At 38.1% G+C, this 57,671-nt stretch carries 53 protein-coding genes and 1 riboswitch (1 of these 54 running past the window's edge); of the genes, 7 read left to right on the top strand and 46 right to left on the bottom strand.

All coding sequences use genetic code 11. The features are described 5' to 3' along the window. The first annotated feature begins 53 nt into the window (after positions 1 to 53). Together FS608_RS16745 and FS608_RS16740 are read left to right on the top strand one after the other, a co-directional pair. A complete protein-coding gene (locus FS608_RS16745; protein ID WP_081825373.1) occupies positions 54 to 188 on the top strand; it encodes a YfhE family protein in 135 nt (44 codons plus the stop codon). A gap of 118 nt (positions 189 to 306) precedes the next feature. Beyond that, positions 307 to 495: a YfhD family protein gene (locus tag FS608_RS16740; RefSeq protein WP_144553023.1), complete on the top strand. Its 189-nt coding sequence runs from the start codon at positions 307 to 309 to the stop codon at positions 493 to 495. Positions 496 to 567: 72 nt separating this feature from the next. On the opposite strand, the gene FS608_RS16735 is transcribed toward FS608_RS16740, so the two are convergent. From FS608_RS16735 to FS608_RS16620, 24 genes are all read right to left on the bottom strand, one after another. Further along, positions 568 to 1,272, bottom strand: a complete 705-nt coding sequence (locus FS608_RS16735; RefSeq protein ID WP_144553021.1) for a glycosyltransferase family 2 protein — start codon at positions 1,270 to 1,272, stop codon at positions 568 to 570. A 30-nt stretch (positions 1,273 to 1,302) separates the two neighbouring features. After that, entirely contained in the window at positions 1,303 to 3,150 is a 1,848-nt protein-coding gene (locus tag FS608_RS16730; RefSeq protein WP_144553019.1) for a glycosyltransferase, read from the bottom strand. A 220-nt stretch (positions 3,151 to 3,370) separates the two neighbouring features. After that, positions 3,371 to 4,609 (bottom strand): homoserine dehydrogenase, encoded by a 1,239-nt coding sequence (locus FS608_RS16725; protein ID WP_144553017.1) that lies wholly within the window; start codon positions 4,607 to 4,609, stop codon positions 3,371 to 3,373. A 77-nt stretch (positions 4,610 to 4,686) separates the two neighbouring features. Then, a riboswitch (SAM riboswitch) is annotated at positions 4,687 to 4,795 on the bottom strand. A 93-nt stretch (positions 4,796 to 4,888) separates the two neighbouring features. Next, a complete protein-coding gene (locus FS608_RS16720) occupies positions 4,889 to 5,560 on the bottom strand; it encodes a GNAT family N-acetyltransferase (protein ID WP_144553015.1) in 672 nt (223 codons plus the stop codon). 17 nt (positions 5,561 to 5,577) lie between these two features. Next, a complete protein-coding gene (locus FS608_RS16715; RefSeq protein ID WP_144553013.1) occupies positions 5,578 to 6,240 on the bottom strand; it encodes a GNAT family N-acetyltransferase in 663 nt (220 codons plus the stop codon). Between the two features lie 23 nt (positions 6,241 to 6,263). After that, positions 6,264 to 7,121 carry a carbon-nitrogen hydrolase family protein gene (locus FS608_RS16710; RefSeq protein ID WP_144553011.1) on the bottom strand — a complete coding sequence of 286 codons (858 nt, stop codon included), beginning with the start codon at positions 7,119 to 7,121 and terminating at the stop codon, positions 6,264 to 6,266. Between the two features lie 118 nt (positions 7,122 to 7,239). After that, the gene (gene argH, locus FS608_RS16705; RefSeq protein WP_144553009.1) at positions 7,240 to 8,616 is read right to left on the bottom strand and encodes an argininosuccinate lyase; all 1,377 of its coding nucleotides are present in this window, start codon (positions 8,614 to 8,616) and stop codon (positions 7,240 to 7,242) included. A 62-nt stretch (positions 8,617 to 8,678) separates the two neighbouring features. Further along, the gene (locus tag FS608_RS16700) at positions 8,679 to 9,890 is read right to left on the bottom strand and encodes an argininosuccinate synthase (RefSeq protein WP_144553007.1); all 1,212 of its coding nucleotides are present in this window, start codon (positions 9,888 to 9,890) and stop codon (positions 8,679 to 8,681) included. Positions 9,891 to 9,975: 85 nt separating this feature from the next. Next, a complete protein-coding gene (gene argF / locus FS608_RS16695) occupies positions 9,976 to 10,953 on the bottom strand; it encodes an ornithine carbamoyltransferase (RefSeq protein ID WP_144553004.1) in 978 nt (325 codons plus the stop codon). After that, the gene (gene carB / locus FS608_RS16690) at positions 10,946 to 14,173 is read right to left on the bottom strand and encodes a carbamoyl-phosphate synthase (glutamine-hydrolyzing) large subunit (protein ID WP_144553002.1); all 3,228 of its coding nucleotides are present in this window, start codon (positions 14,171 to 14,173) and stop codon (positions 10,946 to 10,948) included. Before carB ends, argF begins: the two co-directional genes overlap by 8 nt. Continuing rightward, positions 14,160 to 15,236 carry a carbamoyl phosphate synthase small subunit gene (locus tag FS608_RS16685; protein WP_144553096.1) on the bottom strand — a complete coding sequence of 359 codons (1,077 nt, stop codon included), beginning with the start codon at positions 15,234 to 15,236 and terminating at the stop codon, positions 14,160 to 14,162. The genes carB and FS608_RS16685 overlap by 14 nt, the downstream gene beginning before the upstream one ends. Positions 15,237 to 15,241: 5 nt before the next feature. After that, on the bottom strand, positions 15,242 to 16,441 hold the full coding sequence (locus tag FS608_RS16680) for an acetylornithine transaminase (RefSeq protein WP_144552999.1): 1,200 nt from the start codon (positions 16,439 to 16,441) through the stop codon (positions 15,242 to 15,244). Further along, the gene (gene argB / locus FS608_RS16675) at positions 16,441 to 17,238 is read right to left on the bottom strand and encodes an acetylglutamate kinase (RefSeq protein ID WP_144552996.1); all 798 of its coding nucleotides are present in this window, start codon (positions 17,236 to 17,238) and stop codon (positions 16,441 to 16,443) included. The genes FS608_RS16680 and argB overlap by 1 nt, the downstream gene beginning before the upstream one ends. 15 nt (positions 17,239 to 17,253) lie before the next feature. After that, a complete protein-coding gene (argJ, locus tag FS608_RS16670; RefSeq protein WP_144552994.1) occupies positions 17,254 to 18,483 on the bottom strand; it encodes a bifunctional glutamate N-acetyltransferase/amino-acid acetyltransferase ArgJ in 1,230 nt (409 codons plus the stop codon). Between the two features lie 57 nt (positions 18,484 to 18,540). After that, on the bottom strand, positions 18,541 to 19,578 hold the full coding sequence (gene argC, locus FS608_RS16665; protein WP_144552991.1) for an N-acetyl-gamma-glutamyl-phosphate reductase: 1,038 nt from the start codon (positions 19,576 to 19,578) through the stop codon (positions 18,541 to 18,543). A gap of 208 nt (positions 19,579 to 19,786) precedes the next feature. Next, the gene (aroD, locus tag FS608_RS16660) at positions 19,787 to 20,551 is read right to left on the bottom strand and encodes a type I 3-dehydroquinate dehydratase (protein WP_144552989.1); all 765 of its coding nucleotides are present in this window, start codon (positions 20,549 to 20,551) and stop codon (positions 19,787 to 19,789) included. A gap of 49 nt (positions 20,552 to 20,600) precedes the next feature. Continuing rightward, positions 20,601 to 21,077, bottom strand: coding sequence for a shikimate kinase (locus tag FS608_RS16655; RefSeq protein WP_144553094.1), 477 nt, complete (start codon positions 21,075 to 21,077; stop codon positions 20,601 to 20,603). A gap of 181 nt (positions 21,078 to 21,258) precedes the next feature. After that, positions 21,259 to 22,158: a nickel transporter permease gene (gene nikC / locus FS608_RS16650; protein WP_144552986.1), complete on the bottom strand. Its 900-nt coding sequence runs from the start codon at positions 22,156 to 22,158 to the stop codon at positions 21,259 to 21,261. Between the two features lie 16 nt (positions 22,159 to 22,174). Next, positions 22,175 to 23,182, bottom strand: a complete 1,008-nt coding sequence (locus FS608_RS16645; protein WP_144552983.1) for an ABC transporter permease — start codon at positions 23,180 to 23,182, stop codon at positions 22,175 to 22,177. Between the two features lie 124 nt (positions 23,183 to 23,306). Beyond that, positions 23,307 to 24,923 (bottom strand): ABC transporter substrate-binding protein, encoded by a 1,617-nt coding sequence (locus FS608_RS16640; RefSeq protein ID WP_144552980.1) that lies wholly within the window; start codon positions 24,921 to 24,923, stop codon positions 23,307 to 23,309. A 50-nt stretch (positions 24,924 to 24,973) separates the two neighbouring features. Continuing rightward, complete coding sequence (locus tag FS608_RS16635) at positions 24,974 to 25,942, bottom strand: ABC transporter ATP-binding protein (RefSeq protein ID WP_144552978.1); 969 nt, start codon at positions 25,940 to 25,942, stop codon at positions 24,974 to 24,976. Further along, positions 25,923 to 26,936 (bottom strand): ABC transporter ATP-binding protein, encoded by a 1,014-nt coding sequence (locus FS608_RS16630; protein ID WP_144552975.1) that lies wholly within the window; start codon positions 26,934 to 26,936, stop codon positions 25,923 to 25,925. The genes FS608_RS16635 and FS608_RS16630 overlap by 20 nt, the downstream gene beginning before the upstream one ends. A gap of 316 nt (positions 26,937 to 27,252) precedes the next feature. After that, positions 27,253 to 28,020 carry a MerR family transcriptional regulator gene (locus FS608_RS16625; RefSeq protein ID WP_144552973.1) on the bottom strand — a complete coding sequence of 256 codons (768 nt, stop codon included), beginning with the start codon at positions 28,018 to 28,020 and terminating at the stop codon, positions 27,253 to 27,255. A gap of 145 nt (positions 28,021 to 28,165) precedes the next feature. Continuing rightward, the gene (locus FS608_RS16620; RefSeq protein ID WP_144552971.1) at positions 28,166 to 29,497 is read right to left on the bottom strand and encodes a diguanylate cyclase domain-containing protein; all 1,332 of its coding nucleotides are present in this window, start codon (positions 29,495 to 29,497) and stop codon (positions 28,166 to 28,168) included. 278 nt (positions 29,498 to 29,775) lie between these two features. Here FS608_RS16620 and FS608_RS16615 point away from each other — a divergent pair, with 278 nt between their 5' ends. Together FS608_RS16615 and FS608_RS16610 are read left to right on the top strand one after the other, a co-directional pair. After that, positions 29,776 to 31,260: a peptide MFS transporter gene (locus FS608_RS16615; RefSeq protein ID WP_144552969.1), complete on the top strand. Its 1,485-nt coding sequence runs from the start codon at positions 29,776 to 29,778 to the stop codon at positions 31,258 to 31,260. Positions 31,261 to 31,360: 100 nt separating this feature from the next. Continuing rightward, positions 31,361 to 32,440 (top strand): GIY-YIG nuclease family protein, encoded by a 1,080-nt coding sequence (locus FS608_RS16610; RefSeq protein ID WP_144552967.1) that lies wholly within the window; start codon positions 31,361 to 31,363, stop codon positions 32,438 to 32,440. Here FS608_RS16610 and FS608_RS16605 read toward each other — a convergent pair. The 3 genes from FS608_RS16605 to FS608_RS16595 all read right to left on the bottom strand — a co-directional run bounded on the left by FS608_RS16605 (position 32,422) and on the right by FS608_RS16595 (position 33,871). Then, complete coding sequence (locus FS608_RS16605; RefSeq protein WP_144552964.1) at positions 32,422 to 33,030, bottom strand: methyltransferase; 609 nt, start codon at positions 33,028 to 33,030, stop codon at positions 32,422 to 32,424. The genes FS608_RS16610 and FS608_RS16605 overlap by 19 nt on opposite strands. A gap of 55 nt (positions 33,031 to 33,085) precedes the next feature. After that, positions 33,086 to 33,496, bottom strand: coding sequence for a VWA-like domain-containing protein (locus FS608_RS16600; RefSeq protein ID WP_144552961.1), 411 nt, complete (start codon positions 33,494 to 33,496; stop codon positions 33,086 to 33,088). Positions 33,497 to 33,646: 150 nt separating this feature from the next. Beyond that, positions 33,647 to 33,871 (bottom strand): hypothetical protein, encoded by a 225-nt coding sequence (locus FS608_RS16595; RefSeq protein WP_144552958.1) that lies wholly within the window; start codon positions 33,869 to 33,871, stop codon positions 33,647 to 33,649. 164 nt (positions 33,872 to 34,035) lie between these two features. Here FS608_RS16595 and FS608_RS16590 point away from each other — a divergent pair, with 164 nt between their 5' ends. Together FS608_RS16590 and FS608_RS16585 are read left to right on the top strand one after the other, a co-directional pair. Then, positions 34,036 to 34,515 (top strand): glutathione peroxidase, encoded by a 480-nt coding sequence (locus tag FS608_RS16590; protein WP_144552956.1) that lies wholly within the window; start codon positions 34,036 to 34,038, stop codon positions 34,513 to 34,515. 35 nt (positions 34,516 to 34,550) lie between these two features. Continuing rightward, positions 34,551 to 34,985: a MarR family winged helix-turn-helix transcriptional regulator gene (locus FS608_RS16585; protein WP_260871717.1), complete on the top strand. Its 435-nt coding sequence runs from the start codon at positions 34,551 to 34,553 to the stop codon at positions 34,983 to 34,985. A gap of 55 nt (positions 34,986 to 35,040) precedes the next feature. On the opposite strand, the gene FS608_RS16580 is transcribed toward FS608_RS16585, so the two are convergent. From FS608_RS16580 to garD, 14 genes are all read right to left on the bottom strand, one after another. Beyond that, a complete protein-coding gene (locus FS608_RS16580) occupies positions 35,041 to 36,489 on the bottom strand; it encodes an HD-GYP domain-containing protein (RefSeq protein WP_144552951.1) in 1,449 nt (482 codons plus the stop codon). A 255-nt stretch (positions 36,490 to 36,744) separates the two neighbouring features. Next, a complete protein-coding gene (locus tag FS608_RS16575) occupies positions 36,745 to 38,151 on the bottom strand; it encodes a GntP family permease (RefSeq protein ID WP_144552949.1) in 1,407 nt (468 codons plus the stop codon). Between the two features lie 194 nt (positions 38,152 to 38,345). Beyond that, positions 38,346 to 39,374, bottom strand: a complete 1,029-nt coding sequence (dmpG, locus tag FS608_RS16570; protein WP_144552946.1) for a 4-hydroxy-2-oxovalerate aldolase — start codon at positions 39,372 to 39,374, stop codon at positions 38,346 to 38,348. Between the two features lie 23 nt (positions 39,375 to 39,397). Further along, positions 39,398 to 40,285: an acetaldehyde dehydrogenase (acetylating) gene (locus FS608_RS16565; protein ID WP_144552943.1), complete on the bottom strand. Its 888-nt coding sequence runs from the start codon at positions 40,283 to 40,285 to the stop codon at positions 39,398 to 39,400. Positions 40,286 to 40,335: 50 nt separating this feature from the next. Beyond that, positions 40,336 to 41,112 carry an IclR family transcriptional regulator gene (locus FS608_RS16560; RefSeq protein WP_144552940.1) on the bottom strand — a complete coding sequence of 259 codons (777 nt, stop codon included), beginning with the start codon at positions 41,110 to 41,112 and terminating at the stop codon, positions 40,336 to 40,338. 177 nt (positions 41,113 to 41,289) lie between these two features. Beyond that, complete coding sequence (locus FS608_RS16555) at positions 41,290 to 41,559, bottom strand: iron-sulfur cluster biosynthesis (RefSeq protein WP_144552938.1); 270 nt, start codon at positions 41,557 to 41,559, stop codon at positions 41,290 to 41,292. 87 nt (positions 41,560 to 41,646) lie between these two features. Then, positions 41,647 to 43,116 (bottom strand): protein adenylyltransferase SelO, encoded by a 1,470-nt coding sequence (locus tag FS608_RS16550; RefSeq protein ID WP_144552936.1) that lies wholly within the window; start codon positions 43,114 to 43,116, stop codon positions 41,647 to 41,649. Between the two features lie 32 nt (positions 43,117 to 43,148). Further along, entirely contained in the window at positions 43,149 to 43,646 is a 498-nt protein-coding gene (locus FS608_RS16545) for a YehS family protein (protein WP_144552934.1), read from the bottom strand. Positions 43,647 to 43,679: 33 nt separating this feature from the next. Then, positions 43,680 to 44,387, bottom strand: a complete 708-nt coding sequence (locus FS608_RS16540; protein WP_144552932.1) for a M48 family metallopeptidase — start codon at positions 44,385 to 44,387, stop codon at positions 43,680 to 43,682. A 306-nt stretch (positions 44,388 to 44,693) separates the two neighbouring features. Beyond that, a complete protein-coding gene (locus FS608_RS16535) occupies positions 44,694 to 45,065 on the bottom strand; it encodes an MmcQ/YjbR family DNA-binding protein (RefSeq protein WP_186328775.1) in 372 nt (123 codons plus the stop codon). A gap of 23 nt (positions 45,066 to 45,088) precedes the next feature. Beyond that, positions 45,089 to 45,484, bottom strand: a complete 396-nt coding sequence (locus tag FS608_RS16530; RefSeq protein WP_098576278.1) for a VOC family protein — start codon at positions 45,482 to 45,484, stop codon at positions 45,089 to 45,091. A 95-nt stretch (positions 45,485 to 45,579) separates the two neighbouring features. After that, a complete protein-coding gene (locus tag FS608_RS16525) occupies positions 45,580 to 48,666 on the bottom strand; it encodes an MMPL family transporter (RefSeq protein ID WP_144552930.1) in 3,087 nt (1,028 codons plus the stop codon). Positions 48,667 to 48,684: 18 nt separating this feature from the next. Beyond that, entirely contained in the window at positions 48,685 to 49,182 is a 498-nt protein-coding gene (locus FS608_RS16520) for a MarR family winged helix-turn-helix transcriptional regulator (RefSeq protein ID WP_186328770.1), read from the bottom strand. A gap of 234 nt (positions 49,183 to 49,416) precedes the next feature. Continuing rightward, positions 49,417 to 50,931, bottom strand: a complete 1,515-nt coding sequence (garD, locus tag FS608_RS16515) for a galactarate dehydratase (RefSeq protein WP_144552927.1) — start codon at positions 50,929 to 50,931, stop codon at positions 49,417 to 49,419. Positions 50,932 to 51,055: 124 nt separating this feature from the next. Here garD and FS608_RS16510 point away from each other — a divergent pair, with 124 nt between their 5' ends. After that, positions 51,056 to 51,970, top strand: coding sequence for a LysR family transcriptional regulator (locus tag FS608_RS16510; RefSeq protein ID WP_144552924.1), 915 nt, complete (start codon positions 51,056 to 51,058; stop codon positions 51,968 to 51,970). 80 nt (positions 51,971 to 52,050) lie between these two features. On the opposite strand, the gene FS608_RS16505 is transcribed toward FS608_RS16510, so the two are convergent. From FS608_RS16505 to FS608_RS16490, 5 genes are all read right to left on the bottom strand, one after another. Next, positions 52,051 to 53,463, bottom strand: coding sequence for a glycoside hydrolase family 1 protein (locus FS608_RS16505; RefSeq protein ID WP_144552922.1), 1,413 nt, complete (start codon positions 53,461 to 53,463; stop codon positions 52,051 to 52,053). A 76-nt stretch (positions 53,464 to 53,539) separates the two neighbouring features. Then, complete coding sequence (locus FS608_RS16500; protein ID WP_144552919.1) at positions 53,540 to 54,979, bottom strand: glycoside hydrolase family 1 protein; 1,440 nt, start codon at positions 54,977 to 54,979, stop codon at positions 53,540 to 53,542. An 85-nt stretch (positions 54,980 to 55,064) separates the two neighbouring features. Beyond that, positions 55,065 to 56,933, bottom strand: a complete 1,869-nt coding sequence (locus FS608_RS16495) for a beta-glucoside-specific PTS transporter subunit IIABC (protein ID WP_144552917.1) — start codon at positions 56,931 to 56,933, stop codon at positions 55,065 to 55,067. A 2-nt stretch (positions 56,934 to 56,935) separates the two neighbouring features. Beyond that, on the bottom strand, positions 56,936 to 57,094 hold the full coding sequence (locus FS608_RS30835; RefSeq protein ID WP_222127368.1) for a hypothetical protein: 159 nt from the start codon (positions 57,092 to 57,094) through the stop codon (positions 56,936 to 56,938). Positions 57,095 to 57,403: 309 nt separating this feature from the next. Beyond that, positions 57,404 to 57,671: the 3' portion of a hypothetical protein gene (locus FS608_RS16490; protein ID WP_144552914.1), read on the bottom strand. Its footprint extends 50 nt past the window's final position; the window shows 268 of its 318 coding nt (coding positions 51–318); the start codon falls outside the window, past its right edge; it ends in the stop codon at positions 57,404 to 57,406.

Below are 57,671 nucleotides of genomic sequence, written 5' to 3'. Positions count from 1 at the left end.
CCACATAGCTTGATGACGATTAACTAAAAAAACTGTTGAAAGGAATGAGCAAAATGGCGGAAAAAAAGAAAAAGGATAAGGATCGTGGAAAATACTCTCTAACGAGTATGCAAGAGGTATCTTATCAAAGAGAATTTAAAATGGCAGATCGTGCTGGCGGGTTTCACGACAAGAAAACGAGACTATAGTGATCGAAATGGTTTCTGCTGAAGTATTTTCCATTCATGGTTCCCTTATAAGTTGTACATCATAGTAAAGGAAGCAATTTTGCTTCTTGGATGTTAACTATGAAAGGGGTTTTTAGTAATGGGCCGTATGCATAATGGAACTGGAAATAGTAACAAAAGTTCACTTCCACAAACACCTAAGAACCTAAAAATAACAGATGGAAATGACGTCGAATATTCTGCAGAATTTGCGGACCATGCAGACCTTGAGGCACTAGCACGTGCCAACGCAGCGAATCAGCGTGTACAATCCAATAGAAATAAATAAATGCTTTTGTAGGTGAATCAAAAAAGAAGCAGGTCATCCTGCTTCTTTTTTGATGATTAAAGGGAAAAAGCTTTATATCGAGTTCTGCAAGTCCTCATTATTTTTTGACACAATGGTTTGGAAATCATCTGTATAGGCGATTATTTCTCCCCATTCCATTAGTTCCTCATCGGAAATCTTCCACGTATGTTTATCGGCATCATTTCTGATAACCGCAAAATGAAAGCGGTCAGTTGAATAGACCTTAAACCCCTTCTCCTTACATTGTTCAATGAAAAAGAAATCCTCAGCTCGATTTACTTTTTCAAATGGAACTTGTTGACAGACATCTTTTCTAAACATTAATGTCGCTCCAGCAACAGTGTCTGTGATTGAATTCTCATTACCCGGTACATGGATTAGCGCTTTTTCATTTTTAAAATAGATATATAAAGAGTTTTTTCCGATAATAGAAACATCTTTATTTTTAAAAGCAGCCATCGAACTTTTAATGTAATCAGGCCCATAATAGTCATCGTCATCAAATTTTGCAATAATATCATAATTCGATTTCATAATCCCAAAATTTAAGCAGTCACCTAATGTTGCATTTTCGTGTAGTTGATATATCTGGACATTACGATATTCCCTAGCCTTAGTAATCCATCTATCCATATTCATAGAATCCTTATTTAGGATAATGATCAACTCTTTATTCTTCCAGGATTGCTGTTTATAATTTTTAAAAACATTATTGATATTCTCTTCCCTAATTGTACAAGTAATAATGGAAACCACTCTCTCACTCCTTTAACTTTGAAAATTATTTTATGAATTCATGACCTTATCTAAAAGGGTAGTTAAATTAGTAAACTTTTTAAGAGCTTTAATAGAATTAATTTCTTCATAAAACTCATTAATGTCTGCAGAGCCAAAGCCTGCCGCTCCTAGAATATTTATATGACGGATGTCGATTTGAAGTAAAAGAACAATTGTTTCAAGAATGTGCATGAATTTTTTTTGGAATTTTTGAAATTGCTCTGGATATGATTGAGTGAGTAATTTATATTCGTTTAATACCTTACTCATTGTTAATAAATCTGCAAGACCTGAAATCTCTACTCCGAGAATAAGAACATCGATGTCATGATGCTTTAAAATAAACAGTCCAAGGTTGCTAATTGCCTCTTTCCATTTGCTTTCACCTATAGGGTGTTCTTGATGATACGTGATCAAATCATTTCTAGCAATATATGTGGCACCCATTTTATATAAACGATATCCTAGTTCCCAATCTTCGTAACCGTACTGGACAAAGTCTTCATCGAACAATCCTGCCTGAGTAATAAACTCTTTTTGAATGGAAACATTCCCTGTAAGAAATGCCATCCATGGAAAGGAAAACCCTTCCAAGTCAGCAGCAAAATTATCGGTTATCGTTTGGAACCATGGGTATGTTACAACTCCTATATCCTTGAAAGCTTTTCTTGCAATATCGCTTTTTTCCAACAACGGGTACGGTTGTTTAGATGGATTTTTAAAGTTTTTGAACCTAGAATAAAGCAACTGATTATTTTTCGCTAAAGTTTCGATATTGTTTATTTTCTCCTGAGTAAATTCAGGGAAGATACATGAATATATGACTTTTGAATGCATTACTCCTGACAAAATATGCTTATTTTTTGATTGGTGGAATTTATGATGTTTTTCAACAAAATCAGGTTCTGTTATCATTTCTGCATCAAGAAAAATTAGAGTGCTCCCTCTTGCTGCACGAATGCCTAAATTTCGAACCTTCGCTCTTCCTAGGTTCTTTTTATTACGTATATATTTGAAATGATAGGGAGGCTTATAGCCTTTTATCTTTTCTTCCGTTAGGTCAGTTGAAGCATCATCTATAAAGATAACTTCCATTTTTGAAGGATTGAATGTTTGATATTCAAGTGAGAAAAGAGTCAGGAGATTGAGTGGATATTTATTTAGGGAAGGAATAATAATACTGACTTCAATATCTTGGCTATTATTTACTAGGGTTTCTGTATTTAGTTTCTCGTTGGAGCTTGTGTCCTTATTATTTGGGGACTTTTTGGTTTTTGCATTTACCTTCTGTGCTTCTTGTTCATTTACAGTCGGAGTTGGCCAAAGACCGTATAGCCCTTTCTCGTTTCCAGTAAGCTTTTTATTCAAAAAATTATTAAGATTTTTTTCTGTGCGGGAATGATCCCAAAGTCTAATTTCATATATATTACCATTAAAGAATAGACCTGGCTGCCCGCCAATCATCCCAGATGGATAGACATAGTTTTTAGGGCTTCTATCCCCTTTTTTTACAAACTTCCCATTAATGAATAGCTGCGGCTCTCTTTCATCATAGACAACAGCAATGTGAATGAGATCATTAATGCTGGCTTCATAGACTAACACCGCATAAATATACTCGTTAGTATGTTCATAAACCGTTATTCCATTTAGTCCAACTGAAACACTAACCCCAGCATCATTATTGGACATCCCCTGTCCAGGACCAATCATAAAATTCGTTCCAGTTCCATCAACTGGATTATCCCGAGATTGTTTATCGATATGATGAACATTTTCAGGTAATACCCAAAACTCATAGGTAAATGTATTTTTCAGATCCGTTAATAAACGTCCATATAAGCTATTCCATAACATGACGCACCTCTTCAATTTACTTTATGAATAACTAGTCCATTTGGTTTGCTTTTACACAATATGAATACCATTTGATTTTGACTAAACTTATCCCCATTTATAGGTTGCTTTATTTAATTTTTTTAGCTATTTGTTGATTCCCTCCAATTAGGAGAATAGAAGTTCATAAAAAAAAGAGCTCATGCGCTCTTTTTTACGGAATAATTACTTATTTTTTAACTTATATGGCAGCTAATGTTACTTCTTTATCATTGCTTTCTTTTTCATACTCCCCTAAAATTTGAAAGCAGCACTTTACGTTCTGATCACTAATTAACTGTTTAATTAACTCAGTATTTGCCCGGATAATTGCTGTCTCCTCACTAGGTTGAGTAATCCATTTAATTAGTGGGTTGTTATAATCTTTTGTGAGACCTTGAATTATCCATAATTCATCTGCATGCTCTTTTTTATCTCCTAAATGAATTGCTGGGGTCTTTGTGAAATACTTATTTGTCAGCTTATTTTGACAGACATAGACTAAATCTTCGATTGCTGCACTTGCTGTTGGAAACATGCCAGCACCTGGTCCTTGTAATGTAATACTACCAACAAGATCTGTGTAAACATTTACGGCATTTTCTACCCCTTCAATAGAATAAAAAGGATGATCCTTTCCAACAAGGACAGGTCTAACAGCGGCCTTAATTTGATCACCTTTCTTACTTATACTTGCAATATGTTTAAACCTAAGACCAAGTCTTTCAGCCGCCTCGATTAATTCACTTGTAATTGAGGTAATCCCTTCCCGTTCAACATCCTCCCAATTTGGTTCCTCACCAAATGCAATTCTGCTAAGAATCATTGTTTTATAAAAAGCATCAAAGCCCTCCACATCATTGGTTGGGTCTGCTTCAGCAAACCCCTTTGCTTGTGCTTGACTTAAGGCGTCAGCAAATGACTGCTTCTTCTCACGCATTTCCGTTAAGATGAAATTCGATGTTCCATTTAGTATTCCTTGCACGTGATGAACACGGTTTACATTTAATAACTGCCTTAAGGTTTGAATAACAGGTATACCACCCGCAACTGTCGCTTCGTAACCTACTGAAACATTATGCTGCTTAGCTAACTCGAGCAGGTCATTCCCGTGGTGTGCAAACATTTCTTTATTAGCAGTAATTATGTGGCACCCTCTTTGAATCGCTTGTTTTATAAATGTAAAAGTGGGTTCTTTATTGACAATTGCTTCGACAATAACATCAAGTTGAGGAAGACTTAAAATTTCATTGAAATCTGCAGTGACTAATACATCTTCATTAATATCTCTCTTTTTATGCTTATTTCTAATTAGTACGGCTGCAACTTCGACCCTTTTTCCTAATACTCCCTCAAGTTCTTGAGCATGGGATTGTATCGTTCTATAAACACCTTCACCGACTGTTCCGAAACCTAGTATTGCTACTTTTATTACAGACATGTTAATCCACCCTTCATTTATATTAGACATGGCCAAATAGAAAAAACCCTCTTCATAAGAAGAGGGTTAGTTTCCTCCTCTTATCTGTCAGGTAAATAACCTGCAGGAATTAGCACCTTTTCAAGAATTACCTTGATGGTTGCCGGGCTTCATCGGGCCTAGTCCCTCCGCCGCTCTGGATAAGAGTTTTATGTAGTTGTTTCATTAAAATTCCAAGTTATAAAAAGAATTCTAGTTGAATCCTTTGTAGTTGTCAATATTATTTGAAATTTCTTTTTTTTACAGAGGTAACAGAGTTACTTCTCCCTTGTCCCCCAGAAGGTCTATCATTTCTAACCACTCCTTCGGTTTATTTGAAAGAATGGAATAATAGGTCGTTAGGAAATCCTTTACTAGATTTGCCGGTAATGTATCTATATTTTCATCTATTGGCATGAAACATAAATCAAGCCCTGTTACGGCTTCCCCATTGTTTTCCCAAGAAGGATGAACATACGAAATATCAATGCGCATGTACCCCAGATGGGAAAGGACTTCACGTCGCACAAAAGGATCCATAACCTTTACGCCGCCAAATTCGTGATGTTCCACCCTGTACGGATCGTATATTTCTGCAAACATTCCATATAGATCTTTTCCATTTTCGTTGGCTAATTGTTGTAAATCCTTTAATCGGTTTTTAGCTAAAAATCGACCAAGACTGTGGCCAGGTTTACTGATGATTGTAAAATCTGTCATGGCAATATTCCAATCAGGATAGTACCGGTATTCAGTTGCACCTAAGACTTTATCACCATCGACTGCTACAAATACGCGAATACTCGGGTCTTCTAATGGCTCTTTCCATAGCTCATACTCCAGCACTTCTTCAGGGGGGAAAATTTCTCCCATTAAGTTATGAAGCTTTCTAAAATTCGGATCATCTATATTCGTGATTCTAATATAATCCATTCCGATGTACCTCCTATTCATTTAAAAGGGTTTTTCCATTCCATTAATACCGCATAATCGCAGGATTCTTCATCCTCTAGATAGTTTTCTACAATACCTACTGGCACACGGCCACAGCGCAGTAAGAAAGTAATAACAGGATCCTTTAAATCTCCTTTAATGGTAGATGCTAAATATTGCTCTGGTGTCATGTGGTTGGCTGCTTTATGATATCCCGGCATTCTTCCGCCGCCTAGTAATCGTTCTAAACCTTCCTCGATCACTACATGGTACATCGCATGCATCATCAATTTTCCTAACCCTAGTTTACGGTACCTGGGGCGGACACTGATATCAACGATGTACAAGGTATTCCCCCTTGGCTGATGGTTTCGAATATATCCATGGTCAGTGATTTCTTCCCACGTATGGTTTTTATCACTTGGGTCAAAGTCCGTAATTAAGCCTGTTAACGAGCCTGCTAATTCACCATCCACTTCAATACATAAAGCCCCTTCTGGAAACAGGGCCACATGATTGGTTAATTGCTCTTTATTCCACCATAACTCTGACGGAAAAGGAGGTGGGAAGCACTCGGATTGAATCTTAATAAGATCGTCAAAATCCTGTTTTGAATAATTACGAATGATAACCGGTACAGGTCGTTCTTGGTCAAAGACGTAAAATTCACTTCGATACATACTAAACCCACCCCTTCTGTTCACTATTCCCAGTCTGTGTATAAATCAGTTCTGCGATCACGCCAGGTTGTAACCGATCCTCGTTCTCTCACTTCATATAACAAATCTAGATCCAGGTCACCCGTCACAATCATGTCATTATTAATTTCACCCTCCACCAATATACCTTTAGGTGGAAATGGAATATCGTTTGGAGTAATGATTACCGCTTGACCAAAATTAGCGCGCATAAAGTCAACGGTCGGCAATGAACCAACTGTTCCTGTTAAGACCACATATATTTGATTCTCGATTGCCCGTGCATGGCTGGTATAGCGGACACGGTGAAAACCATGCCGATCATCTGTACAGGATGGACAGAAAATTATATCAGCACCCTTGGCCTTTGCCATCCGCACGATTTCAGGGAATTCAATATCATAACAAGTAAGGAGGGCGATTTTTCCTTTTTCTGTTTCAAAGATTTGAAAGGAATCCCCTGGTGCCATATTCCATTCATTGACTTCGGTCGGTGTAATATGGAGTTTTGCCTGCTCACCAATCCTCCCATCTGGATAAAATAAATGAGCAGTATTATACAGCTTGCCATCCTTTTCAATCACGTGCGTTCCAGCAATAATATGCATGTTTGTATTTTTGGCAAAATTAGAAAATAGTTCTCTATATTGCTCAGTAAATCTCGGCAGATCATTGATGCTTAGACTTTGCCCTTGTCCATTACCAATCGATAATAGCTGGGTAGTAAAGAACTCTGGAAAAAGGACAAACTCTGCCCCAAATTCCTCCGCGGTTTTTATGTAGTGTTCACATTGTGATGCAAATTCCTCAAAGGATTGAGCAGAATGTAGATGGTACTGCACGGCAGAAACACGAATTTTCATTATTTCCCTCCACTCATTGTAAAAATTTCTCATAAAGAGATTATCTAATATTTTCGTAATTAATACAATTTATTCAAATTAAAAGCCTGCCAAATGGCAGGCTTCTATAATTTCATTTTTATCGCTGCAGTTTTCCCTCTGCTAGCTTGATTTGCTTCTCAACTTGCTCTGGTGATGTTCCACCAAAGCTGTTTCGAACTGCCACCACATGCTCTGGAGCTAATACCGCATAAATATCTTCCTCAAATAATGGACTAAAGTTTTGATATTCATCGAAGCTCAAATCCAGCAAAAATTTGTTATTCTGGATCGCATATAAAACAATTTTTCCAATCACTTCATGAGCATCACGGAAAGGCAAACCTTTTCTCACCAAGTAATCGGCAATATCTGTAGCATTAGAAAAATCATTGTTAATAGCCTTACGCATGATATCTTTATTAACCGTCATGGTTTCAATCATCGGCGCTAATAACATTAAAGAACCTTCCAACGTTTCAACGGTATCAAACATACCTTCCTTATCTTCTTGTAAATCCTTGTTATAAGCGAGAGGTAAGCCTTTAAGAACGGTCAGCAAACCAATTAAATTACCATAGGTACGTCCTGTTTTCCCACGAAGAAGCTCTGGTACATCTGGATTTTTCTTTTGCGGCATAATACTTGACCCTGTGCAGAAGGAATCGTCCAGTTCCACAAACTGAAACTCCTGACTTGACCAAATGACAAGTTCTTCTGATAATCTGGAAATATGAGTCATGATAATCGAACCGATTGATAAAAATTCAAGAATAAAGTCACGATCACTAACAGCATCCATACTATTTGGATAAACTGTTTCAAACCCTAACAATTCAGCGACACGTTCGCGGTTAATCGGAAATGTTGTTCCTGCCAATGCCCCTGAACCAAGCGGGAGCCAATTGATACGCTTCAAACTATCAATCAATCGCTCTTTATCACGTTCAAACATCCAAAAATACGCCATTAAATGATGGGCGAAGGAGACAGGCTGGGCTCGCTGCAAATGTGTATATCCAGGAATTAAGGTTTGGACATTCTCTTTCGCCTGCTTGATTAATGCCTGTTGAACATCTTCTACTAACTTAATAAGTTCCGTCGTTTTTGTTCTTAAATACAGATGCATATCGGTAGCCACCTGATCATTACGACTGCGACCTGTATGAAGTTTCCCACCGACAGGACCGATTTTTTCAATTAATAGTTTTTCAATATTCATATGGATATCTTCATCTTCAACTAAAAATTCAACCTGATTATTATCAACCAGCTTTTTTATGGTGAGAAGACCATCCTTAATTTTCTCGGCATCCTCCACGGGAATAATGCCACACTCCCCCAGCATTTGCACATGAGCGAGGCTTCCAGCAATATCCTCTTTAGCTAACTTTTGATCAAAAGATATTGAGGCTGTGAATTCCTCTACTAGCTTATTGGTTTCTTTTGTAAAACGGCCGCCCCATAACTTAGACATGTAGTGTTCCTCCTTAACCCCTAACAACAGAGCCCTCGAAAAGGACTCGAGGGCAATCCGAATTATTTTAAAATAGATTCCTTTTTATTCACTTCTGAATTAACCTTTGTCGGTAAACCCCAAATTTTAATAAATCCTACGGCTGCATTATGATCAAACGCATCGCCCTTTGAGTATGTTGCAAGTTCCTCATTGTATAGGCTGAATGGAGACTTTCTACCTACAACCGTATGATTCCCTTTATGAAGCTTGACGCGGATGGTACCTGTAACCGTCTTTTGCGTTTCATCAATAAACGCATCAAGTGCTGGTTTGATAGGAGAATACCAAAGTCCTTCATAAATGATTTTAGCCATTTGCTGTTCAACTTGTGTTTTAAATTGAGATACCTCACGAGTTAAGGTTAAAAACTCTAATTCTTTATGAGCATTGATTAAAATGAGTGCAGCAGGATTTTCATAGACTTCACGAGATTTAATCCCCACTAATCTATTTTCGATATGGTCGATACGGCCTACACCGTGTTTGCCGCCAAGGGCATTGATAGTTTCAATTAATTGTACAAGCGGAAGTTTTTCACCGTTAAGAGCTACTGGTACGCCCTGTTCAAATTCTATTTCAACATATTCAGCCTCATCAGGAGTTAACTCAATCGGATTCGTCCAATCGAAGGCTGCTTCTGGTGCCTCAGCCCACGGATCTTCCAACACTCCTGCCTCACATGCACGGCCCCAAATGTTGGCATCAATTGAGAACGGGTTATCTAAATCAACGGGAATTGGAATACCGTTTTCCTCAGCATATTTGATTTCTTCGTCACGAGTCATTCCCCATTCACGAACAGGGGCAACGACCTTTAGGCTTGGGTTTAAAGCTTGAATGGAAACTTCAAAACGAACTTGGTCATTTCCTTTCCCCGTACATCCATGGGCTACAGCAGTAGCTCCCTCTTTTTCTGCTACCTCCACTAATAATTTAGAGATTAATGGGCGAGAAAGGGCTGATGATAATGGATATTTCCCTTCATATAAACAATTCGCTTTTAAGGCAGGTAAAATATATTCTTTTGCTAATAATTCTTTTGCATCGATCATATAGGCTTTTACCGCACCAACATTCAGTGCTTTATTTTTAATTGCCTCTAGGTCTTTTCCTTCACCGACATCGAGACCTAATGCAATCACATCGTAACCATATTTTTCTTGTATCCATTTTACTGATACAGATGTATCTAAACCGCCTGAATAGGCTAGAACGATTTTTTCTTTTGTCATTTTTATAATTCTCCTCTTACTATCAATGTATTTTTATCCAACCGATAGAATTATTATACACCAAGTTCCATAGAAAGTGAAACTATTATTCTAGTAAAAGTTTTAAAATTGCTTTTTGAGCATGCAGGCGGTTCTCAGCTTCATCAAAAACAACTGATTGAGGACCATCAATGACCTCTGCTGTTACTTCTTCGCCACGGTGTGCCGGCAAACAATGTAAAAAGATATAATCATCTTTTGCAAACTTGCACAGTTCTTCATTTACTTGGAAACCTTGGAATGCCTTCAATCTCTTTTCCGTTTCTTCTTCCTGCCCCATGCTGGTCCACACATCTGTTACAACGACATCTGCACCTTTAATCGCTTCTTGGGGATCATTTGTAATTATCAGTGAACATCCAGTTTGTTTTCCCACTTTGATAGCATCTTCGGTTATTTTTCCATTAGGCAAATAGCCTGGTGGACTAGCAATGCTAATATCCATGCCGACTTTCATGGCACCCTCCATTAACGAATGGGCCATATTGTTATTACCGTCCCCGATATAGCATAGCTTTAAGCCGGCTAATTTCCCTTTATGTTCAAGTATTGTTAATAGATCTGCCAACACTTGAGTTGGGTGTTGAAGATCGGTTAAGCCATTAATGACCGGTACTGTTGCATGTTCAGCTAATTCCTCTACCGAATCATGTGAAAAAGTTCGAATCATTAATCCATCGACATAACGGGACAACACTTTAGCCGTATCTGATATGCTTTCTCCTCTACCTAATTGGATATCTTTTGAACTTAGAAATATCGCATGTCCTCCGAGCTGCAGCATTCCTACTTCAAATGATACTCTTGTACGGGTTGAGGATTTTTCAAAAATCATTCCTAAAACCTTTCCGGCTAAATACGGATGTGGTTTGCCTTGTTTTTGGAGTTTCTTCATCTCTACCGCTTCGTTTAAAAGATAGAGGATTTGATCTGTACTGAAATCAGAAAGCTGTAGGAAGTCTTTTCCTTTCAGCTTCTGAACAGTTTTATTACTAATTTCAAATAAATTAATGGCCTCACCCATGAACGGCACCTCTCTCTTCTAACTTGTAAAATTCATTCACAGATCGTACCCCAAAATCGGATCGCGCCCCTTTTTCAAGGCCAATGATCGCTTCAATTGTATCTAAGTGTGTAAAAACAGGTACTTTGTAACGAACAGCATGTTCGCGAATCTGGAACCCAAATTTAATTTTATTCCTACCTTGATTTGGTATATTAATTACAGCCTTCATGGACTGGTTTCGGAAAAGATTAAGGACTTCATCATCGCTCTTAATTACTTTTTCAACATGTATTCCATTGTCTTGAAAATAGGCAGCTGTCCCTTCTGTCGCAGCAATCTTGTATTGTTTTTTTACAAGTTTTTGCATTATTGGAAGTGACGCTTGCTTATCTCGATCGGCGATGGAACAAAAAAGATAATGTTCCTCTGATTGACCGCCTAGGGATGGAATTGATTTTTCGAGAGCCTCTTGATAGGTTACTCCCATACCAAGTGCTTCACCTGTAGATTTCATTTCAGGTCCGAGAACATGGTCGACACCTTTAAGTTTACTAGATGAAAACACCGGTGATTTAACCGAAAAATAATCTGGTTCATCCATCAGTCCTTTTGTTGAACATAAATCGCTGAGTGTTTCTCCTAATTGAACACGCGTCGCCCATTCGATCATCGGTATTCCTGTGACCTTGCTCATAATTGGTACCGTTCTTGATGAACGAGGATTGACTTCAAGTACATTCACCTGTTCTTGATAGATTACAAATTGAATGTTCATGATTCCAATTACCGGTGCTGAGTTAGCGATTTTCCCGGCGTAATCAATTAATGTTTCTTTCACTTTTTCTGAAAGTGACACCGGCGGGAACACTGAAATACTGTCACCAGAATGAACACCAGCTTTTTCGATATGTTCAAAAATTCCTGGTACGACGATATTTTCCCCATCACAGATGACATCAATCTCGCATTCTAGTCCAGGTAAATATTTATCTACTAATAAAGGCCACATGGAAGCTTGCGAATTCTTCTCAAGCTGCGCTATATATTGGTTCAATTCCGCTTCTGAAAAAATCGTAAACATCGATTGGCCGCCTATGACATAGGATGGTCTCACTAATACTGGATATCCTAACGCAGCCGCTGCTTGTTTCAGTTCTTCGGGATGTGCAACGGTTTGTCCTTCAATATGCGGAATACTTAAATCCTCTAACAGCTGATAGAATTCTTTTCGATCTTCTAAACGATCGACATTTTCCACGGTCGTGCCTAAGATTTTTACTCCCTCTTCTTCTAATGCATGAGCGATATTAATGGCCGTTTGACCGCCAAACTGGATCAATACACCGTCGACCTTTTCTTTTTCGATGACATGAAGCACGTCCTCAGCAGCGAGTGGTTCAAAATAAAGGCGGTCCGCAACAGAATAATCGGTACTCACTGTCTCAGGGTTATTATTGATAACCACTGCTTCGTATCCCTTTTTCTTGATTGCTTTTGCTGCATGCACCGAACAGTAATCAAATTCAATTCCTTGGCCGATTCGAATCGGACCTGAGCCAATAACAAGAATCTTTTTCTTGCTTGTTACCTCAACCTCGTCAAATCCATGCCAGGTAGAATAATAGTAAGGAGTGACGGCATCGAATTCTGCCGAACAAGTATCCACCATCTTATAGCCTGGTTTCCAGTTCAGTTCTTTCCACTTGCTTCTTACTTGTTTCTCTGGAATGGCATATATTTGAGATAATAGCTTATCGGCGACATTATTTCGTTTTGCCTCTTTAAGCAAGGAAACAGGAACATCATTCCAGTTATAGGAAGCCAATTCTGTTTCTAACGTAACGATTGAGCTAATTTTGTGCAAAAACCATGGATCAATCTCGGTAATTTGTTGAACCTTTTCAAGGGAAATTCCTCTTCTAAATGATTCTGCAATGATAAAAAGTCTCTGGTCATTCGCTTGTTTAAGAAGTCCAATTAAGGTCTCTTCTTCCATTGTTTTATTTCCCTCGAGACAAAGCCCATAGACATTCATTTCCATCGAGCGAATAGCCTTGTTTAAGGCTCCTTCAAAGGTCCGATCAATCGCCATTACTTCCCCAGTCGCCTTCATTTGCGTTCCTAAGGTACGATCTGCTTCAGGAAATTTGTCAAAAGGGAAGCGAGGCAGTTTCACCACAATATAATCAATCGCTGGCTCAAATGAGGCAAACGTATTACCTGTTATCGGATTCACAATTTCATCCAAATGATACCCAATCGCACATTTCGCTGCCATCCGTGCAATGGGATAACCAGTTGCTTTGGATGCAAGTGCTGATGAACGGCTCACCCGCGGATTTACTTCGATAATATAATATTGATTCGATGCTGGATGCAGTGCAAACTGGATGTTACAGCCACCGATGATCTTTAATTCTTTAATTACTTTTATTGAAGAATCACGAAGCATTTGATACTGGACATCTGTTAATGTTTGCGATGGAGCGACTACAATCGAGTCACCTGTATGAACGCCAACTGGGTCCATATTTTCCATATTGCAAACAATGATGCAGGTATCATTTGCATCTCTCATAACCTCATATTCAACTTCTTTCCAGCCTTTAATACTTCTTTCTACTAATACTTGATGAATTGGGCTTGCTGCTAAGCCTTTTTTTAGAACTGTTTCAAATTCTTCTTCATTATAAGCAAAGCCGCCGCCATCTCCTCCAAGTGTATATGCAGGACGAATAATCACTGGAAATCCAATTTCTTTAACGAAAGATACCCCTTCCTCGAAGCTGTGAATAATAGCTGATTCAGGAATGGGCTCTCCAATTTCAAGCATCAAACTGCGAAACTTTTCTCTATCCTCGCCATTTTTTATGGATTCGACAGAAGTTCCTAATAATTCCACATTGTATTTACTTAAAATATTTTGTTCGTAAAGTTCAACGGTTAAATTTAAGCCGGTTTGGCCTCCTAAGGTGCCAATAATTCCGTCTGGTTTTTCTTTCTTGATAATTTTTTCAATGGTCTCCACATTAAGCGGTTCAATATATACCTTATCAGCAACCGCTTCATCCGTCATGATGGTTGCCGGGTTATTATTAATTAAAACAACTTCAATGCCTTCTTCTCTCAAGGCAATACATGCTTGTGTACCTGCATAGTCAAATTCTGCAGCCTGCCCAATAACAATTGGACCTGATCCAATCACTAGTACTTTTTTTAAGGTTTTATTTAATGGCATATACTGTCTCTCCCATTGATGCTATCTGACTTACGAAATCTTTTAAGATATACTCTGTATCGCTTGGCCCCGGATGGGCTTCAGGATGAAATTGTACGGTTTGAATCGGAAAATTCTTATGCTTCAAACCTTCAATTGAACGATCATTTACATTACGGTAAGTGACATCAAATACTTTGTTGTCTATACTTTCATCAACCACAACATAGCCATGGTTTTGTGCAGTGATTTTTACCTTCCCAGTAAATAGTTCTTTTACTGGATGATTGCCGCCGCGATGTCCATAAGCAAGTTTTGTTGTTTTTGCTCCGTAAGCTAAAGCTATTAATTGATGCCCCAGACAAATTCCCAGTGTTGGATAGTTTTGGCTAATCTTTTTAATTTCTGGAAACCATTTTTTTAAATCCATCGGATCTCCAGGACCATTACTGAACAGGACTCCATCTGGATTCAATGATTTTATTTTTTCATAAGACGTATTATATGGAACAATGGTAACCGCACAGTTTTCATCTAGCAGGGCGTTAAGAATCGACTTTTTATATCCAAAATCCATTAACACCACATGCGGACCGTTGTTTTTGAAAGATTGAATTTTTTTGGTTGATACCTTCTCTACCCAAAATGAACGATTATCTGATTCTAAATTTTCGTTATTCTTTGTTTTGCTTAAATACCCTTTTACAGTCCCGCGGCTGCGAATAGTTTTTACTAAAAGTCGAGTATCGACATTCGCAATCCCTGGAACCCCTGCATCTTTAAGATTTTCAGAAAATTTATTGATGGATTGATAATGGCTTGGGGTTTCACATAAATCACCGATGATGACCCCAGACAAAGCTGGAGAGATACTTTCATTGTCAATTGCATTTATTCCATAATTTCCGATGATCGGATAACAAAATGTAATGATTTGTCCAGCGTAAGAAGGATCGGTGATAATCTCTTGATACCCCGTCATGCTAGTATTAAAAACCACTTCCCCGAGAGAATCTTTTTCGGCACCAATTAGTACTCCTTCAAAGACTTCGCCCGTTTCCAAAGTAAGGTATCCATTCTGCAAACTACTCACGCGCCTTTCTCAACACTTTGGAAAGTTTTTTCCAATGCTTTAATAAATTCATTTATTTCTTCTGTTGTGACAGTTAACGGTGGTAAAATCCTTACCACATTTGGACCAGCTGTAAGGATCAGAAGGTTGTTTTCTAGTGCTTTTTGAACGATTTCTAGAGCATTCGTTTCAACAACGATTCCTTTTAACAGGCCAAGTCCGCGAATGTCTTTTATAAATGAGTACTCTTCCTTCAAGACAAGCAGTTTTTTATCTAAGTATGAAGCCATTTCGTTTGCTTGATTTAATATGTTCGTGTCATGTATATGTGTAACCGTTGCGACTCCAGCAGCTGTGGCTAATGGGTTCCCTCCAAAAGTACTGCCATGACTGCCTGGATCAAAGCCTTTGGCTGCCTCTTCTTTTGCGATAATCGCTCCAATCGGAAAACCTGAGCCAAGACCTTTGGCGATACTAATGACATCGGGCTCAATTCCGTATTGTTCATAAGCAAAGAGTGTACCTGTTCTGCCAATCCCTGTTTGGATTTCGTCAACCATCAGGAGTATTTCTCTTTCCTTACAAATCTTCGCTACCTTTTTGACCCATTCAGGGTTTGCAGGAATGACTCCACCTTCACCTTGAACGAGTTCTAGGAGAACAGCTGCAGGCTCAATCGTATAAAGCAACTCCAGCGCTTCTTCATCATTAAATGGCAGATAACTAAACCCTGATACTAACGGAAAAAATCCCTGCTGGATTTTTTCTTGTCCTGTAGCTGATAGGGTTGCTAGGGTCCTCCCATGAAAGGATTGCTGAAAGGTGACAATTTCAGGTGCTTCCTTTCCTTTCACTTTGTTGGCATATCTTCTTGCTAATTTAATCGCTGCCTCATTAGCTTCGGCTCCACTATTACAAAAGAAAACCTGGTCACCGCAGCTATTACCCGTTAGAAGCGCCGCCAGCTTCTCCTGATTTGGGATATTATAGAGGTTTGAACAATGCCACAGATTTTGTAATTGCTCCTCAAGTGCATTCTTTACAACATCAGGGACATGCCCTAGGTTACAGGTGGCAATACCCGAAGTGAAATCTAAATATTGTGCTCCCTGTTCATCCCAAACATAGCTCCCTTTTCCTTTAACAAGTGTGACAGGGAAACGGCTGTATGTCGCCATCACTGGCGAGGTCAGGGAGGTGGAATTATTGATTGACATTACGCGATCCCCTCTTCTAAGACAATTTTAGTTCCGGTCATTTTACCGTTCGTATAATCTATTAAACTGCTTTTTTCAGATCCATTGATAATACTAACTTCAGGAATTTTGTGGACAAGGCCATCAATGGCGGCTTTTACTTTAGGTATCATTCCACCATAAATAGTCTTATTATCGATCAGTTCCTCGATGGTTGCCTTTGAGACTTTATCAAGTTTTGTCTTGGCTCCATCTTTTTCAACTAAGATTCCAGGTATATCACTAATGAAGCAAAGATTTGCACCCAATGCTTTGGCAATCGCTGAAGCAGCAATATCGCCATTAATGTTATATCGCTGTCCGCCAGCATCGATGCCGACTGGAGAAATTACAGGAACATTACCTTGGGCAATGATTCCTTCAATTACTTCATGGTTGACGCTAATTACTTCACCAACGAAGCCTAATGTATCCGCATTTTCAGTTGGTTCAGCTTGTAATAGGGAGCCATCGACACCACTTATTCCAATCGCCTTTCCCCCAACTTCAATTATGTTTCGGACAACTTGTTTGTTGACAGAACCGCTCAATACCATTTCAACAATATCTAATACTTCGTGATTGGTTACTCTTAGGCCATTCACAAATGTAGTGTCAACATTAAGGTTTTTTAATAATGACGTAATTAGTGGTCCACCGCCATGAACAATGATTGGTGTCCATTCGCCTGATTGATGTAGTGAAACAATATCTTCATAAAAGGACCTTGGGAGATTATCTAACACACTTCCGCCGCACTTAATGACTATATATTTCATTTTCTCGTCCTCCTCTTACGTGCGGTAGGATGCGTTGATCTTCACATAATCATAAGTTAAGTCGCATCCATAAGCTGTAGCGCTATATTCACCTTGGTTTAATTCAACACTCAATTTAACAATTTCCGATTCTAAGTATTCCTTTACTTCTTCCTCAACAAAGTGGCTTGGCAAACCATTTTCAAATACTGTGAAAGGTCCAATTGCCACTTTTACTGCGTTAGGCTCAACTGGTACACCACTGTAGCCAATAGCAGTAACAATTCTACCCCAGTTTGGATCCGTACCATAAATAGCAGTTTTAACAAGGTTCGATGAAATAATTGCTTTGCCGACTGCACTTGCTGCGTTTTGACTGTAGCCGCCATTCACTTGAACTTCTACTAGTTTTGTAGCCCCTTCACCATCTCTTGCAATTTTTTTAGCAAGTGACTCACAAACAATTTTTAATCCTTGTTTGAAAAGTGGCCATTCTGGATGATCCTTTGTTAGTTGAGTATTCTCTGCTAATCCATTGGCCATAACGAGGACCATGTCATTTGTACTTGTATCGCCATCAACGGTTATCATATTGAATGTTTGATTCGTTATCTCTCGAAGTGCTGCCAATAGGTCTGCTTGTGCAATGTTTGCATCTGTTGTGACAAATCCAAGCATGGTGGCCATGTTTGGGTGAATCATTCCAGACCCTTTAGATGCTCCTCCAATGGAAACAGTCTTTCCATCAATTTTAAATTGCACTCCAGTATGCTTGACACATGTATCTGTTGTTAAGATAGCATTTTTAAAGTAATTTTCATCTTGATTCTCTTGATTTAAGAGTTGTTTTATCCCTGTTAACACTTTATCCATCGGTAAAAGTTCTCCGATGACTCCAGTAGAAGTAACAGCTACGAGATGGTCTTGTAATCCCAACTCGTTTGCAAAACTTTTTTGCATCGCGAATGCATCAAGTAGTCCCTGTTCCCCTGTACATGCATTGGCATTTCCAGAGTTCACTATAATGGCTTGAACCTTGTTTTCTTTCGCGATGCTTTCTTGGGTAACTAATAGTGGAGCTGCTTGAAAGATGTTGGTTGTATATACCCCTGCAGCCGTTGCAGGAACCTCTGAAACGATGTAACCTAAATCAAGTCGTTTTCTTTTTATTCCACAGTGCATTCCGCCTGCTTTGTATCCTTTTGGTAAGGTAACACTACCTTCTTCTATAACAACGATTTCGTTTGTGGATGTTGCTTGTGTCAATTTAATTTCCCCCTTCAAATTCCCTTCGTTCACCAAATTAAACAAGGTAGTATTTTCTTATGGATACATTGGAACGTCTGTGAGCCCCGTTCGCTCATCCCAACCATTCATCAAATTCACATTTTGGATGGCCTGCCCAGCGGCCCCTTTAACTAAATTATCTATCACTGAAATGATTGTCAGTCTGTTTGTTCTTTCATCAACATGCAGGCCGATATCGCAATAATTAGAACCGGATACATCTTTTGTAGAAGGGATATTCCCTTCAGGACGCACTCTTATAAAATGAGATTCTTGATAAAAATGTTTATATAAATCTATAACTTTTTTCGTTGAAATTTTTTCTTTAAGATTCACATACATCGTGCACATTATTCCTCTTGTCATTGGTACAAGATGTGTAGTGAATGAAATCGTTAATGGGTTCCCACTTTCATCTGAAAGTACTTGCTCAATTTCAGGAATATGCTGATGTGCTCCTAGTTTATAAGCTTTTAAGTTTTCATTGATTTCGGAGTAATGAGCCGTTAAGGAAAGTCCTCTTCCAGCACCAGATACCCCCGATTTTGCATCAACGATGATCGATTTTTCATCTATCATATTTGTTTGTAATGCTGGTATAAGACCTAGCGTTGTTGCAGTTGGATAACAGCCAGGATTAGCTATTAAGTTAGCAGTCTTTATTTTTTCTGCATAAATTTCACTTAATCCGTAGATTGCTTGTTGCAAATATTTATCCTCTGCTGGTGTATGTTTATACCATGATTCATATATATCACCCGACCTGAGCCGGAAATCTCCAGATAAATCAATACATTTAATACCAGTCTCTAAAAGCTGTGGAATATATCTACTACTGACCCCCGAAGGTGTAGCCAAAAACACAATTTCATTTTTTTCAGACAATCTATCAACATCAAATTTTTCAAGTGGTTGTTCAGCAATTTCAGAAAGATGAGGATAAATTTCACTAAAGCTAGACCCTGATTGTGAGTTGGAAACAATTGAACCAATCTCCAAAATGGGGTGTTTGTTGATTAACCTCACTAACTCAATTGCACCATATCCAGTACCACCGATAATTGCAGCCTTCAATTTATCCAACTCCTAAGTTGCTTTTATAATGAATTATTATACATACTTATATATAAATATTCAATGGAAAAATAGCTTAATTTTCTGTTTTTAACGAAAATTACTGCTTTATTTTTTGTAAACGCTTACATTTAATGATGGAAGAATATTCATTTTTTATGCATATCGAGCCAAATAAAAAACACTCAATTGAGTGTTCTTTAACAATTTATAGGCTTTCATGCAGCAAAGTTAAAACGTTTCTTAATTCTTTAACTGCGATTTGTCCGGGTGCTGAGGCTTTTTTTGCTGCTCCAAATGTTAGAGCTGACCCAAATACTTCGCCGGCTAATCGACTAATGACGCCCTTACCTGCCATTGACATGGTTATGAATGGTCGATCCGCATATTGCTCCTTCATTGTATTTGTTGCATCTAGGAGGGTGAGCACATCTGCCGAACTAATTGGCATCACAGCAATTTTCGGTATATCTCCCCCTAATTCTTGTGCCTTCCTTAACCGAAAGATAATTTCTTCTTTTGAAGGCGTTTTATGAAAATCATGGTTTGAAATGATAACAAAGACATTTTTCGCATGAGCATCTTCAATCAACTTCTTGACTTCATTTTCATCATTGAATAATTCAACATCAATGATATCAACCAAGCCAGTTTCTGCAATGGCCTCGTTTAAACCTAAATAGAACGATGTGGGAATTTCTTTATTGCCGCCTTCTTTGTGACTTCGAAAAGTAAAGATGAGTGGTGTATTAGGCAGGATTGAGCGAACTTCCATAAGCGCCTCTTTCACTTTCTCAATGTCTTCTACATGCTCAAAAAAGTCGACACGCCATTCGACCAGATCTAAGTCAATATTTTTTAGAAAACCTGCTTCTTCCTTTAGTTGTATAATTGTCTCCCCCACTAAAGGCACACAGATTTTTGGTATCCCTTCCCCAATTGTGAGGTCTCTAACAGTAATAGTTTTAGGCATTTTCCCCACTCCTTATTGATCTTTTGAAACTTCTAAAAGTTTTGTCCACCTAAGAATTTATTTCTTTTACAATTAGGTCCGCAATTTCCTCCGCGCTTTTATGATCGGTGGAAATCTTTACATGATGGTTCTTGTAAATATCTTGTCTTTTATAAAAAAGCTCTCCCATTTCTTCCATTGACTTTCCTTTTAATACCGGACGGCTATCAATAATTAATTCTAATCGATCCTTCCAGGCTTCCAATGATAGTTCGAGGAAAATCACAATACAAGATGCTAAACACGTCTCTCTAATCTCTTTTTGAAGGAAGGCACCTCCGCCTACAGAAATAACTTTTTGCTTCTGTTCTGCTAGACTCACAATTAAGCTTTTTTCTCTATCTCTAAATTCGGTCTCACCAAATTCAGTAAAAATCTGAGACACCGGCATGTTATACTCTTTTTCAATTCTTTCATCAATATCAATAAATTCACGGTTAAGTTTAGCCGCGACCTTCTTGCCAATCGTAGTTTTTCCGGCACCCATGAAGCCAATAAAAACAATACTCTTTTCTATGCTCTCCAAAATCTCAAACCCCCAATAGGATAAAACAAATTATTAAGCATAATTATAATGCTATTTTGAGATTTTAGACAATTTTTTAAGAAAGAATGATTAATTGGTACCTGACACCAAAAGAAAGAGACCCGCACAGGAGTCTCTATATCTATTGTTTCATTTTCGGGTCTAGGATATCCCTTAGTCCATCGCCCATTAAGTTAAAGCCAAGGACGGTCAGCATAATGGCTATCCCTGGGAAGAATAATGTCCATGGTGCCTGTGTGATATAGTTTTTGGAATCAGCAAGCATTTTCCCCCATTCAGGTGTCGGTGCCTGTGCCCCCATACCAAGAAAACCTAGAGCAGCAGCCTCAATAATGGCTGTAGCAATCGCTAGAGTAGCTTGGACGATTACTGGTGATATACTATTTGGTAAAATATGACGAAGTAGAATTCGTGAATCTTTCATTCCGACCGCACGGGCCGCCATAATATATTCTTCCTGTTTCACACTTAATACCTTAGAGCGAACAAGTCGTCCAAAGTTCGGGATATTAATAACTGCAATCGCAATCAATGCATTTTGCAAGGAAGGTCCCAAAATTGAAACAACTGCAATCGCCAAAAGAATACTTGGAAAGGCTAGCATAATATCAAAAATGCGCGAGATAATTGCATCTACCCAGCGGCCGTAGTAACCAGCAACAATTCCAAGGAATGTCCCTGCCACAACAGACCCTAATACTGAGAAAAAGCCTACCCACAAAGATATTCTAGCACCATAAACAATCCGCGAAAAAATATCACGGCCAAAGTCATCTGTCCCAAACCAGTGATCACTAGAAGGCGGGAGCATTCGGTCGGTTAGGACTTGTTCTTTATAACTATAAGGAGCAATAATCGGGGCAATTATTGCAATAATGATAAAAAAGACAACAATCCCTAACCCAACTAAGGCTAATCGGTTTTTATAAAATGAAATCCATGCTTCTTTCCAGGGAGGTGTCAGCTTTTCTTCAACAATTACCGTCGTGATATTTGCCGGTTTTTTTGCAAGTTCCGCCACTTTTAGTTCCCCTCCTCTATTTCGTATATTTAATTCGCGGGTCTACAAATACATACAATAAATCCACGATTAAATTAATAAGTACAAAGATTGCCGCAATAATTAAAATCCCTGACTGTATAACCGGATAATCACGGTATCCGATGGCATCATAGAGGTATCTTCCAATTCCCGGCCAGCCAAAGATCGTTTCCGTTAGAATTGCTCCTCCAAGTAAAAGTCCCGTTTGCAGCCCGATAATTGTTAATACAGGGATGACAGCATTTTTTAAGGAATGCTTATATACGACCCAAAACATGCTTAGTCCTTTTGCTCTCGCTGTACGGACATAATCCGACTTCATCACCTCAAGCATGGTTGCCCGCGTCATTCTAGCAATAATCGCCATTGGAATGGTGGCAAGGGCAATACTAGGCAGGACCAGATGTTTTAGGACCGTAATAAACTGATCGGTTCTTCCTTGTATTAAAGTATCTATTAAATAGAAATTAGTAATCGATGAAACAGGGTCTCTTACATTCTCTCTTCCTGTCGTCGGCAGCCATCCTAATTCAATAGAAAACACCCATTGTTCCATTAAACCAAGCCAAAAAATCGGCAGTGACACACCAATCAGTGCAAGCACCATCGCAACATAATCAAACCATGATTTGGAAAACCAGGCACTAACGATCCCTGCATTAACTCCAACAATGATGGCAATAAACATAGCTACAACAGTTAGTTCTGCCGTTGCTGCTAGGTAAGGCCATATTTCTTCGTTGATTGGCCCCCTTGTCCGTAGTGAAACACCTAAATCCCCGTGCAGCAGTGCATTAATATAATCTACGTATTGTATGTACCAAGGCCTGTCCAACCCTAATTCCTTCGTTAACGTGGCAATAGATTCTGCCGTTGCTCTCTGACCAAGAATTACCTGAGCGGGATTTCCTGGAATAGCATGGATAATGGCAAAAACAACAAGCGTCATCCCTATTAAAACAGGTATTAATGAAAACACCCGGCGGACTGTATATGTTAACAAATTATTTCACCTCACTGTATAGCATAAGCGCCTAGCTAGACGCTGCAACAAAACCATTTTTTCAAAAGTTATGTGCTTAGCTAACAAAAGAGGAGGCTAAACTCCCTCCCCTTTTCAGCCATGATTATTTAAATTCAACTTTAGTTAATGCTTCTGATCCAGTTGGGTGCGGTAAGTAATTTGCTACATCTTTCCCTGCTGCTAACAGCGGTGTAGAGTGAACAAGTGGAACCCACGGCGCATCATCATGGATAATTACTTGTGCTTCTTCGTATAATGCATTACGTTTTGCTTGATCAATTTCTGTTTGTGCTTTAATTAAAACGTCATGTAATTTGTCATTGCTGTATTGGGAATAGTTATTACTTCCAATGCTGTCTTTATCAAGTAATGTATATAGGAAGTTATCAGGGTCCCCATTGTCACCTGTCCAGCCAAGCATGAACATATCAAATTCACCTTTTGCTGCTTTATCTAAGTAAGTAGCCCAGTCAACAGATTGGATTTTGGCTTTGACGTTGATTTTGCTTAAGCTCTCTTGAATAACTTCAGCTACTTTTTGTGCTTCTGGCATATAAGGGCGCGCAACAGGCATTGCCCATAAGTCGATTTCAAATCCTTTTTCATATCCTGCTTCTTTCAACAATGCTTTAGCTTTCTCTAAATCATATGGGTACGGCTCAACTGACTTATTATAGCCTTCGATGGAAGGAGGCATTGGATTGACAGCCTCTAGAGCTTTCCCACCATAAAATGCATCAATAATTGATTTTTTATCGACAGCGTAGTTAATCGCTTGACGAACAAGTTTATTATCAAATGGTTTACGAGTAGTTGTTAAACCGATATAACCAACGTTCATTGATGGACGTTCAATTACTTGGAGGTTGGCATTTCCTTTAACAGTTGCCTCATCTGAGTTATTTAGTCCATCCATCACGTCAATCTCACCATTGGCAAGAGCATTAAGACGTGCAGTATTTTCAGGGATGACACGGAAAATAACTTTGTTTAACTTAGGCAGGCCTTGTTGCCAATAGTCAGGGTTCTTTTCAAGTGTAATCGTATCGTTTTCTTTCCACTCAACAAATTTAAATGGACCTGTCCCAACTGGATTTTGTCTAAACTTGTCACCGTATTTTTCAACAGCTGCAGGGCTTGCGATTCCAAATGGAGACATCGCTAGGTTCTTTAAGAATGGAGCCTGTGGACGTTTTAGAACAAATTGAACAGTATTGGTATCTAAAGCTTTAACTTCTTTAATAACGTGGCCCTCATCCTTTTTAAATCCACCAAACATAGTGTAATAAGGGAACTTATCAGCATCTCCATCCATCCAGCGGTTAAAGTTAAATACAACCGCATCTGCATTAAAATCAGTACCGTCATGGAATTTAACTCCTTGGCGAAGCTTGAAGGTGTAAGTTAAGCCATCAGGTGTCACTTCCCATGATTCAGCAAGTCCTGGATTAATCGTGGTATCTTGGTCACCATATTGGATTAATGTTTCATAGATATTTTCTGTTACTTTGAATGCTTCACCTTCAGTTGTTGTAATCGGATCTAGAGATGTAGAATCTCCACCACGACCATATACTAGTGTATCCTTTTTCGCTCCGCCACTTGTGGCAGGATCTTTTTTGCCGCCTGCTTCTTCATTCGTTTTGCTGTTACAGCCAACTAATAACATACTGATGGCTAATAGAGATATTAACAGCAGTTTAAAAGACCTCTTCTTCATCAGACTTTTTACCCCCTTATATTTTGTGTTTTTATCATTAATGCTGCAAATCACTTGTTATATAAGTGACATGCGACAAAATGACCATTTAGGTTTTGTTCCGCTGGTCTAGTCTTTTTACAAAAATCCATCACATGTGAGCAGCGTGTATGGAAGGCACAACCTGAAGGAGGATTTGCTGGACTGGGAAGTTCTCCTTCAATTAAAATGGTTTCCCTCTTAATATCTGGATCTGGTATTGGTACAGCTGATAGAAGTGCTTTTGTGTATGGATGCTTTGGATTCTCATAAAGCTCCTCACTTTCAGCTAACTCTATTAATCTTCCTAAATACATAACGCCTACGCGATCACTAATATGGCGTACGACTCCTAAATCATGAGCGATAAAAATGTATGTAAGCTGAAATTCTTTTTGAATGTCCTTCATCAGATTGAGAACCTGGGCTTGAATGGACACATCGAGCGCTGACACAGGCTCATCCGCAATAATTAGTTTCGGTTTCGTCATTAAAGCTTTTGCAATTCCAATCCGCTGACGCTGACCACCGCTGAATTGGTGGGGATATCTTTTGGCATGGTAGCTGCTTAAGCCTACGACTTCAAGCATATCTCTTACTTGCTTTTTGCGTTCCTCTTTTGTCCCAATACCATGTACGGTCAAAGGCTCTTCTAGAATCTGTTCAATAGAATGTCTTGGATTAAGTGATGCATAAGGATCTTGGAATACCATTTGGATATCCCGGCGCGTTTTTCTTAATTCCGACTTTGACAAACTAGTAATCTCTTTATCTTCAAAAACAATCTTTCCATCGCTAGCTTCAATCAAACGCATAAGGAGCCGGCCGGTGGTAGATTTTCCGCAACCGCTTTCACCAACGATACCCAATGTCTCTCCTTTTCTAACGTAAAAAGATACATCGTCAACCGCTTTGACTTCGCCTTGCTTTGTTCCAAACAGGCCGCCTGTAATCGGGAAGTACTTTTTTAACCCATTAACCTCAAGAAGAAACTCTGACATGGTTGTCACTCTCCTTCTTCAATGTATGTAGGAAACAGCGTACTTCATGTCCGTCTTTTTCCATTTTAAATAAATCTGGTGTTTCTTCCTGGCACTCCGCGAATGCCTCCGTGCATCTTGCCGCAAATCGACAGCCTTTATGAATCGTCCCTGGAGTAGGAACTGTGCCTGGAATACTATACAGCCGATCTGTTTTCCCTCTTAAATCGGGTACAGATTTTAGTAGGCCCTTCGTATAAGGATGTTGAGGATTTTTGAGAATCGTTCTAACATCACCCTGCTCGACGATTTGCCCAGCATACATGACAATGACACGTTCACAGATTTCAGCAACGACCCCTAAATCATGTGTAATGAGAATGATCGTTGTATTTGTCTTCCTATTTAAATCCTTCATCAATGCTAGGATTTGTGCTTGAATAGTCACATCGAGTGCGGTTGTTGGCTCGTCCGCAATCAACACCCTAGGATTGCAGGCCATAGCCATGGCAATCATAACTCGCTGCCTCATTCCTCCCGAAAGCTGGTGGGGATGATCTTTAATTATTCCTTCTGCCCTTGGGATTCCAACAAGCTTTAATAATTCAATACTTCGTGCCATTGCTTCTTTCTTTGAAAGGTCTGTATGTAAGCGAATCGCTTCAATTAATTGATTACCAATCGTAAACAGCGGATTTAATGATGTCATTGGTTCTTGAAATATCATTGAAATTTGATTACCGCGGATTTTGCGCCATTCTTTTTCGGATAAATTTTTCAAGTCTTTACCTTCAAAGATAATTTCGCCATTCTCGATTTTCCCTGGTGGTGAAGGAATCAACCCCATGGCCGTTAGAGAAGTGACACTTTTACCACTTCCTGATTCACCAACGATCCCTAATATTTCGCCATCCTTTAAATCAAAACTGATACCATCGACAGCCGGAACGAATTTTTTCCCTGATTGAAAAGACACCTTTAAGTCTTTTATTCGAAGAATAGGATCCTTTTCCACATTTGCACCTACCTGTTCATTCGTTTGTTTTTATGTATTCCTTTTATCAGAAATATAATAATATAGTAAATTTTAAAATTATTATGACATATATAACTTTAGAGGCACTATCCATTTTTGTCAATTACGTGAAAAAAGTTCAAAATATTCCAGTTACACAGAGCCGCGTTGATGTAATAAAGTGCGATTTGGTGTTTTACACCAAAATCCTAAATTTAAATACTAAAATACTAAAAGATCCTAAAAGTAATAAAAAAAATCCTGCAAGACTATTGTTGTCTTACAGGGAATCTTAATACCGTTTTAAACATCAGTCTTACGCGGGATTAACACCAGTATAAATATGAATGGCATCTCTTAGAAACGCTGCCGTACCAGGCTGTTCTTTATCATAATAGGCGGTAAATCTTTCATCATCCACATACATTTGTGCAAGGCCTGCATGAGCTTCCTTACTATATTCATTCCAATAGTAGGTTAACCATTGTTTATGGAGAGCAGCAGCTTTTTGAGCTAAATCTCCTGCGGGGTTTCCTGTTTTATAAGCCTCAGCAAGGGTTTCAGTGATCAGTTCAGCTAACTTAGTCACCTCCTCATATTGCTCTTGTGTCATATTCTGAAGCTTTGCATTGGACTTATTTACAGTATCATCGCCGTACTTTTCACGAATCTCTTTTCCATATTTTTTCTCATTTTCATCCACCATTTTTTTCTTAAAGCCCTCGAACTTTTCTTTATTTGACATTTTCATTCTCCCTTCTGTTACTGCAATTGTCTTATCCACATTTGCAATTAACAATTCTAATTGTTCCTTTTTTTCAAGGAGTTTTTTACGATGCTCTTTAAGTGCAGATGCCCCGTCAAAGGAAGGAGCCGTTACGATTTCTTTTATGTTCTCTAAACTGATTCCTAATTCCCTGTAAAATAAGATTTGCTGCAAGCGATCTACTTCTGCTTGACCATAGATTCGATATCCTGACGAATTAATTCTTGCCGGCTTAAGAATCCCAATTTCATCATAATACCGAAGTGTTCTGGTGCTAACTCCTGCTAGACTTCCAAGCTTCTGCACAGTATATTCCATTCGTTTTCCCCTCCTTGTAAAACTAACGATACACCTTTACGCAACGTCAATGTCAATAACAATAAAGCCTATTTTTTTAGAAAAAGGGTGCCTGACACCATAGATGGATAAAAGTCCATCTGTGGTGTCAGGCACCCAATTAATTCTAATAGACCTGATAGTTACCTCTGCCGTTTTCTTTTGCTTTGTATAGGGCTATATCTGCTTGTTTGAGCAGCAATTTTTCATCCTGTTTATAGGGATCAGAATAGAAGGATATGCCAATACTTGAAGCTACTTTTAAATGGTGCCCCTCGATTACCCAATTGTTACTGAAGGAGGATAAGATTCTTTCTGCAATTTCAATGGATTTCTTTTTATCATGTAAGTTAGTAATAAGAATGCCAAACTCGTCACCGCCTATTCGAGCCAGTAAATCTTTCTCTCGAATACAAGCTTTTACGCGCCTTGAAAATTCCTTTAGTAATTCATCACCAATATCATGCCCTAAAGTATCATTAATGACTTTAAATTTATCGATATCAAGATAAAACACAGCAAGTGTTCTTTTAGACTTTTCCGCTCGGGTCATTTCTTCTTTTAACATTTTTGCAAAGAAATTTCGATTAGGCATTCCTGTTAAATAATCATGGAGGGCATGGTGTTTTAATTGTTCTTCATACTTTTTTCTTTCAGAAATATCTTTATATACCACCACAGCTCCATCCCAATTTCCGATACCATCATAAATAGGGGAATAGGATGCTAATACATCAATTAATTTCCCTTCCTTTGTAATCCGCTGAACTTCATGGGAAGGAACCACTTCACCACTTTTAACCCTCTTAATAATATCCTTTAAATCCTCTTTACTGTTCTTTGGAATAATACTAATGGTCCGATCATTAAGAATTTCCTCCTCGGTCCAACCTAATAAATTTGTAAATGATTTATTTACCGATACAAAGTTTTGGTGTCGATCAAAAGTATACATCGCATCTGCGGCACTGTTCCACACTAGTTCAAAACGGTCATTCATCCGTTTTAATTCATTTTCTCTCTCTTTTCTTTCGGTTACATCACGTACCACCGCCAACAAATGGGTACATTCCTCTTCTTGATTGCAAAAAGGGGTAATAGTTGATTCCCAATAAACGAACTGACCAGGTGCATATTTATTATTCAGCCTATTTGAGTATGATGGAGAGAAAACAATCCGATCTTCGTATGTAATTGACGCCTTCGCAGCTATCGCCTGCTTGTATTTCTCATCGATTATATGAAAAACTTCTTCAGGTAATACTTCGTCTAAGGGCTTACCAAAGGATTTTGACGTTAGTCCCGAAAAGTTCTGAGCAGGCTCATTCGCCAGTACATAGCTAAACTGACCGTCCTCTCCCACTTTTGTAAGGTAGACTAAATCTGACATATCGTTAAATAATTGAAAAAATAAATCGATTTTATTTAATGAATCAAGAATATTTTTATCTGCACTCATAATTCGCCTTTCGTAATGGATGATTTCTTATAAGAATAGATTGCTCTTTTTAAACCAAAATTAAAGATAAGAATTATCTATCACTCTAGTAGAGTGAAAAGTCCCTCTTCTCTGAATGTATTTATTATTTTAAAAAAACTTTCTTTTTCGATCTAAATTAGTTAAAATTCAGTATTGTCAACGTTTACAACCTTCTTTAACTTCTTTTACTAAAAAATGTTTTTGACAATTCAAAACTTCAGAAAGTATTATAATATAATATAGAGGGAGGTAATAACATGTCAAACATCAATAGACAGAAAATTGTGGATAGTGTACCTCAAACGGGATTTTTCGGACATCCTAAGGGACTATCTACCCTTTTCTTTACTGAATTCTGGGAGCGATTCTCGTACTATGGAATGAGAGCCATCCTCGTTTTTTATATGTATTATGAAGTTTCTAAAGGTGGATTGGGCATTGATCAAAATCTCGCACTTTCGATCATGTCCATTTACGGATCACTTGTTTATATGTCAGGAATCATTGGCGGCTGGTTGGCTGACCGGATCTTCGGTTCTTCGAAAGCCGTGTTCTACGGTGGAATCTTAATTATGTTTGGACATATAGCGCTTGCTGTTCCTGGCAGTGTTGCTATGTTCTTTGTATCCATGGTATTAATTGTCCTAGGTACTGGTTTGCTTAAACCGAATGTTTCTTCTGCTGTAGGTGAATTATACAGCGAAAAGGACGAACGTCGTGATGCAGGTTTTACTATTTACTACATGAGTATTAACCTAGGTGCATTCATATCTCCATTAATCGTTGGGTCAATAAGCAACTTCCACATCGGTTTTTCGATTGCAGCAGTAGGTATGTTCTTAGGATTAGTCGTGTTTAGTGTAACAAAGAAAAAAAATCTTGGTCTTGCTGGAACGATGGTTGCGAATCCACTGGCTCCTGCAGAAAAGAAAAAGGTTTTCACCATTATTGGACTAGCAGTTATTATTCTTGCTGTTGTATGTGCCGTATTAATTCCAAACGGTCTGTTAACTTTTGCTAGCTTTATTAATATTGTCACTTTCCTTGGTATCTTAATCCCAACGATTTACTTCGTTGTCATGTACCGCAGTCCTAAAACTACTGCCGTTGAACGTTCAAGAATTATTGCTTATATTCCATTATTTATTGCAGCGGTTATGTTCTGGGCCATTCAAGAACAAGGCTCAACCATCCTCGCAAATTATGCAGATAAGCGCACTCAATTAAATTGGTTAGGAATTAAGATTTCACCAGCATGGTTCCAATCTTTAAACCCATTATTCATTATCATCTTTGCCCCAGTATTTGCTTGGATCTGGGTTAAATTAGGAAAGCGTCAGCCATCGATACCACAAAAGTTCTCATTATCATTATTATTTGCTGGTTTATCATTCCTAGTTATTCTTATTCCGGCTTATCTTGGCGGAACGGATTCATTAGTAAGTCCTCTGTGGCTTGTTCTTAGTTATTTAATCGTTGTATTTGGTGAGTTATGTTTATCACCGGTAGGATTATCAGCAACAACTAAATTAGCACCTGCAGCCTTCTCAGCACAAACAATGAGCTTATGGTTCCTAGCAAGTGCTGCTGCACAGGCATTGAATGCACAAGTTGTTAAATTCTACACCCCTGAAACAGAAATGACCTACTTTGGTGTGATTGGCGGCGCGTCCATCGCCCTAGGTATTATCCTATTAATGTTATCACCTAAGATCCAAGGATTCATGAAAGGGATAAAATAATTAAAAAAAGTGCCTGGCCTTCTCATCCCTTGTTAATGGATGATGAAGGCTCGGCACCTTTTTTTGTGATAAGATATAAATAGTGATTGGAGGTATACATATGTATTTAAAGGATAAAGCGAAACACCTTCCCTCTTCCCCCGGAGTGTATTTAATGAAAGACTCCAACGGACAAATCATTTATGTGGGAAAGGCAAAAAATCTTAAGAATCGTGTGCGGTCATACTTCCAAAATTCAAAAGCCCATACACAAAAAATCATTAAGCTGAAAGCCAGCTTAAAGGATTTTGACTATATTCTTACTGATACAGAATTTGAAGCCTTCATGCTCGAATGTAAACTAATCAAAGAAATTAAACCTATTTTTAATCGGATGATGAAAAATCCTCAATCCTATGTCTACATCAGAATTCACAAGGATGAAGATTACCAAAGAATGGAAATTTGTAAAGACGCAGAAAAGCCAGAAAGTCTTTATTTTGGCCCATATAAAAGCAAAAACATTGTAGAAAAGGCGCTTATAGGAATGAAAGACTTCTATAAGGTGAACTGCAGCAGCCCTTCTAACAAGAAAACTCCATGTTTAAACTATTCCTTGGGTTTATGTCTAGGGATGTGTATGGGAGGGGCAGCTCTCCATACGTATAATGAAAGAATAAACAAAATCCCTGCATTGCTACAAGGCATAGATTTAAGTCTCCTCAGTGAAATGGAACAAAAAATGATAGTGGCCTCTGAAAAGTTCGATTTTGAAATTGCGGGGAAATACAGAGATACCTTGGAGGCAATCCACTCCCTCCTTCATAAAGAAAAAGTGATTGAATTTACGGAAAGCAATAAAAATATAGCTGTTATTGAACCGTTAAAGGGCCAGTCTTTCAAACTATTCCTTATTAAGAAAAACAATATAATCTACAGTGAAAAATTCAAATCCTCTGAGATTGAATCGGTCCACAAAATAATCAAGTCCAATATTTTAGCTGCTTTTATAAGGATTGATGACAACCCCATTAAAAAAATCAGCAGAGAAGAGATTGACTTTGCACAAATCATTTATAGCTATTTAAACAGCAGCAACTGCAGTTATTTTATCATTCCGGAACAATTACTTCATAACCCCTCCAACCACTTAGACGATGAAATATACAAGTTAATTCAAACCTATATGGTTAATCGATAGATTAAAAATCGCTCATTTTGGTTATGTTCATGAACGTAAGGGAGTATAATTTCTTTTTTTAACTCAAACATGGTGTCATTTTCTAAATAATAAATATAATCCTCTGATGGATAATATAATATAATTTCAACATCCCGTTTTCCATTTTCAACCGAAAATAAGATATTATTAATGGTTTTCATAAAAATTTGAATGGAAAAGGGATTAAAAAAATAAAATCGATTATCTAATGACTCAATTTGATATTCTTCGGCAAGACAACAATGAAAAAAAATATTATCATTATTAGAGTGAGTTGTTTTATTATATTTTTTTCGATTTTCAATTGCTTCCTGATAAAAATCTTTATTCATTTCAATTCCAATTACCGTTGTATGAAAATGATAATGGATAAAGAAGTTTAATCGTCCTTTACCACACCCAAAGTCAACGATTCGATCATTGCTGTTAATTTTATAATAAGTAAATAATTCTTCGAGCGCACTATAAGGAGTGGGCTCATAACGATGGTAATGGAATGACTTATGAAATCCTTTTTGGTCCCCACCTGTTTTTATTCCCATTAATTTATCATAATAATATTCCTTCATTGAATACTCCAATCAAATGAGGTCATCCCCCACTTGTAGGTGAGGGATTTCTTTTTTATGCTACCTTAATTGCTTTACCAAACGGAACTCTTGGCAAAATAGCACCCGGTACAAGCCATATCATTTCATAGCTAACATTTTCAATCTCTTCAGAAATAAAACCAGTTACATCTGTAATGTAAAACAGTGTATCAACATTCTCTTCTTTTGCCCACTCAAGTACCAAAGTATATGAAGATTTCCCATGTGTATGGTATTTAATTGTATCACTTTTAATGGGGGCCGTACTCCTAATTTTAAAATCTGCTTGGACTAATATAGTATCCGGTTTAACTTGTTCAAACAGTTTTACTATGTTATTGATTAAAATGCTTGGGGCTTCATTCGTGGAAGTGTCAACAGCTAAGGCTACCTTTTTATCTTGACGCTGTTGTATCATTGATAGGATCGTTTTATGCCATTTCAACACAACCAACTCCTTTGGAATGAATAAGTGAACCATCTTATTTTGCTTTAATAACAAGGAGGTTATGATTGGATAAAAGCGGTAATAAGTGACAAGATATGTAGGTAAAAAATGGCCCATCTTGGTCTGTCCTAGATGAGCTCTAGTTTACTATTCCTTGTTCTCATTCAGTTCATCAATCAGCTGCTTGGTTCGTTTGGCGTTTCCTTCTGCGAAATTCTCGAGACGCTCCTTTAGTTCATCATCATCATGAATTCGCTCGGCGGTTATAAGATAAGTCCGCATTAAATCTTCTTCTGTTTCAATTGCATCCGCAAGAACATCTTTAAGTACTTCCTTTTCTCCATTCCTGCCATTAGAAAAATTGAATCCCATCTAAAAGACCTCCTTTTTATCCTTATCGTTCTCTTTTCTATTTCAGGATATCCAACCCATATATAATATCTTTAAACTTGCCACAATCAGTTAAATCGTGTAAGATTAAATCGTAGGCGACTTAGTTTCAAACAAATATATTCATTTATTAAGGGGGAAGTTAAATGACAACAGTTTATGACTTTAATGTAAAAATGACAAATGGTAAGGAAAAATCAATAATGGATTACGAGGGTAAACCATTACTGATTGTAAATACTGCCAGTAAATGTGGTTTGACACCCCAATTCAAAGGACTTCAGGAATTATATGAAAAATACAATGAGGATGGCTTGGAGATTTTAGGCTTTCCATGTGATCAATTCAACAACCAAGAATTCGCTGATATTGAAGAAACCACACAGTTTTGCCAATTAAATTACGGTGTAACCTTTCCAATATTTGCAAAAATTGATGTAAATGGAGCTAATGCCGATCCGCTATTTACTTATTTAAAAAACCAAAAGCCAGGAACACTTACTAAAAATATAAAATGGAATTTTACAAAATTTCTGGTCGACTCTAATGGTCAGGTAATTGAACGCTATGCACCTACGACTGAACCAAGCAGGATTGAGAAAGATATTAAAAAATTATTGTCATAATTATTTAAAGTAAGGTGATCATCTTGGAAGACTTCATGGTACTAAAAAACCAACTATGCTTTGCTGTGTACGAAACAGCAAGTGAATTCAATAAATTATACACCAGTGCACTTCAACCATACGGCTTAACCTACCCTCAATACTTGGTTCTATTAGCATTATGGGAAAAGGATGGTGTTTCGGTCAAAAACATAGGAGAAAAATTGAGTCTAGGGACTGGAACATTGACTCCAATGCTTACAAGAATGGAGGCAAATGGTTGGCTACGAAAAGAACGTTCAACAGAAGATGAACGAAGGGTCTTTATTTACTTAGAAAAGAAAGCTCTTGAAGAAAAGCAGGCTATAACAAATACAATCAGTGACAAAATACAATCCTGTCATATTGAACTTGAGGAATATAAACAATTGATGGAACGGCTGAATCAATTGCATAGTAAGTTGAAGATCGAGAACGTTGCCAATAAATAAATCCACATACAAAAAAACAACACTTAAGTTTCCAGTGTTGTTTTTTGTTCTATTTTCATTTGATTGAAAAAATTTCCTTAATGGTTGGCTGGTCTTTAATAGCCTGGGCTGGATATAGATAAACGGATGGATTGCGGATACAGAGCCGCTCCCATGCGTCAACACATTGAGGATCAAAATGGATCCCTTTGTTTTCTTTAATATACTTCAAAGCTTCACTATGAGCCCAAGCCTTCCGATAAGATCGTTCCGAAGTCAGTGCATCATACACGTCGGCAACCGCCGTTATCCTTGCGAAAAATGGAATGTTTGTCCCTTTTAATCCATCCGGATACCCGCTTCCATCCCATTTTTCATGGTGTGACCTAATAATACCCAATTCTTCTTTCATAAAGCCTAGATCTTTGCACATTTCGTAACCATCGGCAGGATGCCTTTCAATAAGAGCCCTTTCTTCAGGCTGCAACTTGCCCGGTTTATTTAGAACTGAATCAGGAACACTAATTTTACCCACATCATGAAGGAGTCCCCCTTGAACAATGGCACGTAGTTGTTCAGGTTTCAATTCAAGCTCTTCGGCAAGTTTCAATGCATACATTGTCACCCTGAAGGTATGCCCAGCTGTGTAAGTGTCCTTTTTTTCTGTTGCCGCCACTAGAGCCTTGACACTAGGACCAATGCTGTTAGTTATTCTTTCAAATGGGTCGTTTGTAAACAAGGATCGGATTGACTCCGCTAATGTTCCTTTCACCGCATACTGTTTCACTAAACCAATGATGATTACAATCATGGCTGCAAGTAATAAAAAATGATAAATCCACCAACTAACACTCCATAATACCCCTCTGACCATAATCAGCTGGGAAACCAATAACCAGCCTGAGCTATAAACAATCGCAAGTTGCAATGGAAATCTTGTAAACCTGTAGGATTGATAATAGCGGAACATGGTTACACCATTTAATAACATAGTTACACTAGTCATAATGATATTTAACGGTTTTGCATTTAATTGAAGAAAATAAACGAGATGTTGGTTCATCAATAATATTAAACAAACAAATATTAAAGGAACTGTCCATATAGGCAGGAGATACCGCTGCACTTTTGAAAACAACGCAACGATTGGATGATCTGAAGGTATGGAAGATAAATAAATCCATATGGTAGATAGGAATATGCTTAATTGGGCTGCGATTCCAGGCAAATGGGTTACACCAAGGATAAAATTAGGAGTAGACAGTCCATGAATCGAAAACATTAGCCCAAGAGATAAAAATGATAATGATAGAAAACTTATTTTAATATTTCGAATCCTTCGTCCCGCGACGCCCACGGAAATCGCAATGATACTGGCAAGAATGGACACAAGGCTAACAATATAAAAGTGCCCTCTCGGCAAAGGGATATTCAAATCCTTAATTACCCCTAAATGAAAGGCTTCAAAAATCAAATATGGGACTGCCACAGCCATCAAAGGTCCAAAAAAACTGTATTTTTTCATATACTCCTCCAAAAGATCAGCTAATTCCATGCTCTCTATGTTTATAGTATATTCTTGAACCACAGGAATATTTGGTAATGCTAATATTAATTTAGAGAAATATTACTGTTTATAATTTTTATGAGATTTAGAGTTTTTATTTTGATATAAATTCACAAGACCCGACTGCTCCATTACAGTCGGGTCTATACTTATATATATTCTAAATGCCCAATCGATTACCAAGTGCATTACTATATCTTCAGTATTGTTATATTAAACAATTCCAGTTACTAAGTATACAGCAATAATGAAGAAGGCTGCGATTGTTTTAATAATGGTGACAGCAAAAATATCACGATAGGATTGCTTATGTGTTAATCCTGTAATTGCAAGCAGGGTAATAACTGCACCATTATGCGGAAGTGTATCCATACCGCCAGAAGCCATGGAAATGACACGGTGCATTACTTCAAGTGGAATTCCAAATTGGGTTGCTAGTTCAATATATTTATCTGCCATAATTCCAAGCGAGATGGCGATACCAGCCGAAGCGGATCCAGAAATGGCAGATAGTACATTGGTTGTAACCGCCCCGTTTAATAATGGATTCGTAAATAATTTTGCGATTCCATCTCTCGCAATTGTAAAACCAGGAAGGTTTGAAATTACTGCACCGAATCCATATTCTGTTGCAGAGTTCATGATGGCTAATAATGCACCTGCAATACCAATATTCATGCCATCTTTGAAGTTCATCACAATCGGTTTACGATTATATAAAATAGTGGTAAGAATACCAAAAATAAGGGCAATTTCAACTGACCAAATACCGACAACTTGAGATGTTTCAATGTTTGGAAAATTTAATCCAATTTTAGAAAAATCAAAACCATTCGGATACCACTTTGGAATGAAAGTAGTTAACACTTTATTTAACACACCAACAAGAACAACTGGCACAAATGCTAAGATTTTACGTCCTTTACTTTCATTTTGGTCCAAGTCAATGTCGATTTGTTTTTCTTTTATTGTGCCAAAGCTATAATAATCTTCGCCGGCTATTTCTGCCTTTTTACGACGGGAGTTTAGATACAACATACCTATCACGAAGATAAAAATAGCACCAATAATCCCCAGCGTAGGTGCAGCATAAAGATTTGTTTTGAAAAATGTAGTTGGGATAACGTTTTGCACTTGTGGAGAACCTGGAAGTGCGTCCATCGTAAAGGTAAATGAACCTAATGCAATCGTTCCTGGAATTAACCGTTTAGGAATATTAGATTGTCTAAACAAGTTTGCAGCAAATGGGTAAACAGCAAATGCAACAACGACTAGACTTATACCGCTGTATGTTAAAATCGCACACAATAAAACGATGACTAACATTGCCCGTTTACGTCCAACTAATTGAATTAACGTAGAAGCAATGGAACGAGCTAGTCCGGACATCTCTACAACTTTACCGAAAATAGCTCCTAATAGGAAAATTGGGAAGTAAAGTTTAATATATTCCACCATTTTTCCCATAAACACGTTAGAGAAAAACGGAAGTACCCAATCTGGGTCTGTTAAGAGAACCGCGAATAATGCACATAATGGCGCAAACATGATAACTGAAAATCCTCGGTATGCGATAAACATTAACATTCCGAGTGCTAATAATATAATGACTAATTCCATATAATTTCTCCTCTAATCCTAGGATGTTAATTTCAACTAAGATGAAATCAAGACAGGTCTCTCTCTTCGTTTAAACGCTTACACGTACTGTAAAAATAGAAAAAATAATTATTACGATATACGAAAGTTGATGAAAGGGGACATGCTGTCCCTCCTCCAAAAACTCTATTCTATTAATCTCTTTATAGTGATTTTTAGGCTAAAACTGTTTTTTGCTTATTTTTAGCAATTTCAGCAGCCACTTCAACAATCATATCCTCTTGACCGCCAACTACTTTACGATTACCTAATTCAATTAAAATATCACGTGAATCAACACCAAATTTTGCAGCAGCACGTTTTGCGTGAAGCGCAAAGCTTGAGTACACACCTGCATATCCTAGTGTTAAACTGTCTTTTGTGATTTCTTGTGGTACTTGTAAAATTGGAGCCACAATATCCTCAGCCAAGTCCATCATTTTATATAAATCTACACCAGTTTTGATTCCCATCCGTTCACAAACTGCAACTAGCACTTCTGTTTGTGTATTACCAGCTCCTGCTCCTAAGCAGCGAACACTGCCATCAATACGGGTAGCGCCCTCTTCAATGGCTGCAAGTGTGTTAGCCATCGCAAGAGATAGATTGTTATGACCATGGAAACCAACATTAACACCAATCGATTGTTTAAGAGCACGAATCCGTTCGCGGACTTGGTCAGGAAGTAAGTAACCTGCAGAGTCAACTACATAAACAGTGTCAGCTCCATAGCTTTCCATTAGTTTTGCTTGTTCTACTAATTTAGCAACCGGTGCCATATGATTCATCATTAGAAATCCAACTGTTTCCATTCCAAGTTCTTTTGCATAGGCAATATGCTGTGGTGCTACATCGGCTTCCGTAACATGTGTTGCAATCCGTGCCATTTTAGCTCCTAAATTTGCTGCTTCTTTTAATTCATGCAGGGTACCGATCCCTGGTAAAAGAAGAACAGCAATTTTGGATTTATCTGCAACAGATACTGCTGCTTCAATTAATTCCATTTCGTTTGTGCGTGATAGTCCATATTGTAACGAAGATCCTGCCAAACCATCTCCATGAGATACTTCGATATAAGGGACGTTAGCATCATTTAATGCTTTTGCAATTTTAAGTACTTGATCAACTGTATATTGATGATTGATGGCATGGCTTCCATCGCGTAAGGCTACCTCTGTGATAAGAATATCTCTTTCATTTGTCATTATTATTTACCCCTTTCTACAGTTCAAACTGTTTCTTTCGTTAATAGTTTTTTAGCAAATGCTTCAGCAATTTTTACACCGGCTGAAGTCATGATATCTAGATTTCCTGCATATACAGGCAAGTAATCACCAGCACCTTCAACTTCTAGGAAGATCGTTACCTTATTTCCTTCAAAAATAGGTTCCGTACGAAGGCGGTAACCTGGAACATATGCTTGAACTACTTTTTCCATTTCAGCAATAGATTTTCTAATTGCCTCTTCATCCATTTTTCCTTCTTCTACAAGGGTGTAAACAGTATCACGCATCATAATTGGCGGTTCTGCAGGGTTTAAAATCATGATCGCCTTCCCTTTTTTGGCACCACCAACTTCTGCAATCGCACGAGAAGTTGTTTCTGTAAATTCATCGATATTGGCACGTGTTCCAGGGCCAGCACTCAAGCTAGCAATTGTCGCAACAATTTCTGCGTATTCTACAGGAGCTACACGGTTAACTGCGTGAACCATTGGAATGGTCGCCTGACCGCCACAAGTAATCAAATTGATATTGTCTTTATCTAAATGTTCATCAATATTAACAGCAGCACATACATATGGGCCAACAGCGGCAGGAGTCATATCGATGACTTTTATACCGGCTTCTTTTAATACCTTTGCATTGTAGAGATGCGCTTTCGCTGAAGTTGCATCAAATACGATGTCAGCTTCTAGGGTTGGGTCTGCAAGGAATCCATCAATTCCTGTATCAACACCTGCATAACCTAATTCTTTTGCACGGCGTAACCCGTCTGATTGCGGGTCAATTCCAATTACTGCTGTTAACTCTAATAATTCCGAGCGTCCAAGTTTAATCATTAAATCTGTACCAATGTTTCCTGAGCCAAGAACGGCAACTTTTACTTTTGACAAATTAATTCTCCTCCTAAAAAAATTGTTTTGATTGTTTCTATCTAGTTTTTCTATAAGATGCTTTTACCCTGATAACCTAAACAACTTGAAATCTCAGCTGCAGCCCGTGTAATTCCAGCTATTACTTGTGGCAGCTTATTTTCATCAAGTCTCATTTTAGGTGCAGCACAGCTAATAGAAGCGATTACATTTCCTTGATGATTAAAAATTGGAGCAGCAATACATTTCAGTCCTAACTCAATTTCCTCATCGTCAACCGCGTAACCTTGCTCACGAATATCATGTAACTGTTCTTTAATTTCCTCAATATTTGTCATCGTGTGTTTCGTAAACGATTCCAAAGTGATGGATGATAAGATTCTATTTACCTCATTTTCATTCAAATGAGCAAGGATTGACTTCCCTACCCCAGTACTATGAAAGGGAGCTCTTTTTCCAATATGCGAATAAATAGTAAGGGCACTTTGTCCTTCTACCTTTTCAATGTAAATAATTTCATCTCGTTGTAAGGAAACCAAGTGAACGGTTTCATTTAGTTCATCGACTAACTCTCTGATAAATGGCTTTGCAACTTTCGCAATATCAAGATTTTTCCCGACAAAATTACCAAGCTCAAAAAGTTTGATCCCCGGCTTATACTTTAAATCTTCAGGATTTTGTTGAAGATACCCTCTATGTTCTAAGGTCTTGATGATTCCGTGAACTGTACTTTTTGATAAATTTAAATGCTCACTAATCTCTTTGATACTTAGTTCTGGTTTAGTTACCAAAAATAATTCAAGGATATCAGCAGCTCTTTCAACAGACTGAATTAAGCGTTCGGACACAACCATCCTCCTCTTATTCGACATTATCGAATGCCGTTCGCATTTCTTAAGGACAATTTAATAGTAACTCTCGTTCATTATTCTGTCAATCTTTTAGATGATTTAGTTAAATGGTTTCATTTACCTTTGACAATATTCAAAAAAGAAGCCTGATTTCTAATAGAAATCAGGCTTCTTTTACAAAATTTCAAATTGTTTAAAACCAGTTGTATCCGGGATAAAATCTAAGGTTTTATGATTGAAATAATGCCACTCAGCATTGTCAATGATAAAATGGAGCTCATCCTTAGTAATTTCTGTATCGTTAGACTGGATTGTTTCTTCCAACGTCACTTTTACTTTCATAAAACAACTTTTCCGCATTTGCAGCCGAATCAATTGTTTTGAGCCGGCTAACGTTAATCTATCATGTAATTCAGTTTTTGCCTTTTCAGTTAATATAAACACGAAACCACCCCCGTCTTCATTAAAAAAATAATGCTATCCATATAAAGGATAGCATTATCTTGGACTTCAAGTAAATTACACGATTGATTAAGTACCACAATAGGTTCGGTAGGGCTGGTTTGATTTTTCCGGAAGTTTACAGAATTCAGCTTGTTCAGAGGAGTGAGAGTATGGGCTTGAAAGGACATCTAGCAGCCGCTCCAGTACACTGTAGTCTTCTTGATCCACGGCAGCATCGAGTGCAGCCTCCACCCGATGATTACGTGGTATTACTGCAGGATTGCTGCTACGCATTAACTGAAGAGAATCAGCAATTGATTCCTGCTGTCTGCCAAGTCGTGCCTGCCACTGCTGAAACCACTCTTTAAATTCTGGTCTCTCCACCAAGAGCGTTTCATCCGCTTTTTCAATTGTTAAGGCGCGGAAAGTGTTAGTATAATCTGCCTGATGCTTCTCCATAATACCGAGGAGATCATTGACAAGGGATTCATCCTGCTTTTCTTCGTTAAATATCCCCAGTTTTGCTCTCATCCCAGAAAGCCAATTGCTTTGATACAAATCCATATATTTTGAAATCTCATCCTGTGCCAGTTTGACAGCCTCTTCCTGATTATCATGAATAAGCGGCAGAAGGGTCTCTGCAAATCGGGCGAGATTCCAACCAGCAATATACGGCTGATTACCATAAGCATAGCGGCCTTGAGTATCAATGGAACTAAATACTGTTGCTGGATCATACGTATCCATGAAGGCACAAGGCCCATAATCGATGGTTTCACCACTAATCGTCATATTGTCGGTATTCATTACCCCATGGATAAACCCTACTAGTTGCCATTTAGCAACTAACGCTGCCTGTCGTTTAATCACTTCCTGGAGCAAGGTAAGATATCGATTCTCATCCGTTTCAACATATGGATAGTGGCGATTCAGTGCATAGTCAGCAAGAGCCCGAAGTTCTTCGACCGTTCCCCATTTCGCAGCAAATTGAAAAGTACCGACGCGTAGATGACTGGAGGCTACACGTGTCAATATGGCACCAGGCAAGGTCCTTTCGCGGAATACTGGCTCTCCTGTTGTCACAACTGCTAGACTACGGGTGGTTGGTATCCCAAGCGCATGCATGGCTTCGCTGATAATGTATTCGCGCAGCATCGGTCCGAGCCCCGCTCGACCATCACCTCCACGCGAGTATGGTGTCCTTCCTGGACCCTTGAGTTGAATATCAAGTCGTTCCCCTTTTGGGGTGATTTGTTCTCCAAGCAAAATAGCACGGCCATCTCCTAATTTCGTGAAATGCCCAAATTGATGTCCTGCATATGCTTGGGCAAGCGGCATTGCTCCGTCTTGTATCTGGTTGCCCGCAAAGATGGCAACGCCAGCTTCGCTTTCGAGTGCCTGCTCGTTCAAGCCTAATGAGTTTGCGAGTGAATGATTAAGAACAATTAACTCGGGTGACCGTACTGGTGTTGGTTCAGTCCTGGTAAAAAATATGTCAGGCAGCCGGGAATAACTGTTATCAAAGTTCCAGCCAATTTCAGTTTTTTCTGTTGCCATCGTATTCCCCTTTCATGTTTCTAGTATGTAATTTAAGATTCCCTATATTTTAATGCCAATCCTTTTAAGAAATTCCGGGCGAATTTATCCCCGCACTCTTTATAATTTTTATGTCCTTCTTTTCTTAATAAAGCCCCGAGTTCACCTTTTGTAACTGTTATTCCTGCATTTTCGAATATTTCGAGAAGATCGTCAGTCGTTAATGCCAGCGCTATTTTTACTTTTTTCAGAAGGAGATTATTTACGTTTGCGCTTTTCTTTATTGACGGTTCCTGTGTATCCGGTTGTCCTGGTTTGGGCTCTTGTTTGCCTCTTTTATAAATAATAAGACCGTTTAAAAATGAATCAAACATACTGTTATTACATTTTATTTGATCGTCATATTCAGCCTCATCGTCTGACTTTGTGAGAATTTTTATTACCTCAGGAACGGTTACTTCCACGCCGCCAAGTTTAAATACTTCTGCCATTTCTTTATTTTTTAACTCCAATGCATATCTCAATCGAATCAGTATATCATTATTATCCATCTAAAATCCTCCTTTAAAGTTTGATGTTCATATTCAAACAGTCATTTTCCAACTTGATAATGCCAGCCAGTTCTCTCGCTCCTCATAATCGGGTAGTATTTTCCCAACAAGGCGCCAAAAGGAACGATCATGATTAAGATGGACCATATGGCACATTTCGTGAACAACTACATAGTCAATCACTTGCTGTGGTGCCATCGCCAACTTCCAATTAAAGGTTAACTGCTGCCTGGAATCACAGGTCCCCCAATTGCTGTTATTATCTGAGATACGGATAGACCGTGGTTTGGTTTTAAAATGTTTTTGATAAGAACGAATACTCCGCTCTACTAACTTTTTACACTCTTGATAATAAAATCGTTTTAAAGCTTGTTTTATTTTAGCATCCTCTAGTTGTTTAACATATATTTTTAACATATCCCCTTCAAACACTACATAGTCTTGTATGTTATTTATATCTTGAGATACCTTAATAGGATATTCTTCCCCTAAATAAAGGAAGATTTCACCATGATCATAGAACTTCACTTTTTGCCCAAGAAGTCTATCCTTCATTTCCTTGGATTTTTGCTGAATCCAATCCCATTTTTCCTCTATTAATTGAAATACACGTTCATCAGTTGTTCCTCTAGGGGCCTGGACTTCAACATTGCCATAAACATCTATAGTAATGCCCAACGATTCACGTTTTTTATAAACTATCTCAAAACTCATGGTCTGACCTAAATAATTATGTATCATTTAATCACCTGCATTATGACAATAGGTAAAATCAACAACAAAAAAATAAGAGTAGCAATAAAATTCCTACTCTAACCTTGAATTAGTGTATGCCAGATCGAGTGTTTTGTCCATGAGAAGCCTCAATTCCAAGAAGAAGCTAATTATTTATTTATTTTGTGTAAAATTACCCTTCAAGTATGGGACATTTTTCTTTTTTTTAATGCAAAATCTCTTCAATGGGCGATTTTATGAAGTAAAAATCTTTAAGAAAAAATCGATAATATAAGAACATAAATAAAGAAAGGCAGATGAATCCGCCTTTCTTCACTTATTATTCAATTCATGCCATTGCTTAACCAGACGCTTCGGTGCCGCACGTAAATAGGCTTCTTGAATTAGATCGGTCAATTCGTCCCAATTTTCCTCAGCCGGATTCTGAATGGATACCCAGCCGTGTTGTCCGATATATGGGGTTTTGTAGTAATGCTCTTTCTGTAGCAATAATTCTTGAGTTTCTCGATCTGACTTGAACGACAACCCGAAACCTTTTTCATTTTCGCCTGAAATCACGAAGGATTTTCCATTAATTTTAAAAGTATTGTGACCAAATCCGTCGATGTGTTCAACAGCTTCTGGCAGAGCAAGACAGATTTTGCGAACAGTTTCAAGCGTGCCAGACGTATCTAGTGATTTCATCATTTTATTCACCTATCACCAATCTATTTTGCATTTGCATCTGGTTGATGAATTCCGAATATATTTCCTTCAGTATCAATATAGTATCCTTGCCACGCCATTCCAGGAAGAGCATATTTAGGCAATGCGACTTTACCGCCGTTTTCAATAATTTTAGCTTCCGTGGAATCGTAGTTTTCCACTCCCATTGTGCATGCAAATCCATTTAGAGGTTGGTTTGGTACTGGCGGAGCACTTTGACGCTGCATCAACGCACCATTGATTCCAGGTTCATCTTCATTGCCAGTCACTGCTCCAAAGTAAGGCATTCCTGCATAATCACTCCAATCTTGGAATGACCATCCGAATACCTCTCCATAAAACTTCTTGGCCCGTTCCATATCATCCACATGAATTTCGAAATGAACTAATCTCCCCATAATTACCTCCTAAAGGTCTTATATAACCTCTCTATTATAGGACAGGCATGGAAAAATATTCAATAAATTAAAAAAACTTTATTCTTAGTTTGTGATTATAACACTACTTCATTTTCTGAACTTAAGCCAGATTCCTTCTTTCTAGAAAATAAATTTGCAAGAGCATCTGGAAGAGCCATCAATGCCGGCACAAAAATAGGAAGCAATATAAAACAAAGGATGACCAGTCCTGAAATAACAGCTATAGCCAGTTCAGATAAAAGCACGATCCCAGCTGGCATTAGTGTAGCAAAGGTACCGCCAAGAATGATAACTGCTGCTATAATGACACCACCTATTTGTCTGGAAGCCAGCACGATAGCCTCTTTGGCCGCCATATCAGGGTATTCCTTAAATCGCATCATTAAGAATATACTATAGTCTACTCCCAGAGCTACAATAATAATAAAGGAGAAGAATGGCACAAAGGATGAAATACCTTCAAGTCCCTGCAAATCTATGAAAATATAATTTATGATGAACATAGCTGCATAGTATGCCCCAACTAGCGATGCCGTAATAAAAACCGGAGTCCAGAAAGATCTAATAACAAAGAATAGTACAAGCAATACTCCGATAATGACAATCGCTGTTGTTTTATTCAAATCTCTAGTCAAGACATTATTCATATCGTTTGTGGTTGCACTTGGTCCAGATGTTCCACTCTTTGCATCTGAAAGAACGGTGTCTTTTAATCCATCAGTAACCGTTTTATTAATTTGTTCAACAGTCTTTAAAGCCTTCTCAGAATATGGATCATCATTTAAAACAACCATAAACTTAGTAATTTTTCTATCTTTGGACAGGAACGTATCAAATGATTTTTTAAAGTCCTTGTTTGTCAAAGCTTCTTTTGGAATAAAGAAAGTTTTATTCGTACTAAGCTGTGTTAAGTACCCATTCGTTTGTCCCAGGCCATCCGAAATTTGCTCTAAGCCGGTGTTGACATCTGACAGTTTTTCTCCAAAAACACTGAATCCATTGAGACCGTCTGCCAACTGCTGCTGCCCTGTTTTCATCTGGTCCAATCCATCAGTGACACTGTTCATATTCTTTACGATTGTACCAATCCCTGAAGATGCTTGATCAAGTCCAGATTCAAGTTTTTTCAGTCCATCTGCCATTTGCGATAAACCGCTGCTTATGGCCGTTAGATTTTTATTGGCTTTTCCAAAACCAGCCGTAACGGCATTATAATTAGCATTTAATGTTTGTATTCCTTCAGGTGTGATTTGACCTAATGAAGATGATAATTGATTAATTGTTTGCTTCAATGCTAGATAATTAGCATCACTTTGAGACTCAGTATAACTGCTTCCTAACGCAGTTACCATGGATTCCATTTGTGACAGCGCACTTTTCATCCCAAGAAGAGCCTGAGCTGCATCTTGATAGTGGGTCCCCATCTCTTTATATCCAGCCTGCATCTTCCCATAATTTTCAGCGAGAAGAGCGACACCACTGCTCATCTTGGAGAGATTCGTTTCAATGGCAGCGATTCCGTTCGTGATCGTTTTCGAGTTCCTTGAACCATCATCTATCCCCGCTTGAATTTGCTTTAATCCATTAGTTAAGGCATCCATTCCCTCTTCAAGCTTTGCCGTTCCATCCACCATCTGACCCACTTTAGAAAAGTCAGCTGATCCGAATCCATCTTGTGCTTGTTTCAATCCATCATGGATTTGGTCGACACCATCTTGAGTTTGGGATAAGCCATCCGTAACAGACCCCATTTGACTGTCAACGTAAAAATCGTCAATGGGCTTACCCTGAGGCTGTGTTATGGAAGAAACCTGCTTCACTCCCTTAATGCTCTTCAATCTTTCCGTTATATTATCAATGACTGAAAGAGATTCATTATTATCAAGTGCTTTGCCAGTATCAATGACTACAGTTGCAGGCATGGCCTGACCTTTGCCAAAATGTTCCGCAACCAAATTAATAGCTTTTGATGAAGGATACTTATTTCCAAGTTCCCCTATGGTATCGAAGTTAAGCTTTTCCTGATGTAAAAATATCATTGGTCCTAATATTAAGAGTATGACAACCGTGGATATAATCGGATGCTTTACAGCAAAGGAAGAGGTTGTTCCCCAGAACTTGTTTTCCTTATGACCATTTACACTCTTGGATGGCCAGAAAAGCTTTTTACCTAGCACCTTCATAATAAACGGTGTTAAGGTCAATATTTCAAGCAATAATATGGTTACCCCGATGACAACCACTACTCCAGATCGATAGATTGGAGATTCTGCAAAAATGAGTGCAAGGAACGCAATAAATACTGTGAGTATGCTGTACGCAATAGTTTTACCTGCTGTTTTATATGTGTTTACGATTGATTCATCTATAGTGTGGCCATGGGATAGTTCTTCCTTAAATCGATTAAAAAGAAGGATGTTATAATCCGTACCAATCCCAAATAGGATAAGGACCAGAAGCATTTGGGTAAGACTGGTTATTGGAAATCCTGCTTTATCAATTAATTGAGCTGCAATTCCCATGGAACAAAGATAGGAAAAAGCTACAGCCACTAAGGAGATCAAAGGTGTAACAACTGATCTGAATGCTAGGATAAGGACGACCAAAATAAAGATAACTGTTAATGCCGCACTTTTTTCGACACCTGCTTGAGAAGCTTTCAGATAATCATTATTGATAAAGTCTTCACCGCTAAGATAATATTCAACAGGTACTTTATCCAGTTTGCTTTCAAACTGTTTTTCGATATCATCTACTTCTCGTCCTTTTTTATCAAGCTTAAAACTCACCATCAGTGTAGTACCATCTTTTGATACTAGTGAGCTTTTTGCTTCGGGGATACTGAAAGGATCCATGATGTCTGCAATTCCAAGCTCTTTGCTACTATCGCTAATGGATTTTACAGCCTCACCAATTTTTTTCATTTCATCATCTGATATTTTATTTTTATCGTAAAAAACGATAAGGTTGTTGATCCCTTCTGTTGTATCCATCTTTTTTAAGATAGTATCTGCCATTACTGAAGGGCTGTCACTACTTGTTCCTTGCTGTCCTTTTTGACGCAGTATGGCATTGATGTCTGGTTGAATGACTGTTAGCACGATTGTCGCAATCAGCCAAATTGAAAAAATTGCCCAGCGGCCTTTAATAATCTTTCTCACCTTGAATCCTCCATCATTCTATTTTGTTTTTTCAGGAAAGTACAAAACATCAAAGAATTCATGATTATCCATTCCTTCTGCCTCCATTTTTTCCTTCACAGCAGAAACCAATAATCTCATGCCCTTTTCAACCATTTCCTGTTCATCTGGGTTTAAGAGACTTAATACATCTGCTAATGATTTATTGGCGATTTCAGATATGTCCTCATTTATTCCTTTTGATAATTCATTTGAAAGTGAGATCTCCACTGAACGTTTATCTTTCGGGTTAGGAGTTTTCACTAGAAAACCTTTAGAAGTAAGTCGTTCCACGATATCTGAAACCGTACTTTGAGTCATCTTAAGGTTCTGAGATAGATGTTTAATACTGATTTTTTTATGGGCAAACACTTCTCCAATTACCCTTGCTTGGGGAATTGTGACACCCCGTTCTTCGGAATGTTTCTGCAGACTTTTCATAATAAAACTTTGCAAAAAATCAATAGATTCACGAATAAAATCGGCTTTTTCCACCATTCACTAACCACCTTATAAAAAAATAGCACACGATACATCCTATAGGATACATCGTGTGCTATTTATCTTAAAATTAGATATCACTTTTGTCAATGGTAAGGTGTTCTTGCCAAAATGCATAAAAAAAGCAACATCCATTATATAGGGTATGTTACCTTTCTTCGAAGTGAGCATTCTAAACTCGTATATTGAATAGGGAGCAAGTATTCCCTTTTCTACTATTCCAACTATAAATCAGGTTATTGGTGCTGGATTAAATAGAGTAAAATCATTATAGATTTCATATTTTTCTGCTAAACTCTGTTTTCGTCCGCTGGCAACATCGATAATTTCGTTGAATAATAGAGTTCCAATTTCTTGAATGGTTGCTTCGCCTGTTGCAATTGGCCCTGCATTTACATCAATCAAATCTTGCCACATATTTTTCATATCATTTCTTGAACATACTTTAATGACTGGTGCTGCTTCTAATCCATAAGGAGTTCCTCGTCCTGTCATAAAAACTTGAAGTGTGATGCCACTAGATAACTGGCACGAGCCACAAACAAAGTCACTAGCTGGAGTTGCTGCAAAAATCATCCCTTTTTTCGTTGGTCTTTCTCCTGGTGAAAGAACTTCTACAATAGGAGATGAACCAGATTTAGCAATCGAACCCATTGCTTTTTCAACAATATTCGATAAACCACCTTTTTTATTTCCCGGTGTTGGATTAGCTGAGCGGTCGACTTGACCATTATTCAGGTATTGATCATACCATGCCATTTCGTCAGCTAATTTTTTCCCAACTCCTTCGTTCACACAACGCTCTGCAATGATATGGACACCATCACGGACCTCAGTTACTTCAGAAAACATGACAGTTGCACCAGCATTGACTAGCATATCAGCAGCATATCCTGCAGAGGGATTCGCTGTTACACCTGAGAAAGCATCACTTCCACCACATTGTAAACCAATACATAATTGAGAAAGAGGCAGCTCAACACGAACTCTTTCATTCAATCTTTTTAATTTGTTTTCTGCCATATTCATAATCTCTGCCATGATCGCATCATGGCCCTTTTCGTTTTGAAACGTGACCACATTGTCTAAAGTGTTATACTCCGCATCCACTAACATTTCTAATGTTAGTTTTTCACATCCCAGAGAGATAATCATCGTCTCCCCACCGAAATTCGGATGTTTGACCATGTTTTGCAGCATTCGAATCGGGATTATTGCTTCAGGGGCATTGATGGCGACACCGCATCCATAGGCATGATTTATCGCTACAACATCATCTACATTTGGATATTTTGGAAGAAGATCTTGTTTAATTCTCTTTACTGCATTATTTAAAATACCTGTTACGCATTGAACAGTTGTGACTATTCCCAATATATTTCTTGTTCCTGCATGTCCTCCGTTTTTGTTTGGATAACCCATAAACGTTCTTGCTGGCGGTTTAGGTAAATCTGTTACCAAATTGGTTGCAAACTCCATCTCATCTAATGATGGAGGAATTGGAAGTTGCAGCATATGTTCGTTGATCCAGTCGCCCTTATTTATAAAATGTAAGGCATATCCTAAAGTGACGCCATATCGGATGATTGGTTCCCCTTCTCCAATATTGCATAAGGCAATTTTATGCCCTTGAGGAATATCTTGGTTGGCTAGAATATCATCGATGACAATGGTCCCTGCTGGAATGGCATTTACAGTAATGGCAACGTTATCATTATCATTAATTTTAATAATACGATTTTCCACTGCGTTACCTCCTAAACTCTTGTTCAATTCTCAAAACCATTGTACTCTTAGATTGTATATAAAGTAAAAGTGATTATTTTTAGAATTCTATTAGAAAAACTAAGAGTAATGAGGAGAATTTCAAATGGATTTAAAACAGTTGGAATATATGATTAAAATCGCTGAGGAAAACAATATTACAAAAGCTGCCGAAAAACTTTTTATCACTCAATCAGCATTAAATCAGCAGCTCTTAAAATTAGAAAAAGATCTGGGAACCCAACTTTTTGTTCGTTCAAGAACCAATTGGCATCCGACACAAGCAGGAGAAATTTATATTGAGAATGCCAAAAAAATGGTACGTATCAAAAAAGACACCTACAACCAAATTAATGATTTAATTGATATAAAAAAAGGAAAGCTTAGTATTGGTTTAACTCCCGAACGTGGCCCCGAGATGTTTGCATCTATCTATCCTAGTTTTTACAAAAAGTATCCAAATGTAAAAGTGGAACCCATTGAACTACCGGTTAAACAACAACAACATGAAATATCAATGGGGAATCTTGATATTGGATTTTTAACATTGCAAAATTCGCAAAAAACAAATGATGAATATATCTATATCTGTTTAGAAGATATTCTTTTAGCAGTACCCAAAGCACATCCCCTTGCGCATTTAGGAGGAAAATTCGGTGATAAACTTCCTGAAATAAGCTTAGACTGTTTTAAAAACGATACGTTTGCCCTTATGCAAACAGGATCAACTCTTCGAGAAATTTATGAAAATCTCACTGCCGACGAGGATTTTAATCCAAATATCTTGTTAGAAACAAGGAGCGGCCATAACTTATATCATATGGTTGCGGAAGGAATATGCTGTTCCATCATTCCAATGGCGTATGCTCAATATAACCCTAACGTTTCTTATTTCTTTATCAAACAAAAACCTGTTTGGGAAGTATGTGCATCTTATAAAAAAGGCACCTATTTAAGTAATCCTGCAAAAGACCTTATAAAGATTGCCAGTGAGTACTGGTCCAATAAATTAATGCAATGATGGGAATGGACTTTTGCTGTCGATAACTTGGGATGATAATAAAAAAGAGCTTGCCCCCTCTCAGGCAAACTCTTTTTAGATTAATTTAATTTCTCTCCGTTCGTTGCAATCAGCTCTTTATACCAATAAAAACTTTGCTTGCGAATACGGCGTAAGTCTTTCAAATCAAACTCATCACGGTTCACAAAGATAAAGCCATAGCGCTTGCTGCATCCTTGATGGGTACTGATTAAATCAATCGCTGACCATGGGCAAAAGCCGAATACTTCAACTCCATCAGTGATTGCCAGCTGCATTTGCTCGATATGCTTTCGTAAGAAGTCGATACGATATGGGTCATTAACCACATCGCCCTCTTCTAGCTTATCGAATGCTCCTAAACCATTCTCAGTTATAATTAACGGAAGGTTATAACGGTCATAAATTTCTCTTAATGTGTTTCTAAATCCAACTGGATCAATCTCCCAGCCAAACTCATTCTTTTTCAGGTTTGGATTGGTTGCTCCTTGATAAACACCTGATTCGCCAATGGTAATATGCTGGTCACCAGTATGACCGGCATCTGAACCGTCCTCTTCACTTGCCGCTACAGTTTGGGAAGTATAGTAGTTAAAAGCAATAAAGTCAGGATTCGCGCTTGCTAAAACTTCCATATCGCCATCAAGAATCGTAGGCACATAGCCTTTTTCTTCAAAATAGTTCCAAGCAGTTGTATTATAGCGGCCGAATACAGCCATATCTAAGTAAAGCCAATTGCGAATGGCTGAATAATTATTGGCAGCCATAATATCCTCAGGCTTTGAGCTAGCTGGATAGATGGATACAATGTTTGGTGCCGGACCAATTTTTGCATTTGGCAGCATTTGATGACATAAATTCATTGCCTTTGCTTGGGCTACGAGCATGTGGTGGTTTTGCTGATACAATTCCCTTTTAGGATTTTCTAAGTTAGGGTCAACGGTTCCAATTGCATCACCATGCAGGATCATCATATTTTGTTCATTAATAGTTAACCAATAGTTTACACGGTCTCCGAAGTTTTCAAATAGAGTTTGAGCATAGATTTCAAAGGCATCAATCGTTTCCCGGTTTGACCAGCCGCCTTTTTGCTGCAGGGCATATGGCAAGTCAAAATGATACATTGTAACAATTGGCTCGATACCATGTGCAACAATTTCATTGATTAAATTATTGTAAAACTCAATTCCCTTTGGATTCAGTTCTCCAGAACCATTTGGATAAAGTCTTGTCCAAGCAATCGAAAAGCGATACGCTTTATATCCCATTTCGGCTAATAAGGCAATGTCTTCTTTATAATGATGATAGTGGTCGCTGGCTACTTTAAAATCGGAGGTACCTTCAGGATATTTTGCCATATCGATAACAGATGGACCTTTCCCATCTTCGTTCCAAGCCCCTTCGATTTGATATGCTGATGTGGAACCTCCCCAGAAAAAGTCCTTTGGGAATGGTTTAAGTTTGATATGTTTCATTTTCCTTTACCTCCATTTAAGTTTTCTAAAAAAGAAAAGCCGGAAACCATTATGGTTTTACCGGCATGAATTAGGATTAAAGTTGTTCGCCGTTTGTAGCAATAACATCTTTATACCAGTAGAAAGACTTTTTCTTGCTGCGTTCTAATGTTCCGCTGCCGTCGTCATGTCTATCAACATAAATAAATCCGTAACGCTTAGACATTTCACCAGTAGAGGCACTCACTAGGTCGATACAGCCCCAAGGAGTGTATCCAATTAGGTTAACACCATCTTCGATCGCTTCACCCATCGCTTTAATATGGTCTCTTAAATAATCAATGCGATAATCATCGTTGATTGAGCCATCTGCTTCTACTGTATCCTTTGCCCCTAGACCATTTTCTACAATGAATAAAGGAACTTGATAGCGGTCATAAAGTTTGTTTAATGAGATTCGAAGACCTTCAGGGTCAATCTCCCAGCCCCAGTCACTTGCTTTAAGGAAAGGATTTTTCACACCACCGATAATGTTACCAGATGAGCTTTCTTCATTTGTTTTTTCTTTCTTTTCGGTGCGGGACATATAATAACTAAATCCGATATAATCAACCGTACCTTCTTTAATAATCTCTAAATCGCCATCTTGAATGTCTAATTCAATACCATTTTCCTTAAAGTAACGTTTGGCGAATGCAGGATATTCCCCACGAACTTGAACATCTCCACAATAGTAGTTAAAAATTTGTTCTTCTTTTAAAGCATGCATGACATTATCAGGGTTGCTATCGAAAGCATACACAGGAGCATATACAAGCATGCATCCAATTTGTGAACCAGGAATGATTTCGTGTCCAATTTTTACTGCTAGGGCACTAGCCACAAATTGATGATGCAGTCCTTGGAAACTTTCTTGTAAACGAGCTTCTTCGCTTGATGCAGAAAAACCTAAGCCGAAAAGCGGGAAATGTGTCGCTCCATTGATCTCGTTAAAAGTCATCCAATACTTCACTTTTTCTTTATAACGATTAAAAACAGTTCTTGCATAACGCTCAAAGAACCCAATGAGCTTTCGATTTTTCCAAGCACCATATTCTTTAATAAGGTGCAGCGGTGTTTCATAGTGAGAAATGGTTACTACTGGTTCAATACCATGTTTGTGTAACTCATCAAATACTCGGTCGTAAAAAGCTAAACCTTCCTCATTAGGAGTCTCTTCGTCCCCTCTTGGGAAAATACGTGACCAAGCAATAGACAAACGGAATACTTTAAAACCCATTTCCGCAAAAAGAGCGATATCTTCTTTATAGCGATGGTAAAAATCAATTGCTTCGTGATTTGGATAGTGATACTTACTTTCGTCAATCTCATAATTGAAGCCAGGTTTCATAAGGAGTTCTAAACGAACTTTTCCACCAGGGAGTACATCGGCAAGGTTTAAACCTTTACCGCCTTCTTGTGATGCTCCTTCTAATTGATTAGCAGCGGTTGCTCCGCCCCATAAAAAGCCTTCTGGAAATTTACGATTCAATTTCATTCACCTCTAATTTTTTTATAAATCCAATGGTTATCGTTAGTAATATATCGAAAGTCAGGGGAAATTAGATTCCCCCACCTTCATATTATTGCAATGCTAGGAATGCCTCACGTGTATTGATGTTTCCTTGTTTAATTGGTTCAATTACATGATAACGGTCAGGATTTGTAATAATGACTGGAGTAATTAAGTCATATCCTTCTGCTTTAATAGCTTCCATATCAAAGGTTACAAGAGTTTGGCCCACTTCAATAAAGTCGCCGTCTTTCACATGTGCTGTGAAATGTTTTCCTTGTAATCTTACCGTATCTAAACCAACATGGATTAGGATTTCTGCTCCATTATCACTTGTAATGCCGATCGCATGCTTCGTTTTAAAAATAGTTGTTACTCTGCCTGTTACAGGAGAAACTACTTTTCCTTCCTGCGGCTGGATCGCTAAACCTTTACCCATAATTCCAGTTGAAAACGTTGGGTCATTAACCTCGGTTAATGCTTTTACTTCACCTTTTAACGGGCTAAATACTTTTTCTGCTGCTACTACTAATTCAGACTTTGTGTCAGCAGTGTTAGTTTCCTCTACTGTTGTAGTCTCTTGCTCTTCTTCACCTTCTACATCTTCAAAGCCCATAATAAAAGTAGCGATGGCGCCTGCTGCGAAAGCAATTGGTAATCCAATAATAGCTAATACAAATGTCGATCCGATAAAAGAAGCAATACCTGGTAAACCAACGTTACCACCTAAAATGAAATATTTTACACCTACTGCACTGTAGTATGCTCCACCAACAGCACCACCAATTAATCCACCGATAAATGGTTTCTTAAGGCGCATGTTAACACCATACATAGCTGGTTCTGTAATACCCATAAGTGCAGTTAAACTAGTTGTCATTGCTAATGATTTAAATGATTTATTTTTTGAGCGTAAAGATACGGCAAATGTTGCTCCTGCTTGTCCCATGTTTGCGGCAAACATTGAAGGCAAGATAAAGTCATATCCTTTAGTTGCAAGGTTGTTCATTACAATTGGAGTAAATGCATAGTGCATACCTGTCATGATAATTAATGAGAATGTACCACCTAAGATTAACCCCGCAAAGATCCATCCATATTTAAATAATGCCCCAATTGCTAGAGAAAGCCAGTTTCCAAGAATGGCACCAAGCGGACCAACTGCGATTAATGTAACTGGTACAATGATAAGTAAAGTGATAGTTGGAACTAAAATAAGCTTAAACATACTAGGAATTACTCGGTCAACCCATCTTTCAACATATGAGGCAATCCAAATCGCTAGTAAAATTGGAATAACGGTTGAAGAATAAGTGACTGCAGTTACAGGAAGTCCAAGGAAATGTACTGGTTTACCTGCACCTAATAAAGCTGTTATGGTTGGATGCAACAGCGCCGCAGCAATAGTTGCCGCTACATAAACGTTACTGCCAAACTTTTTGGCCGCACTTACTGCTAATATAATTGGCAAGAAGTAAAATGCACCGTCACCAATAGCGTTTAAGATGGTATATGCTTGACTAGTGTTTGTCATCCACCCAAAAGCCATCGCAATGGCTAAGATCCCTTTGATCATACCGGCACCGGCAATTGCAGGAAGAAGTGGTGTGAATGCCCCAGAAATTACATCAAAGATGGCATTGATCGGATTTTTTCCTTTTGCAGAGGATTTCTGACCCTTGCTATCCATTTTTATCGCGCTGTTTTCAAGAATAGCATTATATACTTTTGGAACATCATTTCCGATAATAATCTGGAATTGGTCACCGCTTATATTGGTGCCCATGATACCAGGAACTTTTTCTAAACTTTTACGATCTACCTTACTTTGATTCTGTAAATTGAAACGTAGTCTTGTCATACAGTGAATAACGTTTTGAACATTACCTTCTCCACCGACTAATTCAATGATGCTTATGGCTGTTTTTTTGTAGTCCATGGTTATACCTCCTGATTTTTTGTAAAAAAATAACCTGAGAAACTAGAGATGGAAATGACCCAATGATCCCACTCGTGTTCCTCAGGTTTTGCCTGCATTACCAGTAACAATCCTGTGTTATAAATATAAACTTGTAAAACTTCCGAAGTCAGTTGCAGCATCTGGCCAGTTCCTGCAACAGCACTTCAATTTTGGAAATAAAAAAAACCTAAATTGTACACTACACCCCTTAGAGTAATAGTACTACAATTTAGGTTTTGCCTGCTTGATCAGTAACAATCCTAAAAATTAATTAATTTGTACACATATATTAGCATCCGCTTTCATTCCAAGTCAACCTTTTCTTTCAAAAAAATTTTATAAACTATTTACCAAGATTTTAATTAGAATGGTTAAGTTGTTGGCCATTTCTTCCTTTGTCAGCTGATGGTAAAGCTTTTTTTCGATAAAATTAAGTACACATGAACATATCAAGGCTTTGGATTAATCCCCACCCAAGAAAGCCCAATCATTAAAAATGTAAAAACTAAAATAAACGAACTAATCCCTATCCCCCAAAGAGCATATAATCTCGATCTTTTGGATGTAATCAAACCAAACAGCCCTAGGAAAAACCCAACAATCGGCAGATTGACAAGAAACATTTTCGGAAAATCATCAATATCCATTAATAATGCAATATTGACCCCCGCCAATGCGAGAAGAGCAATTAAGAAGGATAGGAATCCCGATATGGTC

It is taken from the genome of Bacillus sp. X1(2014) (assembly GCF_007678255.1).
Note: the sequence above shows the minus strand (reverse complement) of the source record. Positions and strands in the feature narration are given on the sequence as shown.

Bases quoted from the DNA above. Each gene is read 5' to 3' on its own strand.
- FS608_RS16745 (WP_081825373.1), top strand. From the start codon at position 54: ATGGCGGAAAAAAAGAAAAAGGATAAGGATCGTGGAAAATACTCTCTA.
- FS608_RS16740 (WP_144553023.1), top strand. From the start codon at position 307: ATGGGCCGTATGCATAATGGAACTGGAAATAGTAACAAAAGTTCACTT.
- FS608_RS16730 (WP_144553019.1), bottom strand. From the start codon at position 3,150: ATGTTATGGAATAGCTTATATGGACGTTTATTAACGGATCTGAAAAAT.
- FS608_RS16725 (WP_144553017.1), bottom strand. From the start codon at position 4,609: ATGTCTGTAATAAAAGTAGCAATACTAGGTTTCGGAACAGTCGGTGAA.
- FS608_RS16720 (WP_144553015.1), bottom strand. From the start codon at position 5,560: ATGGATTATATTAGAATCACGAATATAGATGATCCGAATTTTAGAAAG.
- FS608_RS16715 (WP_144553013.1), bottom strand. From the start codon at position 6,240: ATGTATCGAAGTGAATTTTACGTCTTTGACCAAGAACGACCTGTACCG.
- FS608_RS16710 (WP_144553011.1), bottom strand. From the start codon at position 7,121: ATGAAAATTCGTGTTTCTGCCGTGCAGTACCATCTACATTCTGCTCAA.
- argH (WP_144553009.1), bottom strand. From the start codon at position 8,616: ATGTCTAAGTTATGGGGCGGCCGTTTTACAAAAGAAACCAATAAGCTA.
- FS608_RS16700 (WP_144553007.1), bottom strand. From the start codon at position 9,890: ATGACAAAAGAAAAAATCGTTCTAGCCTATTCAGGCGGTTTAGATACA.
- argF (WP_144553004.1), bottom strand. From the start codon at position 10,953: ATGGGTGAGGCCATTAATTTATTTGAAATTAGTAATAAAACTGTTCAG.
- carB (WP_144553002.1), bottom strand. From the start codon at position 14,173: ATGCCATTAAATAAAACCTTAAAAAAAGTACTAGTGATTGGATCAGGT.
- FS608_RS16680 (WP_144552999.1), bottom strand. From the start codon at position 16,441: ATGTCAATCAATAATTCCACCTCCCTGACCTCGCCAGTGATGGCGACA.
- argB (WP_144552996.1), bottom strand. From the start codon at position 17,238: ATGAAATATATAGTCATTAAGTGCGGCGGAAGTGTGTTAGATAATCTC.
- aroD (WP_144552989.1), bottom strand. From the start codon at position 20,551: ATGCCTAAAACTATTACTGTTAGAGACCTCACAATTGGGGAAGGGATA.
- FS608_RS16655 (WP_144553094.1), bottom strand. From the start codon at position 21,077: ATGGGTGCCGGAAAAACTACGATTGGCAAGAAGGTCGCGGCTAAACTT.
- FS608_RS16640 (WP_144552980.1), bottom strand. From the start codon at position 24,923: ATGAAGAAGAGGTCTTTTAAACTGCTGTTAATATCTCTATTAGCCATC.
- FS608_RS16635 (WP_144552978.1), bottom strand. From the start codon at position 25,942: ATGTCAGAGTTTCTTCTTGAGGTTAATGGGTTAAAAAAGTACTTCCCG.
- FS608_RS16625 (WP_144552973.1), bottom strand. From the start codon at position 28,020: ATGGAATATACTGTGCAGAAGCTTGGAAGTCTAGCAGGAGTTAGCACC.
- FS608_RS16620 (WP_144552971.1), bottom strand. From the start codon at position 29,497: ATGAGTGCAGATAAAAATATTCTTGATTCATTAAATAAAATCGATTTA.
- FS608_RS16615 (WP_144552969.1), top strand. From the start codon at position 29,776: ATGTCAAACATCAATAGACAGAAAATTGTGGATAGTGTACCTCAAACG.
- FS608_RS16610 (WP_144552967.1), top strand. From the start codon at position 31,361: ATGTATTTAAAGGATAAAGCGAAACACCTTCCCTCTTCCCCCGGAGTG.
- FS608_RS16605 (WP_144552964.1), bottom strand. From the start codon at position 33,030: ATGAAGGAATATTATTATGATAAATTAATGGGAATAAAAACAGGTGGG.
- FS608_RS16595 (WP_144552958.1), bottom strand. From the start codon at position 33,871: ATGGGATTCAATTTTTCTAATGGCAGGAATGGAGAAAAGGAAGTACTT.
- FS608_RS16590 (WP_144552956.1), top strand. From the start codon at position 34,036: ATGACAACAGTTTATGACTTTAATGTAAAAATGACAAATGGTAAGGAA.
- FS608_RS16585 (WP_260871717.1), top strand. From the start codon at position 34,551: ATGGTACTAAAAAACCAACTATGCTTTGCTGTGTACGAAACAGCAAGT.
- FS608_RS16580 (WP_144552951.1), bottom strand. From the start codon at position 36,489: ATGAAAAAATACAGTTTTTTTGGACCTTTGATGGCTGTGGCAGTCCCA.
- FS608_RS16575 (WP_144552949.1), bottom strand. From the start codon at position 38,151: ATGGAATTAGTCATTATATTATTAGCACTCGGAATGTTAATGTTTATC.
- dmpG (WP_144552946.1), bottom strand. From the start codon at position 39,374: ATGACAAATGAAAGAGATATTCTTATCACAGAGGTAGCCTTACGCGAT.
- FS608_RS16550 (WP_144552936.1), bottom strand. From the start codon at position 43,116: ATGGCAACAGAAAAAACTGAAATTGGCTGGAACTTTGATAACAGTTAT.
- FS608_RS16545 (WP_144552934.1), bottom strand. From the start codon at position 43,646: ATGGATAATAATGATATACTGATTCGATTGAGATATGCATTGGAGTTA.
- FS608_RS16540 (WP_144552932.1), bottom strand. From the start codon at position 44,387: ATGATACATAATTATTTAGGTCAGACCATGAGTTTTGAGATAGTTTAT.
- FS608_RS16535 (WP_186328775.1), bottom strand. From the start codon at position 45,065: ATGAAATCACTAGATACGTCTGGCACGCTTGAAACTGTTCGCAAAATC.
- FS608_RS16530 (WP_098576278.1), bottom strand. From the start codon at position 45,484: ATGGGGAGATTAGTTCATTTCGAAATTCATGTGGATGATATGGAACGG.
- FS608_RS16520 (WP_186328770.1), bottom strand. From the start codon at position 49,182: ATGGTGGAAAAAGCCGATTTTATTCGTGAATCTATTGATTTTTTGCAA.
- FS608_RS16510 (WP_144552924.1), top strand. From the start codon at position 51,056: ATGGATTTAAAACAGTTGGAATATATGATTAAAATCGCTGAGGAAAAC.
- FS608_RS16505 (WP_144552922.1), bottom strand. From the start codon at position 53,463: ATGAAACATATCAAACTTAAACCATTCCCAAAGGACTTTTTCTGGGGA.
- FS608_RS16500 (WP_144552919.1), bottom strand. From the start codon at position 54,979: ATGAAATTGAATCGTAAATTTCCAGAAGGCTTTTTATGGGGCGGAGCA.
- FS608_RS16495 (WP_144552917.1), bottom strand. From the start codon at position 56,933: ATGGACTACAAAAAAACAGCCATAAGCATCATTGAATTAGTCGGTGGA.
- FS608_RS30835 (WP_222127368.1), bottom strand. From the start codon at position 57,094: ATGCTGCAACTGACTTCGGAAGTTTTACAAGTTTATATTTATAACACA.